Here is a 57,671-nt window from a genome sequence, read left to right as displayed (position 1 = left end):
GAAGTCGGCTTGCACGAGCCACCAAGGCGCGACTTGGTATTGGTAGGTCGCCTCCACCACCGTCTCGGCCGTGCGCACGGGATAGCCGGGTGTCGTCGCAGCCCCCGTGTCGCGATCGAACGCGCTGGCGTGCGAGCCCGTATCGGCATAGCCGAGTGCCAGGCCGACGGAGTCGTTGTCGCGGCCGGCGAACGGCGCCTTCATGACCACGCCGGCATTGGCGCTGAAATCGACGGCATTGCGATCGCCGGGCGCACCCATGACGCGCGCGAAGACACCGATCGAGCGCGCCGCGTCGGGGCTCGGCCGCCATACCATCTGATCCGCCACCGCATAGACGCTGAAGTTGCCGTGCCGCATCCGCGGCTGGCCGTTCGACGCGGGATTGGCGAGCGAGAGGCCGTCCGTTCCTTCACGCGGATCGGCAAAGCGCGCGTTGTCGTACCAGAAGCCGAGCTTGTAGGTCCCGGGCAATGCGTTCGAGGAGGGTGCGGCGCCTGGCGCGGGCGCTTGGCCGATCGCGTATTGCAGCTCGCCGATGAACAAAGCCCCGTCGTGCAAGTTAAAGCGCGTGCCGCTGCCGTTGAGCTTTTGCGCGTCGCCGATCCCAGGCGCCGGGTTGCCGTCGAACACGCCGCCGAGCACGGTGACGGCATCGCTCACCTTGTAGCGCGCGCGGACACCCAGCGACGACAACGGATACGCTGGGCCGCCGGCAGGCATATCGGCGGCGGCCAACACGGGCCAGCCGAACGTCGCGTTCAAGAACGCGCTTCCGTATTGACTGACGATGAATTCCTGATCGAGACTTTGCTGGCCGATCTTGACGTCGAACGCATCGCCGAACGACTGCTGATACCAGAGTTCCCACAGGCGTGTCGTCGGCTCGGCCTCGACGCCGCTAACGCTCTGCAGCGTGGATAGATGCGAGGCCGTGATGCCGTGCCCATGAATTTGCAGCGCGTCGACGAAGAATTGGCCGCCCTTCAGGCCGATCGCCTTGTCGGTGTCGACGCTCAACCCAAACTGCGTCGCACCGTCGTACGCGAGACCGCGCCGCGTGCCGCCGGAGAAGTTGCCGAATAGCTCGCTCGTCTCTTGCAAGCTCAACGTGACACCGCGATTGCCGAGCAGCGTACGCACGCCCCCCATGTCGCCGAATAGCGTCGCGCGATCCCACAGCCCAGTGGGCGCCGCATCCGCTTGGGTGCCTTTGGCCGCATCGGGCGATGCGGCATTCGGCGTCGAGCCCTCCGGCGCCGCCGGGGACGGGGCCGCCGCCGTGGCGGCCGGAGCGGTTTGCGCGCGAGCGGATGTCGAGACGCCGCTCACCGTGGCGAGCAGCACAAGGGTGGCCGCGGCAACCGGCGCGAGGCGGGCGGGCGTGCGACGGGCCGCGCAGGCGGCTGGGACGGATCGGATGTCGAAAATCGAGGCGCGAATCATATTCATTGCTTGGCTATCGAAGGAAATGGGGCGGTAGCTGACATATGGGCGGCCGGATATGCACGGCTCCGGCAGACGCTCGGCCGACGCGGCCGGATCGGCAAAAGCGGCGGCGTGCAAAGATAGTCACGCGACATGCGCAAGAAACGTTCGACGTACATAAAAGCTCCCCGTTCGTCCGGCGAGAAGTCGAACGAATGGCATGGACGAAGCGCCGCATACGTTCAGACGAACGCGATGGACGGCCGTGAATATGGGAGCGAGCAACAGAACGGAACGCAATCGACGTTCCGCAAGAAGCGCGCTGACCCGACAAAGCGAGTCAGCGGCGAAGGAGGTCCAGCGTCGCTGAAACGCTATTGCGAACGAACTGCCGGCTGGGCCGGCAAACAAGATCGACTACTAGAACCTGCGTCCACGAGGGACTCTCCTCAAAACCGAAAACAGGGCGGATTCTATTCGCACCTATTTTCATGACGCAAGTGCAATCTTTCGTGGGCGAGCGGGAGCCGCGCATCGTCGGCCGCGCACATCGCGCTGACCGCCCCCGCCACCGCGTACGGCGAGTTTCATCATGCACGGTTGGTGTTGCGCGCATCTGACGGTCGATGCTCACCGCCTCCGAGGCGGTCGCAAGCCTGGCCTAGCGAACACGTGCCAGCGCACGCAAAACCATTGATTTTTTAAGCACAACCGAAAATCCGGGTTGACGCTGGTTCCGCGCGACAACTAAAATTCAATCAATTCCACAAATGGGGCATATGCCTTGGACAGTTGTAGTAGTCGACCTTCGAACAGTGTTTCCGCCTGATCGGCACGACGCCCGCTGAATTCTTCTTTTAGCCGCCGTCATGCCAACAGGCAGACGGTGCGCATCGCAGTCTCTTCCTAGCTTTTTCGCGCATCGATTTCGAATGGCCAACACGCCGTTCGGCGCCGCTTTGCGTTCGTTCGCTTTCGTTCGCGTTCGTTCGCACTGGCGGCGCTGGGCGGTGCGTTGCCGCGAACGGCGTGCGTTCGCGACAACGCCTGTATGCGCCGGCAATGCGCTTATCTAAAGCGCAGTAGCCTCCGTGCCGATGAACCGATACGTACGCCCCTGGCGTATGTGCCTCGCGAACAAGGAGTCCGCCGTGACCGATCCCGACCCTAGTCGATCTTCGACCAGGCGTTCGCCCACGAACGCCGACAGCATCGCCTGAACCGAGGCCGCATGCGTTCCTTCGCGCTTTGAGCCGCTCTTAATCGCGGCGCGAGCGAGTCGAGACCGACGGGCCTTGAAAGTCAGGCCCTACCCCGGTTTCACGAATTCGATCTCGAAGGAATTGCCATGTACTTCTCTCTTCTCGTCTCGCAACTGCCCCACGTCGCCGATTCGTACGGCAACTATCCCGACGTTCTCGCTCGCGCCGCGCAACTGCACCGCGTCCGACAAACGGTCGCGCGCTGCCTCGCCGGCATCGCCGCACGGCTGAGGCTCGTCGGCTAACGGTGCGCGACGGGCCGCCCCCACTTCGCCTCACACACGCTCGGCGGCCCGCATCGAACAGCAAATAGAACATCGAGAACATCGACGCAACACCCAAGGAAAACGAAAATGTCCACGCCTGCCAACGTCTCGTCCGCACGTAGCGCCGTGCTCGACGACGCCCACACCGGCGACATCAGAGGGGCCTTCGGCACGATCGCCCATCACGACACCGCGCCCCGCCGCAACTGGGCCGCGCGCCTGCGCACGCTACTCGCCATCCTCGGCCCGGGGCTCATCGTCATGGTCGGCGACAACGACGCCGGCGCATTCGGCACCTACACGCAAGCCGGCCAGAACTACGGCACCACGCTGCTGTGGACGCTCGCGTTGCTGATCCCCGTGCTCTACGTCAATCAGGAAATGGTGCTGCGGTTAGGCGCCGTGACCGGCGTCGGCCATGCACGGCTCATCTTCCAGCGCTTCGGCAAGTTCTGGGGCGCATTCAGCGTCATCGATCTGTTCCTGCTCAACGCGCTGACGATCGTCACCGAGTTCATCGGCATCACCTTCGCCCTCGATTTCCTGGGCGTATCGAAAGTGCTCGGCGTATGCATCGCCGCGGTGTTGACGATGGCCGCGGTCAGCACGGGCGACTTCCGCCGCTTCGAGCGTTTCGCTATCGTGCTGTGCTTGCTGAGCCTGCTGCTCGTGCCGGTCCTCGTCTCGATCCATCCGCCGGTGAGCACCATCGCGCGCGACTTCGTCGTGCCGAGCTGGCCGAAGCAGTCGAAGCTGTCCGACGTCATGCTGCTCGTGATCGGCATCGTCGGCACAACGGTCGCACCGTGGCAATTGTTCTTCCAACAGAGCTACGTCATCGACAAGCGCATTACGCCGCGCTTCATGAAGTACGAGAAGATCGACTTGTGGATCGGGATCGCATTCGTGATCGTCGGTGCGGTCGCGATGATGGCGTTCACCGCCGCGCTGTTCGGCGGCCGGCCCGAGTTCGGGCAGTTCACCGATGCGAGCGGTGTGATTGGCGGGCTGCACAAGTACGTCGGCGAAACGTCCGCCACGATCTTCGCGGTGGCACTGCTCGACGCCTCGATCATCGGCGCCGCGGCCGTCTCGTTGTCGACGGCTTATGCGATCGGCGATGTCTTCAAGATCCGCCATTCGTTGCATCGTAGCGTGCTCGATGCCAAAGGCTTTTACCTCGTCTACTTCGGCATCGTGGCGCTCGCCGCCGCGCTCGTGCTGATGCCCGGCAGCCCCCTCGGGCTGCTGACCGAGGCGGTGCAGACGCTCGCGGGCGTGCTGCTGCCGAGCGCCACGGTGTTTTTGCTGCTGCTGTGCAACGATAAGGCCGTGCTCGGTCCTTGGGTCAATTCGAAACGCCTGAACCTGTTCACGGGCGCGGTGATCGCAGTGCTTGTCGTCCTCTCGATCATCCTCACGGCCGCGACGGTGTTCCCGGACATCTCGGGCGAGGCGATCCTCTGGATTCTCGGCGGCGGGATTGCCCTGTTCGCCCTCGGCTATCTCGGCGTCGAATTCACGCGCCGCCGCGACGGTTCCGCCGCGGCGGCCGAGCGCGAGCCGGTCGCGACGCGTGCCGCCAATCGCGCGCTGCGCGACACGTGGCGTATGCCGCCGCTCGACGAATTGGCACAGCCGAAACTCACGTTCGCCACGCGGTTGTGGATGGGCGCATTGCGCGGCTATCTCGTGATCGCCGTCGGCCTCGTGATTGTCAAGGTCGTGCAGATGGCGATGCACTAAGGCGAGCACGTGGCCGCGGCGCGCAGTATGGCCTCGCGGCCACCGCTCCCTCACGCTGACGATGGGTCTTCGCCTGAATAGCTTCCACGCGCGGCAGCGCTATTGAGCCGCGCGCGCACGAGCAGCGCCTGCTGCGCCGCCTCGACGTTTTCGGGCTTGCCTCGCCAGGCCGCGAGCGGCGGCTCTTGCAGCGCGCGCCCATAAGAAAAACTGAGCGGCCAAGGCCGCCGCCCCGTGCGGTTGATCGCATTCAGATGAGCGGTCGCTTCCGCCGGTGTCTGCCCGCCCGAGAGGAAATAGATTCCCGCGACAGCCGGCGGCACCGTGCGGCCGAGCACGGCGACGGTACGCGCGGCGACCTCGTCCATGGCCGCTTGGCGGGCATGCCCCTTTCCGGCAACGACCATGCTCGGCTTGAGCAGCATGTGTTCGAGTACGACCGCATGCCGATGCAAGGCATGAAACACGGCGTGCAAGACGATTTCGGTCACCCGCGCACAACGATCGATGCAATGGTCGCCGTCCATCAACACCTCCGGCTCGACGATCGGCACGATGCCCGCTTCCTGGCAGATGGCGGCATAGCGTGCGAGCGATTCGGCGTTGGCCTCCACCGCCAGCGGGCTCGGCAACGTCTCCGACACGTTGTAGACGGCACGCCACTTCGCAAAGCGCGCGCCCTGCGCCTTGTACCGCTCGAGGCGCCCGGCGAGGCCATCGAGTCCTTGGGTGATTTCGTCGCCGCTCGCGTGCGCGAGCGCGATCTTGCCCGTATCGACTTTGATGCCCGGCACAATGCCCTGGCGCGCCGCCAAGCTCGGCAGCGGTTCGCCGTCGTCCGCCTTCTGGCCCAGCGTTTCCTCATAGAGAATCACGCCGCTCACGTATTGGCCGAGCCCCGGCGTGGACAGCAGCAGCGTGCGCCAGGCGCGCCGGTTTTCCTCGGTCGATTCGACGTCGATCGTCTTGAATCGCTTCGCGATCGTGGGGCCGCTTTCGTCCGCGGCGAGCAGGCCACGGCCGTCCTGCACGATGGCTTCGATGGTGGATTGCAATGCACGCTCGTTTTGCATCGTCTGCTCCTCAGGCAATGGCTTCGCGCACCGCGGCGGACATTCGCGCAGCCGTGGCTCTCAGTGTGCGCGGCATGCCCTAGCCGCGCCAGCCGCCGATGTGCGTTCGACCGCGTTTGCAGGGGTGAACCGACCCTAACCCATGCGAGCAAATCCGGTGCCCGCCCTGAGCTGCCCGTTGCCCGTTGCCCGCTGCCCGTCCCGACCGCTCGCTCGGCGCGCCGCCGCTCGCGAGCGGTCAACCGTGCGGCGAGTCTCGACCGATACGCGCGCACAGGTGCATAAAGCGTTCGATGCGGGCGACATGCGGCTCGAGGCCTTCCCGCGCAATCCGCTGCTGCAACTGCGTGCAAGCGCGCCGGGCGCGCGCTTCGCCGAGAACGGCCAGCGCCCCGTGAAGCCGATGAAGTCGCTCGCGCATAGCGCGCGTATCGAGCGCGGCCAATGCGGCCCGCAGCGCCTTCTCGTCCTCGGGCCACGCCGCGCAGAACGCAGCCTGCAACGCGCGGCGCGCGCCAGCCGCAGGCGCGGTGCGATCTCGGCCGAACCGCGTCTCGCCGAGGTGCGCGCGCAGCAATTGCTGCAATTGCGCGATCGAAATCGGCTTGCGCAGCACCGCCGCAAAGCCGGCGAGCGACGCCGCGTCGGGCGGCGCGCCGTTCGTTCCCGCGGCTGCCGGCTCGCGCCACGCGGTGCCGGCGACGACCGGCATATGCAGGCCATGCGTGCGCAAGGCGGCCAGCAAGCGTTGGCCACCCATGTTGGGCATGCACAAATCCGTGATGACGAGTTCGTACGGACGAACGAGCGCCTGCCTGAGCGCCTCGATGCCGTCGGCCGCAGTATCGACGCATCGACAGCCCAGCGCGTCCAGTTGATCGGCGAGGATGAAACGGGCGAGCGCATCGTCGTCGACGATCAGAATCCGCCCTTCGGGCGATGCGTCCGTTTCGGTTGAATCTTCGATATCGAGCATGGCGGGCCTCCCGTGCGGGCGGCGCACCCGACCATCGACGATCGATGATCAACGATCGGCAATAGACAATCGGCAGGCACACCGCGAACGATCGGCGAAGGTAACGCGCAATCGGCCCCGCGACGGCCATGTCCGAAAAAAAAGGACCGCGAGCCGGCCGCCGTACCGCGCAAGCCGGCCCGCGACCCGGACCGAAACTATCTCAGCGCGCGCTCGCGCCGCCCAAACAGCGGCCACGCCCGGAACATCCCGAAGGCAACGAGGTTGCCGACCACGACGAGCGCCAAGCCTACCGCGGCCGGCACCGACCACCGATAGCCCTCGAAAACGGTCGAAACGGCAAGCGCCACGAACGGGAACAACACGGTGCAGTAGGCGGCGCGCTCGGGGCCGATGCGGCCCACGAGCGTCAGGTAGGTGGTAAAACCGATCACGGAACCCGGCACGGCCAAATAGAGCAGCGCGCCGAAGTATCGCGGCGTCCACTCCGGTTGAAACGAGAAGCCCGCCGCCAGAGAGCCGAGCGTCAAGATGCTCGCCCCGATCAGCATCGCCCAGCCGTTCGTCACGGTCGGATGCAGCCCCATCGATTGCATGCGGCTCGACAGCAGGTTGCCCGCCGAAAAACACATCGTGCCGACGAGCGTCACCCCCAAACCGAGCCACAGGGTACGATCGCCGGCATGCCCCGCCATCTGCGGCGCGAACAAGCACAAGATGCCGACGAGCCCGAGGACGGCGCCGAGAATCGCGCTGGGCTGCAGCGCGCGGCCCATGAAGACGCGTCCGTTGATGGCGTTGAACAGCGGCGCCGTGGAGAACACGACGGCGACGAGCCCGCTCGGCACGATCTGCTCGGCGTAGTAAAAGCACAAAAAATTGCAGCAAAACAGCGCAAGCCCTTGCGCGAACAGCAGCGGCCAAGCGGCGCGCGGCGGCCGCAGCGGACGGCGCATGAGGCGCACGATCGCGAGCATGACGATGGACGCCAAGATAAACCGGAACGCGATCGAGACCGGGGGCGCGACGACACCGGTCTGCCACTTGATGGCGATCCAGGTCGTGCCCCAAATGAGCACGGTAGTCAGATAAAGCAGCAGGTTCATGGCAAATATCGCTGACGTTGCGCGAGCCGATCCCGCGCGCCGGTCCTCCACTATGCAATCGAGGATGGGGGGTCGCGTTGTCTATCCTTGCGGTTTTATTCGAGGTGGCCGGCAAGCGGCGCCGGCTTTCTCTATACTCGGCACATTCGCTCATTTCCCTCTCGATCCGATTCGCCCCGCTGCCGCCGTGACCGCGAGCCCCTTTGCCCCCGCCAACGCCGACGCTGCGCGCGCCGATGCCGCCCCGTTCGGGATGCATTCAGTCGGCGTGACGCTGGCCAACGCCAATGCGACGCTGGAGCGCTTCGCTTGGCTTGGCGACCGCCTGGCCGCAGCCATCTGGCGGCGCGATATCGTCGAAGACGAAACCGCCTACGACCAACCGGGCCATCACACGCTGTCTTGCTACCTGAACGGCGGCTATCGCACGGAGCGTCAGAAGCTGCCGGGCCAATACGGCGCGCCGCAGCGGCTGTGCGCGCTGCCGGGCGATCACGAATCGCGCTGGTGGGTGCGGGGCCACATGCACTTCCTGCATCTGTATTTCCTGCCCGAGCATTTCACGCGGCGCGCCGTCCACGAACTCGATCGCGAACCGCGCGAACTGACGTTGGCGGACCGCACTTACTTCGAAGACGCGCACATGGCTGCGCTCTGCCATTCGTTGGCCGCCCACCCGTGGGAGGCGCCGGACGAGCGCCTGCGGGCGAACGAAACCGCGCACGAAATCCTGAGCTTGCTGTTGCGCAGCCAGGCGACGCGCCGCCACGACGCATCGGTCAAGGGCGGGCTCGCGCCGTCCGTTAGGCGCCGGCTGCGCGATTACATCGATGCGCATGTGGCCGACAAGGTCACCCTCGGCGACCTATCGGATGTCGCATGCTTGTCCGAATTTCATCTATCGCGCATGTTCCGCGCCTCGTTCGGCATGCCGCCGAATGCGTGGATCGCCGAGCGACGGGCCGATCTCGCGCGGACACTGCTGCGCACGACGACGCTGCCCGTCGATGAAATCGCCGCGCGCACGGGCTATGCGAATGCGAGCCACTTCGGCCATCGTTTCCGAGCCGCCGTCGGGGCCTCGCCGCTGGCTTACCGGCGCGCGCTCGTGCGCGGCTGATCCGCCTGGCCCAAGTACGCCCGCAACGCATCGATCACGGCGGCCACCTTCGGCGACGGTTGCCGAGTCGAAGGAAAGACAGCTTGAATCGCCGCGGGTTCGCCGGCCCATTGCGGCAACAAGCGCACGAGGCGCCCCGCGGCCAAATCTGCTCCGATCGAGAAATCCGTCAGCATTGCGAATCCCGCTCCGGCTAGAGTGGCGGCACGGCAAGCACTGGCCGTGTTCGCGAGGAACGCGCGCTTGCAGCGCACGCGCGCACGCTGCCCGCTCGCATCGCACAGCGAAAGCAAATACGGATGCGGCATCGTCGTCATGGCGACGAACGGCAACGTGCCTAGGTCGAGCGGCGATTCGGGCAGCCGGCGGCCGGCGAGGAACGCGGGGCTGGCGACGATCCATCGAAGGTATTGGCCCAGCCGCGCCGAGCGGTAACTCGAATCCTTCAAGTTGCCCAATCGAACCGCAACGTCAATCCGCTCGGCCACCAGGTCGGCATAGCTGTCGCCGCAAATGAGTTCGACGTCGAGCGCCGGATGCGCGCGCCGCAACGCCGCCAGCGCCGGCGTCACAACGAGTTCGCCGTAATCGATGGGCGAGGCCACGCGCACGAGGCCGCGCAGCGGCCCGGACGTGTCCGAGATCGCGGCCAGCGCGTCGCTCGCCGCTCGGACACATTCGCGGCTTGCCTCGTAGAGCGTCTGTCCAGCCTCGGTCAAATTCGACCGCCGCGTGGTGCGCACGATCAACGTCGCGCCCACCTCGGCTTCGAGCCGTTGAATGTGGGCACTCACCATCGTCTTCGCCAAGCCCAGCCGTTCGGCTGCCGCGCTCAAGGACCCCGCTTCCACCACGGCGGCGAATACGACGAGCCGATTCAGGTTGACGTCGCGCAATTCGGGCATGGTCGATTGTCCATCATAAGTGGATTGTGATTCGACCATTATCCATCTTATGCAATCAATCGCGGTGCGATAGTCTGCTCGCCATCACGTTAGCGTTCGTCGTCGCGTTCGTGTTCGCGTTTCGCATTCACGTTTCGCGTTCGCGACTTGCCTACACCATCGCTCACATCGTTCACATCGCCACGAGGATTCGACCATGCCGCTCGCCCGCCCCGACCAACCGATCCGCCTGCACGCCGCGCGTCTCTCGGGTCACGCGCACCGCGCGAAACTTTGCTTGAGTCTGCTCGGTTTGCCGTTCGAAACGGTCGAGGTCAATCTCGCGGCGGGCGAACAAAGGCAGCCGGCATTCCTCGCGATGAGCCCGTTCGGTCACGTGCCCGTTATCGAAGACGGCGATACGGCGATCTTCGATTCGAATGCGATCCTCGTCTATCTGGCCAAGCGCTACGGGGATGCGTCGTGGTTGCCGGACGATCCCGTCGGCGCGGCGCACGTTGCCCAGTGGCTTTCGCTGGCGGCGGGACAAATCGCTTACGGGCCCTGCGCCGCTCGGTTGATCAAACTTTTCGGCTACCCGCTCGACTACGCTAGCGCCGTGCGCATTTCGAACGCGCTGTTCGCTGTGATCGAACCTCAGTTCGAAGCGCGGCCGTTCGCCATCGGCACGCACCCGACGATCGCCGACGTCGCGGCCTATACGTACATCGCGCACGCGCCCGAAGGCGGCGTTTCGCTGGAGCCGTATCCGAACATTCGCGCATGGCTCGCCCGAATCGAAGCATTGCCGGGCTTCGTCGCGATGCCCAAGTCCGCGTTGCCCGCCACCGCCGCATAACGTCCTGTCGAAAAGGATTCGAGCGCCATGAACGCCACGACTGCCCCCCGCGTTGCCCCGACCGCGCTAGCAGGCTGGGATCTCGACGAAGCCCCGTTCCATGCCGGCGAAGTGGCCGTGCAAATGCGCGCGGGCGTGCGAGAGAAGGCTGAAATCGGTGGCCGGCGTAGCATTCGGCGCTATCTGCCCGAGCAGCATCGCCAGTTCTTCGAGCAATTGCCGTTTATCGTGCTCGGCGGCATCGACGCGCTGGGGCAGCCTTGGGCGACGCTGCGTATCGGCGAGCCGGGCTTCGTCTCCTCGCCCGATGCCACGACGCTGCGCATCGGCGGGCAGGCGACGGCCGGCGATCCGCTCGCCGGAGGGTGGCGCGAAGGGGCGTCGCTTGGGGGACTCGGCATCGAGTTGCCCACGCGGCGGCGCAACCGCGTCAACGGAACCGTGACCGCCGCCGAAGGCGATGTGCTGACGATTCGCGTCAGCCAAAGCTTCGGCAACTGTGCGAAGTACATCCAGAGCCGTACGCCGACGCGCACCGAAACGCCGGGTTCGACGGCAACGGGCTCGCCTATCGCTGGGCGCGCACGCGCACACCGAGCGAACGCGCTCGATGCGGCCGATCGCGCGTTGATCGAGCGCAGCGATACGTACTTCATCGCCACGCGCGGCAGCTTGCGGGACGACGCGCCGTCGCAAGGCGTGGACGTCTCGCACCGCGGCGGACAGCCGGGGTTCGTCCGCTTTGCCGACGAGCGCACCTTCGTCGCCCCCGACTATCGCGGCAATCAATTCTTCAACACGCTCGGCAATCTTGCGGTCGATGCCCGTGCCGGCCTGCTGTTCATCGATTTCGAGCAGGGCGACCTGCTCTATGTCGCCGCGCGTGCGCAGATCGTCTGGGAAGGCGCGGCGCTCGAATCGTTTCCCGGCGCCGAGCGGCTCATCCGGTTCGAAGTCGACGAAATACGTCGCAGCCCCGGCGCGTTGCCGTTTAGCTGGTCCGAGGTGGAATATGCGCCGCAATGGAAACTTATGAATGCGGCGCGGGCGTCGTAGCCATCGCACCGCCGCGCATCGACGGAAGCGGAAGGGAGGGTGGCACGAGTTCTCTCGACAGGTGCGAGCGTCGTCGGGTATGGAGTCGATTTACAAAAACAATTGTATTTTGTTTTTCGATAGCTTTTATCATTGGCACCAAGAGCAAGACTGACGAGGTGCGCCATGACGACTGCGCAGATGCAACTGGGAATGAGCCAACGAACGACGCTCGCGATCGGCGATGCCCTCGCGGGGCGCGGCTCGCGCAGCCCGCTCGCGCGCGTACGCTCGGCGCTGCTGTTCGCCGGGCCGGCCGTCGTCGCCTCGATCGCCTATGTCGATCCCGGTAATTTCGCGACGAACCTCCAAGCCGGGGCCAAGTACGGCTACTCCCTGCTTTGGGTCGTGCTCGCCGCCAACGTCATCGCAATGCTGTTTCAAGGCCTTTCCGCCAAGCTCGGGATCGTCACGAACCGCAATCTCGCCGAGATCAGCCGCGAGCACTTTCCCGTGCCGGTCGTCTATGCGATGTGGGGCATCAGCGAAATCGCCGCGATGGCAACCGACCTCGCCGAGTTTTTGGGCGGCGCGCTCGGCTTATCGCTGCTCTTGCACGTCCCCCTGCTCGTCGGCATGGGCCTGACCGGCATCGTCACCTACGCGATTCTCGCCGCCGAACGTCAGGGGTTCCGGCCGCTCGAACTCATCGTCGGCGCGCTGATCGGAACCGTCGCGCTCGCTTACGTCGTCGAGTTGATGCTGGTCGACGTGGATTGGCACGCGGCGGCGGTAGGGGCATTCGTGCCGCAATTGAAGGGGCCGGGCGCGCTGTCGGTCGCCGCCGGCATCCTCGGCGCGACCGTCATGCCGCACGCGATCTATCTGCATTCGGGGCTCACGCAAAACCGTGCGCCCGCGAGCAACCACGCCGCGCGCCGCAAGCTGCTGCGCTTTTCGAATCGCGAGGTCGTCGCCGCCCTGTCGGTGGCGGGACTCGTCAACATGGCAATGGTCGTCATGGCGTCCGGTGCATTCCACGCCGGCCACACCGACATCGCCGAGATCGACACCGCCTATCGCAGCCTGACACCGCTGCTCGGCGCCGGCGCGGCAGCCGTCTTTCTTGTGTCGCTGCTGGCCTCGGGCATTTCGAGTTCGGTCGTCGGGACGATGGCGGGACAGATGGTGATGCAAGGGTTCGTCGGCTTTCGCATTCCGGTGGGCGTGCGGCGCTTGTTGACGATGGCGCCTGCGTTCGTCGTGGTTGCACTCGGCGTGAATGCGACCGACGCGTTGCTCTATAGCCAGGTCGCGCTCAGCTTCGCCTTGCCCGTGCCGATGATCGCGCTCGTGATCGTGACGAGCCGGCGCGACCTCATGGGCGCGTTCGTCAACAGCCGGCGCGTCACGGTGGCGGCCGTCGCCGCGACCGCGGTCATCGTGGCGCTGAACGTCGTGCTTGTGCTGCAGACGTTCGGCGCCATGCGTTAAGACATCGGGGCGTGCCCGATTCCTCGGACACGCGTGTGCGAGCGTGCGGCTTGCCGTTCGTGCGTTCGATCGTCGTCCGCCGTTTCGCCGCCGCTTCGCTTTGCTTCGCCTCGCGCTTCGCACGCCTTGCTGCGCGCGCGAGCAAGGCGGCGAACGCCGCCTCGTCGGCCCTCAATCCCCGGCGCGTCCGCACGTTCGGCAAACCTTTGAGTTCGCCCGCTTCGAACGCCTCGACGACAGCCGGATGAATGTAGCAGCGACGACACACGGCCGGCGTATTGCGCAACGTCGCCGCTACGAGCTTGATCGTTTCCGCCAGATGTTTGCGCACATGCGTGACGTTGCCCGGTTCGATGCACCTGAGCGCCGCCAAAGCGAAGACGCTGCCGGCCCAGGTTCGATAGTCCTTGGCGGTGAAGTCCGCTCCGCTCGCCTCGCGCAAATAGTCGTTGATATCGGACGAGCCGACGGGCCGGTGCGTGCCGTCCTCGTCGACGTACTGGAACAGTTCGCGCCCGGGCAAGTCCATGCACCGTCGCACGATGCGCGCAATGCGCGGGTCGTCCACGTCGACGTCATGCTCGATCCCGCTCTTGCCCCGAAAACGGAAACGCAGGTGCCCCGCGCGCACGGCGGCGTGCCGTTTGCGCAACGTGGTGAGCCCGAACGATCGATTCTCGCGCGCATACTCGGCGCTGCCCACGCGTATCAAGGTGACATCGAGCAAGCGCACGACGGTGGCCGCCACCTTTTCCCACGGCATGTCCGGTAGCCGCAGATCGCGTGCGACACGCGCGCGAATCTTCGGCAACGCCTGCCCGAAGGCGGCCATCCGCTCGTACTTCGTCGCATCGCGAAGTTCGCGCCAGCGCACGTGATAGCGATATTGCTTGCGCCGGCGCGCGTCGCGTCCCGTCGCCTGCAAATGGCCGAGCGGGTCGGGGCAAATCCAAACCTCCGTGTAGGCGGGCGGCACCGCGAGTGCGCGGATGCGCGAAAGCTCGGCCTCGTCGTCGATCCGCTTGCCGTCCGGATCGAAATACGCGAATTTCCCGCGCACGAGTTTGCGCGTGATGCCGGGGCCGCGGTCGTCGACGTAGCGTAAATCGTTCGGTAGGTCCGCCGGCGCGGGGCGTGGCTCGCGTTCGCCGGCATCCGCTTCGGCGTCGGCCGGTGGCGAACGTCGCGGCGCGCGATTCGGATGACGGGAGCGGGGCATGAACGGAACGGTACTCGCATAGGTGTACTGCGCTGCACCTGCGCAAGCCTTATGCCACGCCCCGTCCTTCCGTGCGAGACGCAATGCGGGCGAGCGTGCCCTGCCTCAGCCGTACGAGGAATCGGTGCGCGAGCGCGCGGCTCGTGGGGTGCGCACCGCCGTCGCCTTCCACCAGACCAGCGCCGCCGCGATCGCCATGACCGCCGCACCGCACAGCACGACGCGCATAGCCATCACGAACGGCATGTTCGCACCGAGCACGGAGCCGAACACGGCCACGCCGAGCGCGGACCCCGACTGGCGCGCCGCGTTCAACGCGCCCGCCGCGATGCCCGCGTCTCGATGCTCGACTGTCGCCAGCGCGGGGGCCGTCGCTGCCGGCGTGACGTACCCGGCGGCAAGCCCGATGGCGACGAGCGGCACGACGGCTGTCCAATTCGGCGCCCCCGACACCAGCGCCATGAGTGCCAGCGCGCCGGCCGCATACAGACCGAACGCGGTGCACATCGATGCGCGCGATCCGCCCGCCTTCGACAAGCGATTCGACAACACACCGCTGACGGCCACCATCGTCGTCATCGGCAGCAACGCCAAGCCGGTCGAGAGCGGCGAATAGGCGCGCACGCGTTGATAGTACAGACTCGCCACGAACAACAAGCCGTAGAAGACGAAGGCCGACGCCATCGACACGAACGTCGAGCCCGAGAACACGCCATTTCGAAACAGCGACAGGGGCAGCATGGCATCGCGCGTGCGCGACTCGATCGCGAGAAATAGCGCCCAAGCGCAGACGGTCGCGACCATGCCCGCCAAGACGATCGGCGAGCGCCAGCCGAGCGGCTCGCCCTCGATCAGGACGGCGATCAGCGCAGCCAATGCGACGACCGCGGCCGTTTGCCCCGCGACGTCGAGACGGCGCGCCGGCCCCTTCGGGACGTCGCGGGCCACGCGGCAAGTCATGACGATCCCGGCCAAACCGACGGGAACGTTGACGAAGAAGATGCTGCGCCAGTCCATGAGATGAACGAGGATCCCGCCGAACACGGGCCCCGCCGCCATGGCCACGCCGCCGCAGCCGACCCAAAAGCCGATCGCGCGAGCGCGCGCCTCGGTGCTCGGGCACGCTTGATTGATGAGCTTGAGCGAGCACGGCACGAGCAGCGCCGCGCCGATGCCCTGCACGACGCGCGCGGCCACGAGTATCGGTAGATTGGCCGCGAGCGCGCAGGACATCGAGGCCAGCGTGAACAGCGCGAGCCCTGCCAGATACACATTGCGTGCCCCCAACCGGTCGCCAAGCGTGCCGCCCGAGAGCAACAGTGCCGCGAAAACCAGCGTGTAGGCGTTCGTCACCCATTGCAGGCCGGTAATGGGAATCGACAAAGCGAGGGAGATCCGTTCGAGCGCCACGTTGACGATCGACGTATCCAGGATGACGATGAAGTAGCTGACGCTGGTTGCTGCCAGCACGCGCCGGCTCTGCGACGCAAGGTCGGCACTCATGAACGGCCCTCCGCCGTTCGCTCGTTGCTGTTGGGATCGGTCACCGCTCGGCTCCTCGATGTGGGTCATGGGAGCCGAGTCTATGCGTGCGGGGCGCATTCATGCTTCGATGCGCATCGAATCATGCGCGCGCGATTGCTGCTATCGTGCTTCCATCCTCGCCCGCTTTCGTTCTCGATGGAGACAGCCGCATGCCGCTGCAGCCGAACCTCTCGTCCGCCGCCTTCCTGATCGCCGACCCGGCACGCTCCGCGATGCTCATGTGTCTCGTCGACGGACGGGCGCGCCCCGCGGGCGAACTCGCGTTCGCTGCCGGCATCACGGCGCAGACGGCGAGTTCGCATCTCGCGAAACTGCTGGCCGGTGGCTTGCTGAAGGTCGAGACCGAAGGCCGGCATCGCTACTATCGATTGGCCGGCTCGCACGTGGCCGCCGCGCTCGAAACGCTCGCATCGATCGGCCCCGTGCAGCAGGTCAGGCGCCGTCCCTTGAGCGCCGATGGGCAGCGTCTGCTGTTCGCGCGCTGTTGCTACGATCATTTGGCCGGCCGCCTTGGCGTGGCGATGACGCAAGCGCTCATCGCCCGCGGCTATCTCGCCGAGGCGGCCGACAAGCGTTACGAGGTTACCGCCGAGGGGGCAGCTTGGTGCGAGCGGATGGAGATGCCGCTCGACTCGATCAAGCCAGCGCGGCGCGGCCTCGCGCGGCAGTGCCTCGATTGGACCGAACGCGAACATCATGTTGCCGGCCCGCTCGGCACGCGTTTGTTGACCGCGCTGTGCGAGCGCGGATGGCTGATTCGATCGAAAACGTCTCGCGCCGTTCAGGTGACGCCTTATGGCGCGGCGTCGTTCAGGGAAACGCTCGGCATCGACGTCGCTGCCCTCATGCGGGCGGGCACCGATGAGCGTCGATCGGGCAGCGACACCGAAGCCGAGGCCGTACACGCGTGCGCATCGTGAGGCGATGGGCGCGTATGGCGAAGGCCAAGCCTTCAGCGAGCGGCGCTCATCGCACGACTCGACTCGGCCGCCCTCGGATCAGCCTTCGAGCGCCGCGCCGAACCGGTCGTTGAAGGTTTCGAACTGCTCCATGTACTTCTCGTACCCCTGCTCGGCCGCGAACCGCAAAGGATAGACGCGCTCCACGAGCACTTCCCGCGCGTTCGGCCGCGTCTCGAGCAGGCTCATGACTTCATCGATGAACGCGGCGAGCGGCATCGCATGCGGATCGCTCGCTTGCTGATCGCCCATCAACGCTGTCTGCACGTACGGCGGCGCGATCTCGATCACATCGACGCTCGTGTCGCGCAACTGATAGCGCAGCGCATCGCTGAACGCGTGAATCGCCGCCTTGGTCGCGCTGTAGGTGGGCGTGTGCGCCAGCGTCAGAAACGCCAAACCCGAAGATACGGTGACGATCGTCGACTTCGTTTGACGCTTGAGCTGCGGCAGCAACGCGGCCGATAAGCGAATCGGCGCGAGCAGATTCGTCGCGATCGTGGCCTCGGCGGTCGACAGGTCGATTTCGTCGGCTCGCCAGTTTTCGATTTGCATGATGCCCGCGTTGTGAACAACGACATTCAGCGCGGGAAATTCCTCCGCCATGCGCGCGGCGAATCGCTCGATACTGGTCGGATCCTGCACGTCGAGGACGGCCGTTTTCATCCCGGGGTTCGCGTCCGCCACGTTGCGCAACGCGTCCTCGCGCCGGCCCGCGATGATCACTTCGTTGCCGCGCCGCTGGAACGCCTCGGCCAATGCACGCCCGATGCCCGAGCCTCCGCCCGTGATGAGAATCGTGTTTCCGGTCATTTGCATGATGCCGCTCCTTCGGTGGGTGGTTGACGAAGGGCAGAATAGACCCAATACTCTCTTTTAGGAAGTAGGCACCGGAATGTGCCGTACGAACACATTGGTAAGTATTGGAATAGGATCCGCTCAGGTCGTCGCCATGCCAACGCGTAAGAAAAAGCCCACCGGGCGCGCCGTCGTCTTCGAATCGCCCACGGGGAAACGCTCCAACCCGGAACTCGACGATGTGGTGATGGAGGTGATCGGCCGCATCGCCGACAAATGGACGATGTGCGTGCTCGAAGTGCTCGCGCAAAACGGCGTGTTGCGCTTCACACGTATCGGCGAACTCGTGGGCGGCATCAGTCAGCGCATGCTGACCAAGACACTGCGGCAGCTAGAAGAAGACGGGTTCGTCGTCCGCACCGTCTATCCCGAGGTCCCGCCGCGCGTCGAGTATGGATTGACCGAACTCGGTCATAGCCTATGCGCCGCCTTTTGCGGCGTCTGGCTGTGGGCGGAAAAGCATTACGCGCAACTGCGCTCGCTGCCGAACAAAACACCATCGGAATGACGGCAACGGCGCGCGAGGGCAACGGGTCTTGTTTTGAGTCTTGTTTTAAGCCTTGTTTCAGGCCGCTTTTCAGCCGTATCGACGCCGCTCACTCGCTCGGTCCCTCGGCGGCAATCGCCGGGCCGCCAGGTGCCTCGCCGCGTTTCGGGCGTCGCACCACCCTCACCTTTGCACTCTTGCCGCCGCCGCAGAAGAAGCGGTCGGCGCCGTCCGATTCGAGGCCCGATACCATCGTGCCCTCGGGCATCGCCAGCGCTTCGATCACTTCGCCCGATTGCGGATCGACGTGTCGAATCTCGCTGTCCTCGCCCTCCCACGTGCCGTGCCAAAGCTCGCCGTCCACCCACGTGACGCCTGTCACGAAGCGGTTCGATTCGATCGTGCGCAGCACCTCGCCGGTTTCGGGATCGACTCGATAGATCTTGCGCGCCGGATAGCAGCCGACCCAGAGCGAGCCCTCGGCCCACGCGAGCCCCGAGCAGCCGCCGCCTGGCGGCACGGCGATCATGGCGAGCACCTGGCCGGTGGCGGCGTCGATCTTGCGAATGACGTCGCCGTCGATCTGGAACAAGTGCGTGCCGTCGAACGCCGTGCCCGCGTCGGCCGGCAGGTCGATGCGCCGCCCGATTTCGCCGCTCGTCGGATCGAGCGCGCATAGCTTATCGCCGGCGGCAATCCAGACTTTCCGGCCGTCGTAGGTCAGACCGTGTACGGCATCGATCCCCGGCAGGGGGCCGTATTCCCGAATAATTTCTGCATTCGATCGTTTCATGGCACCGATCCTAATCGTCCGTCCAGGGAGAGGGGAGTAACAAAGTCGTCGCGAATCCGATGACGGGCGGCGTCATCCATCGGCGCGCGCGCCCTTCGCCCAACGATTGAATCTTGCCGGCCGCCGCTAACGCTTCGAGCGCTCGCTGCACCGAGCGTTGGCTGGCGCCGAGCGCGAGCGCCAATGCGGAACTCGACCACGACTCGCCGTCCGCCAGCAAAGCCAGCACGGCGCCGTGCTTTTGCTCGATGGGGTGCGCCAGGACGACGACCTCATGCGCCCTCGTCGGCATCAGCGCGAAGCCGCGTTGGGTCGCCGCAATATCGGCCACCTTGCGTAGCAGCACGCGCAGTCTGCCCATTTCCACGCGCAGCCGTGCACGATGCGATTCGTCGATATGCCGGGCTCGGAAGGCGTGCGCGATCAAGCGCTCGCGCGGAACATCCTCCGGCCACGCTTCGCCCAGCATCCGCGCAAGGGTGAACAACACGGGGCGCGTCGCAAGAGAAATCGTCGCATCCGCTTCGCGGATGGCGTAGCGGCAGGCATCGACGATCAGCCGCTGCGGCGACGACAGCGCCTGCGCCTCGCCCAACGTCACGGGCCGGCTTTGGCCTCCTGCGATCAGCCGGGCCACGGGCGCGGCGAGCGAGCGCTGCGCGCCCTCCACTTCCGCCATCAACGCAGCAATGCCGGACTCGCGCGCCGCATGCGCGGCACGATCGAGCGCGGCGCGCGCGGCGCTAGCGTGCAGCCGGCGCATCGCGATGCCCGCTTCGAGCAACGCACGCGACGCACGCAATGCTTGAGGCAACGGGCCGCGCGACGACGACGCCAGCGCACGCTCGGCTTCGTCGGGGCGCCCCGTGAGCAGCCATAGCCGCGCTTCGAGGCAGCGCGCATGCTCGGCATTGAGCCGATCGCCGTGCGCTTCGAGCGTGGCGCGCGCGGCATCGAACGACGGGTCGGGCCACCGTAAGTCGCGCGAGGCCAATGCCACTTCGGCTTCGGCCACGATGCATCGCGCGCGGGCCAGCGGCGCTTGGGATCCGAATGCGCGCGCCGCACGGCGCAGCAACCGCTTGGCATCTGCGAAATCGCCAAGCTGCGCCATGGCAATGCCGCGTAGCGCGAGCGCGAACGCGTCCTCGCGCAACGCGACGCGATTGAGCGCACCAAGCGCGTCACCGGCCGCGAGTGCGCGGGCCGCCGCTGCGATCAGCGAGTCCATCCGAATCCCGCCACACTTGTCACTCCCTCCGTTCGATGGCGGTCACTAATCTAGCACGTGACATGTCGCGACATGTAGACAGCCGTCGCGTAAGCGGCCGGCTCAGGCAATCGCCGGCCTCCGCGCCATGCGATTGACGATTCAGCACCCATCCGAACCATCCAATGGAGCAAACCATGACGACTCATGCAACCGGAACACGCGACCAATGGCTGGCCGCCCGCCTCGAGCTGCTCGCGGCCGAGAAAGCTTTCACGCGCCGCGGCGACGAACTCGCGCGCCAGCGGCAGGCATTGCCTTGGGTACGCGTCGAACGCGCGTACCGCTTCGATACCGAGCGCGGCGCCGTCTCGCTGCCGGATCTGTTCGAAGGGCGCTCGCAACTGCTCGTCTATCACTTCATGTTCGGCCCCGACTACAAGGCGGGATGTCCGTCCTGCTCCGCCGTCGCCGATTCCTTCAACGGCTCGGTCGCCCATCTCGCCGAACACGACGTCACGCTGACGGCCGTGTCGCGCGCGCCGATCGACAAGCTGCTCGGGTACAAGCGGCGGATGGGATGGTCGTTTCCTTGGGCGAGTTCGGGCGATAGCGATTTCAACTTCGACTTCAACGTCTCCTTCACCGAGATGCAGCAACGCGACGGCGAGATCGAGTACAACTATCACCGCGGTCGCCATGCGATGGATGCCGAACCGGCGCCCGAGCCCGTCCGGCAGTTTGCCGCCACGTGCGGCACCGATGCGAAAACTTACGCGCGCGATCGGCCGGGCCTGAGCGCGTTCGTACTCGAGGATGGCGTCGTCTATCACACGTATTCGACCTATGCTCGCGGGGTCGATGCGATCTGGGGCATGTATGCGCTGCTCGATCGCGCGCCGCTCGGCCGCAACGAAACCGGCGTCTGGTGGAAGCGCCACGACGAGTATGCGCAGCGGTGAGGCCGATCGTGGACGGCTGCGAGATTTGCTTCGAGCACGGGCGCGCTCGGGCGGCGAGCGCTTCGGCGAGCGCTTCGGCGGGCGCTTCGGCGAGCGCTTCGGCGATTGTGTCGTAGCCGGGGTCGTCGCCGGGGTCGTCGCTGGGGTCGTCTCCGGCCATGCCGGCCGCGCCCCGGTCTCGCGGCTGGCTGATCGCGCTCGCCGCTATCGCCGGGGCCACCGTCTCTATTTGCGCATGCCGATCGATGTCCGAGATGGGGGCGGTGCCGATGCCGGGCGGATGGTCGATGTCGGCGCTCTGGACACCCATGTGCGGTCAGACGTGGCTTGGCGCCGCAACATCGTTCGTCGGCATGTGGACCGCCATGATGGCGGCGATGATGCTGCCGATGTCGCTACCGGAGTGGGGGTGGCTTCAGCAACGCGTGCGCGGCGCCCCGTGCGCCATGGCGGCGAGCGTCATGCTTGCGGCGTTCGTTGCCTATGCGCTCGCGTGGGCCGCGGCCGGTGCGGTCGTGTTCGTCGGCGGCGATGCCTTGGCGGCGATCTTGCCGAGCGCGGCCCCGCTCGCTCGCCCGGTGCCGCTCGTGGCGGGGCTCCTGATCGCGCTCGCCGGCGCGGTTCAATTCACCGAATGGAAAGCACGCCAAATCGCCCGCTGCGCAAACCCGCGCATGCGTAGTCGCAGAGAAGCGATCGATTTGCGCACGGCGTGTCGGTTCGGCTTTCGGCTAGCGTTCGAGGGCGGTCTTTGCTGCGCGAATTGGATGATGGTCCTGCTGCTCGTCGGCGTGATCGATCCGCTCGCGATGGCCGCGATCACGGCGGCCATGAGCTTGGAGCGCTTCGTCCCCGCGCGGGGCAAAACGGCTCGCGCTATCGGCGTCGCCGTCGTGATAACCGGAGGGTGCGTAGCTGCGCAGGCAATCGGCCGCCCCTAGCGGCCTCATGGCTCATGGCTCATGGCTGACGGCTCATGCCTGACGGCTCATGGCTCATGGCTCATGGCTCATGGCTCATGGCGAGCGTGCCGAACGTTATCGGGCTTTGGGTCGCGCAGCCTGCACGGCTGCCTCCCACGGTCGGCGCTCAGTGCATCCTTCAGATCCGACGACGGCACGCACGCTTACTCCGCGAATGGCAAAGGCATGTCGCTTTCAGTGCGCATGGCGAATACGTTCAGCGTCATGGCAACCAAAGCGTAATAGCCGAGCAAGCCCACCAGATTAACGGTGGTTTCGTGGCCGAAACGCTGGACGGCCTGCTGGAAGATCGGATCGGACACACGCTTGGCGTCGTAGAGTTCGGTTGCGAAAGTGTAGATCAGCGCGTCGTCCGCATCGTCGAAATCGGGGCGTCGCCCCTGGAGCAGGGCCTGCGCGACGGCATCCGGCACCCCCGCTTCGATCGCGATCGGATAGTGAATCAGCCACTCCGCTTGCGCGCGCCACCTGACCGCCGTCACCAAAATCGCCAACTCGGAAAGCCGCAACGGCAACCCCGTGCGATACCGGCAGAATGCACCGAGCCGCTGCGCGTGTTGGGCGAGATCCGGGCTGGCGATCCACGCTAGGAACGGACCCGCGAGGTTGCCGCGCGGCCCCGATAGGATTTCGTCCAACACGGCCAGTTGCTCGGGGCTGGCGGCGGCGCGATCGAACTCCGGTAGCCGTGCGTCGGTGGTGCCTTTCGCCTTCATCGTGTGTCCTTCTTCGGGCCGCATGGCAGCAGTATGGTTCAACGGCTGGCCTCCGTCGATGCCCCGGCGTCGGCCAGCGCAGCGCTCACGGCATCGTGCAAGCGCTCCGCAATGCGTTCGATATCGTTAGGCGTACAGATAAACGGCGGCGCTAGCAAAACGTGATCGCCTTGCTTGCCGTCGATGGTACCGCCCATCGGATAGACCATGAGGCCGCGCGCCATCGCTTCGCGCTTGATGACTGCGTTGAGCTTGCAGGCGGGATCGAACGGTGTCTTGCGCTCGCGGTCGCGCACGAATTCGACGCCGACGAACAAGCCTCGGCCTCGAATGTCCCCGATATACGGATGGTCGCCCAACCGATCGCGCAAGGTCGCGCGCAGTTGCTCGCCGCGCGCCCTGACGTTCGGCAACAAATCCTCGTCTGCAATGACGTTCTGCACTTCGAGCGCAGCGGCGCAGGCGGTTGCGTGACCCATGTACGTGTGGCCGTGCTGGAAGAAGCCCGAGCCCTCGACGATCGCATCGTAAATGCGATTGCCGACGAGCGTGGCACCGATCGGCTGATAGCCGGCGCCGAGCCCCTTGGCGATCGTCAGCAAATCGGGGGCGATGCCCTCTTCCTCGCACGCGTAGAGGTAACCCGTGCGCCCCATGCCGCACATCACTTCGTCGAGAATCAACAGGACGCCGTACTTGTCGCACACCTCGCGCATCTTGCGGAAATAGCCGCGCACAGGCGGCACGGCGCCCATCGTCGCGCCGACCACCGTCTCGGCCACGAAGGCCGCCACCGTATCGGGGCCCAGTTCGAGAATCTTTTGTTCGAGTTCGTCGGCGAGGCGCTGCGCGTAGGCCTCGTCGGATTCGCCGGACAACCGGCCACGATAGGCATAACAGGGGCTCACGTGGTTCGCTTCGATCAGCAGCGGCAGAAACGGCTCGCGGCGCCACGCGTTGCCGCCGATGGCCAGCGCGCCGAGCGTATTGCCGTGGTAGCTCTGCCGGCGCGCGATGAAATGCCGACGCTCGGGCTGGCCGATTTCGACGAAGTACTGACGCGCGAGCTTGAGCGCAGCCTCGACCGCCTCGGAACCGCCCGACACGAAATAGGCATGGCCGATGCCGGCCGGCGCCGTCACCACGAGCCGCTCGGCCAACGCCTCGGCCGCCTGCGTAGTGAAAAACGACGTGTGCGCGTAGGCAAGCTGGCGCGCCTGCCGTTCGATGGCGTCGGTCACGCGCCGATGACTATGGCCAAGGCACGACACCGCCGCGCCGCCGCTCGCGTCGATGTAACGCTTGCCGGCCGAATCGATGACTTCGATACCGTCTCCGGCCACCGCCACGGGCAGCGGCTTGTTCGGCATCCGATGAAATACGTAGGACATGGGGACCTCGAAAACGAAGATGGGAAGGCCGCGCCGGCAACCGACGAACGCATCGGCATCGACCAAACAATTGATGCTTATTTATACTTCGCAACAACATATGTTGTCAACGTCGGCGCGGCGGTGCCGATAATGAACGTCGAGCGAAACAAACGAGGCGACAATGCGCAGTGCGCGGTACGTGTCTGCCGAATAGCGGCGGCAACGCTAGGGTGCTAGGTTTAGGCGGACGGAAAAAACCATGCCGAATCCGGCCCGCGCCCTTACGCTCGGAGGTAATGATTCAACGGAGCGCGGCTGGCGATGGGTTCTGTCGGATGTATGAGATGTGTGAGATGTACGGGACGGATCGGCTGTGGGTGATCGGATAACGCCGTGCTCACTCCGGCAGAAAATCCGCATCCATCGCCTGCTCCATGGACCATGGGCAGGTCTCAGGGAACACCACGAGATCTGTTTCTTCGACCGCTTTGGCCACCGCATCGGCCCAGGTCTTACGTATCCAGTGTTCGTCGAGTAAGGAGCGCTTTAGGCTCGGCGTTTCCGCAATATGTTCCGCAAGAGCCCGCCGCTGTTCTTTGAGCGTCCGCCGCCAGCTCGAACCGCGACGGTCAGGCTGGTATTGCCACTTCAATAAGTGGGCTAGTAGCACGGCCATGCGGCTCGCCAGTTCACGCTGTTCGCTCTTACCCACGTCCTCGATTTCCTCCGCGATGTGCTCAATGTCCAGCGCCGAGAAATCGCCGGCGCGCAACAACGCTGCCTGTTCGATGGCCCATGCCACCACGTCCTTCTCGTAGCTCGTTCCCATCTTTCGGCCTCTAAGCTCAGTCGCGAATGGCGCCATTTTAACCACTCCCATAAGCTCTCCCAACCCTTTCCCCGCGCTCGGCGGCCTGTACGTCCAGTTTGTCGACCGCTGACTGTCGACGCCTCCACGAGACAGAGTGTCCCACGCATGAACGGCGTCGACTGATAGCCAAACGGCTAACCTTCGCCCCCCGATTTCCCCCGATCCCCGCTTCGCGCCAGATTCGTTAAACTGCGCGCTCCCGGCACCGGCCGGCAAGCTTTAAGCGTTCCTCAATGAATTCACTCCGGCCCAGCGTGCCCTCGCCGCGCCCGCCGCGTTGGCCCGCGCGCATCGCCGCGCGCCTTCCTAGCGCGTCGCAAACGGCGAAAGCGCTCGCATTCGTCGCCCTCGTCGCCGCCGGGGCGTGGACCGCTTATCGCTATGCCGAACGCGCCGAAACGAGCGCGATCATCGAGCGCGCCGCGCATCGGCTCGACGTCGACGAGAGCACGCTCAAGGGCGAACTCACACGTTACGACTACCTGCCGGCCCTGCTGAGCCTGAACCCCGACATCGCCGAACTGCTGCGGCATCCCACTGATCCGGCTCTGATCTCGCGCGTCAATCGCTATCTCGCCGACGTCACGACCGATTCGCAGGCAGCGGCCATCTACGTTCTCGACTTGAGCGGCACGACGCTCGCGGCCAGCAATTGGAACCAGAGCGTCAGCTTCGTCGGCCAGAATTTTTCGTACCGCCCATATTTCATCGACGCGCTGCACAGCGGTACCGGGCGCTTTTACGGCCTGGGATCGACCAGCCGCCTGCCCGGCTACTTCTACGCCGCGCGCATCGGTGAAGGCGGACGCGTACTCGGTGTCGTCGCCACCAAAATCAGCCTGGATCCCATCGAAGCGCTATGGAAACGCGGCGATGAAACAGTGCTCGTCGCCGACGCAAACGGCGTGGTGTTCCTCACCTCGTTCCCCGGCTGGAAATACCGCACGCTGCACCCGCTGTCCGCCGCCGCCCGTGCGCGCATCGACACGAAGCGCCAGTACCAGGGGCCCGGCGCGCTCGAAGCGATCGGCCTCGTCCGAAGGCGCTTGCTCGCGCCGAACGCCGAGATCGATGCGGTATCGGCGCCCAATCCCCTTGCCGCGAGCCCGGGCCGCAACGGGATCGAGCGCCGAACCGATTTCGTCGTCGTCAGCCGCCGGGTATCGGGCACCGATTGGCGGATCATGTCGATGACCGAGATCGCCCCCGCGCGCAAGAGCGCGCGCTACGCGGCGCTCGTCGCGGCATTGGCCCTCTCGCTTGCGACGATCGGCACGCTCTATCTCGTTCAGCGCCGTAAGGTCATCGCGCAGCGTTTAGCCATGCGCGAAACGCTCGAGCGCATGAACGACGAACTCGAACGCAAGGTCACGCGGCGCACCGGCGCGCTCGCCCGCGCCAACAACAGCTTGCGCAGCGAGATCGCCGAGCACAAACGCACCGAAGCGACGCTCAAGTCGACGCTCGAAGAACTCGTGCAAGCGGGCAAAATGGCGCTCATCGGCCAGATGTCGGCCGGCATCACGCACGAACTCAATCAACCGCTCGCGGCGCTGCGCACGCTGTCCGACAACGCCTTGCTGTTCCTCCAACGCGGGCGTCCCGAAGAGGCCGAGAACAATCTGCGCGTCATCGGCGGGCTCATCGAGCGGATGGGCAAGATCACGGCCCAGTTGCGCCGCTTCTCGCGCAAGGCACCGGCCGAGCTGGCGCCCGTCGCGGTCGAGCGCGCGCTGGCCAACGCGCTCTTTCTCGTCGAATTGCGGTTACGCAAGGAAAACGTCGAAGTCGTTCGACACGCGCCCGAGCCGCCTTCCGCGTATTCCGAATGGTTCGTGCTGGCCGATGCTAACCGGCTCGAACAAGTGCTCGTCAACCTCTTCGCGAACGCACTCGATGCGATGCTCGAGAGCCCGGTCCGACAGCTCTCGATTACGATGCGTACCGACGACGCGGACGACGCATTCGTCGACATCGTCGTTGCCGATACGGGGCCGGGCATTTCCGATGCGGTACGTGCTCGGCTGTTCGAACCGTTTTTTACGACGAAACCGCCGGGCGCCGGGCTCGGGCTCGGCCTCGCGATTTCGGCGGGCATCGTGCGCGAACTCGGCGGAACGTTAAAGGCCGATGCGCCTTCCCCGGCAGGCGGCGCTTCGTTCACGCTGCGCTTGCGCCGTGCGACCGAACCCGGCCGAACCGACGAAACGACAGGCCCCAGGCCGACCGATACGAACCGCACCGGCACGGACGATGCGGACAAGGAACCACGATGACGGAAGCGCGCAGCGAACACGAAGGGCTCAAAGTATTGTTCGTCGAAGACGAGCCGGCCGTCAGGCTGGGCGGCGTTCAAGCTTTGCAATTGCGCGGCATCGAGGTGCAAGCGTTCGAGCGGGCCGAACAAGCGCTGCGGCACATTCGGCTCGGGTTCGCCGGGATCGTCGTGACCGACGTGCGGTTGCCCGGCATCGACGGGTTTGCCTTGCTCGAGCAGGTGCGCGCGATCGATGCGGATTTGCCCGTCATCCTCGTCACCGGACACGGCGACATCGCAATGGCCGTCGAGGCCATGAAGCGCGGTGCCTACGATTTCATCGAAAAGCCGTTTTCTTCCGAACATCTCGCCGATGTCGCGCAACGCGCGCTCGACAAGCGTCATCTGACGCTCGAACTCGACACGCTGCGCCGGCAAGTGAGCGGCCGCGACCGCATCGAAGCGAAGATTCTGGGGCAATCGCCCGCGATCGAGCGGCTGCGCCGCGTCGTGCTAGACCTCGCGAATACGGACACGAACGTGCTCGTGCTGGGCGAAACCGGCGCCGGCAAGGAAGTCGTCGCCCGCGCGTTGCACGAGGCGGGCGTGCGCCGCAACGCCAACTTCGCCGCAATCAACTGCGCCGGCATTCCCGAAATGCTGTTCGAGAGCGAAGTGTTCGGGCACGAGGCGGGATCGTTCACGGGCGCCATGAAACGTCGTATCGGCAAGGTCGAATACGCCGACGGCGGCACGCTCTTTCTCGACGAAATCGAGACGATGCAGATGTCGTTGCAGGCGAAGTTTCTGCGCGTGCTGCAAGAGCGTGCGTTCGAGCGCGTGGGTTCGAACGAGCTGCAGCCGATGAACTGCCGAATCGTAGCGGGCACGAAAGCCGACTTGCTGGCGCTGGCGCGCGAGCAGCGCTTTCGCGACGATCTCTACTACCGCCTGGGTGTGGTCGTGCTCGAAGTGCCGCCGCTTCGCGAGCGGCGCGAGGATATCCCGCTGCTGTTCGAACACTTCGTGTTGCAAGCGTCCGCGCGCTACGGCCGCCCCGTGCCCGAGGCGCCGAGCGCCGAGCAGATGCAGGCACTGATGTCGCGCAGTTGGCCGGGCAACGTGCGCGAACTGCGCAACGTCGCCGAGCGCTTCACCCTGGGGCTGCTGGCCGACGTGACCGATACGGACGACTCGATCGGCGCTAGCGCGCCGCGCACGCTCGAAGAGCAGGTGAATCGATTCGAGCGGCATTTGATCGAAGAAGCGCTGCGCGCTTGCCAAGGACGCGCGTCGCTCGCCTGCGAACGCTTAGGACTGCCGAAGAAGACGCTGTACGACAAGATGCGCCGCCTCGGGATCGCTTCCGACGATTTTCGGTAAACGATAGGGCGGCGTCTCCCTTCACCCTTGTTGTTCAGGGTTTACGCGCACGCCATTCGTCACGATTTCCGCACGGCAATCGGCCCTCGCCGGGCGGATTTCCGCGCGCCCTTTCTTCCTGCCTCGCCAATAGCCCTATCCAATCAATGCGTTAGCTGAGCCAAGCCGTTGGCACACCTCCTGCGTATATCAGCGCCACGGCGAGTGCGCCATGCCTCGCCATCATCGGTCGCTACGAACAAACCACAGGAGACAGATTCATGGCTTGGACCAAGCAGCAGCGCAGCGTCGCCCTCGCCAGCTATTTAGGCTGGACACTCGACGCATTCGACTTCTTTTTGATGGTGTTCGTCCTCAAGGACATCGCCAAAGCCTTCGGTGCCGAAATCACGAGCGTGACCATTGCGATTACGCTGACGCTCGCGTTGCGCCCGCTCGGTGCGTTGATTTTCGGCCGGCTGGCCGACCGGTTCGGGCGCCGTCCCGTCCTCATGCTCAACATCGTCCTCTTTTCGCTGCTCGATTTGGCCTCGGGCTTCGCGACGAGTCTGACGATGTTGCTCGTCCTGCGCAGCCTATTCGGCGTGGCGATGGGCGGCGAATGGGGTGTCGGCTCCGCGCTGACGATGGAGTCGATTCCGCCGAAATCGCGCGGCGTCATGTCGGGCATTCTGCAAGCCGGCTATCCGTCGGGCTATTTGCTGGCCTCGGTCGTGTTCGGCCTGTTGCACGATTCGATCGGCTGGCGCGGTATGTTCATGATCGGCATACTGCCCGCGCTGCTCGTGCTGTTCATCCGCCGCAACGTGCCCGAATCGCCTAGCTGGGAACGCGGCCAACGCGCCGGCGTGCGTCCGAGCATCCTCGCGGTGCTCGCACGCGAATGGAAGCTCGCCCTCTACATGATCGTGTTGATGACGGCCTTCAACTTCTTCAGCCACGGCACGCAGGACATGTATCCGACGTTCCTGCTGGTGCAGCATAAGTTCACCACGCATACGGTGAGCGCGATCGCGATCACGTACAACATCGGCGCCATCATCGGCGGGATCTTCTTCGGATCGCTTTCGGAAAAAATCGGACGCCGCAAAGCGATTGCGATCGCGGCCCTGCTCGCGCTGCCCGTGTTGCCGCTGTGGGCGTTCGCCAGCGGCAGCATTGCGCTCGCGATCGGTGCGTTCCTCATGCAAATTTCGGTGCAAGGCGCTTGGGGTGTGATTCCGGCTCACCTGAACGAAATGTCGCCGCCCGAAGTGCGGGCGACGTTCCCGGGGCTTGTGTATCAGCTCGGCAACCTGCTGGCTTCGGCCAATGCGACGATTCAGGCCACCATCGCGCACCGCCATGGCGACAACTACGGCATGGCGATGGCAATCGTGGCCGGGATCGTGGCCGTGGTGATCTCCGTGCTGATCGGCCTAGGCGGCGAGCATCGCGGCGTTCAGATGGATGCGGGCGACGGCAGCGCATCGGATGCGGGGCTCGGCGACGCGAAGTTCGCGGGGGCGGCTCGGTAACGCCACGTCGACTAGGGCTTCGCGTTGCGAAGCGGTAAAGGCTCATTGGAAATGCGCCGTGCGGGCGGAATCTCTCGACGTCTATGAGGATTCCGCCTACTGCAGCGCTTCATGGCCCAAGTAGGTCCGGCGTGCTGTCGATTTCATCTATGTCGTGCCAGTCGATGGACGCGAGCGTCTATGCGATTAAAAAAATATCTATTTTTGGCATTAGACCGCACAAAACGTCTACTTTCAAGCCGCGAGCATCAACCCCAAGTTCTGCACCGCCGCGCCCGACGCACCTTTACCCAGGTTGTCGAAGACAGCCGACAACAGCACCTGGCCGCGTTCGGCGTTGGCGAACACCGCGAGACGCAAATCGTTCGTGCCGTTCAGCGCCTGGGGGTCCAAATGCGCAGTCTCCCGTGCATCGGCGAGCGGCATCACTTCGACATAGCGCGCCCCCGCGTAGTGACGATCCAGGCACGCATGCAGCCGTTCGCCGCTCACGCCCGGGGCCAGCAGGCGCAGCTCGAGCGGCACCGTCAGCACGATGCCTTGCCGATATGCCCCGTACGCCGGGACGAAAAACGGGCGATGCGCTAAACCCGAATGCAGTTGGATCTCGGGCGTGTGCTTGTGCTCCAAGGCCAGCCCATAGACCTTGAACGGCGCCGCGCACGCTCCGTCGGGCGATTCGTATTCGTCGACCGCCGCGCGCCCGCCGCCCGAATACCCCGATACCGCATGGATCGCCGCCGGGAAGTCGTGCGGAATGAGACCCGCTTCGATGAGCGGCCGCAGCAAAGCAATCGCGCCCGTCGGGTAGCAACCCGGGTTCGTGACACGGCGGGCACGCGCGATCCGCTGCGCCTGCCCCTCGCCCATCTCGGGAAAACCATAGACCCATTCCGGCTGCGTACGATGCGCCGAACTCGCATCGATCACGCGGACATCGGGATTGCGGATGAAACCGACCGCCTCGCGCGCGGCCGCATCCGGCAAACACAGTATCGCGATATCGCACTCGTTGATGGCCTGCGCTCGCCGCCGCGGGTCCTTGCGCTCGGACGCCGCCAGCGTCACGCGTTCGAAATCGGTCCTGCCGCGCAAACGCTCGTGAATCTGCAGGCCCGTCGTGCCTTGGTCGCCGTCGATAAATACTGTCGGCATGCGCATCGCCATCGTCCTTCTCCCATTCGATCGCTCAATGTGAAGGCCCTATCGTGCGCCCACGCCGTAGAATAGGAAAAGTTGAATTTCATGATGGATCAATTCATTTTTCCTGAATCGGAGTGCGGCGATGCGAGAAATTAGCCTGGACCGTTTGCGCACGCTCGTGGCGATCGCCGATTGCGGGTCCTTCGCGGCCGCGGCGCAGTCGCTCCATCTCGCGCCGCCCACCGTCAGCCTTCATATCGCCGAACTCGAGAGCCGGATCGGCGCGCCGTTGCTCTCGCGCACGCGCGGCAACGTGCGGCCGTCGCCGATCGGAGAAGCCTTGATCGCCCGCGCGCGGCGCCTACTGGCGGAAGTGGAGTCGACGCTGGAAGACGTCAGCCGGCAAGTGCAAGGATTGACCGGGCGCGTTCGGCTGGGCGCATCCACCGGTGCGATCGCCCATTTGCTGCCGCAAGCCATTGCGCAACTGCGCGATCTTCACCCCGATATCGACGTGCAGATCGCCGTGCTCACGTCGCAGGACACGCTTTCACGGCTCGCGCAAGGCACGCTGGATGTGGGGCTCGTGGCGCTGCCTCAAGCGCCGGCAACAGGCCTCGAGATCCGGCCGTGGCGTCGGGATCCGGTTGTTGCCTTCCTGCCCGCCGATTGGCAAGCGCCGGCACGCGTCACGCCGGCCTGGCTCGCCGCGCAACCGTTGATTCTGAACGATGCCAATACGCGCCTATCGCGGCTCACGTCGGAATGGTTCGCGCTCGGCGGTCACCGTCCGACGGCAAGGATCGAGCTGAACTTCAACGACGCCATCAAGAGCCTCGTCGCCGCGGGCTATGGCGCGACGCTGCTGCCGCACGAGGCGGGCGCCCCGCACGCGGACGAGCGCGTCGCCATGCGTCCGCTGCGTCCGGCGCTCTGGCGCGAACTCGGGATTGCCCACCGAGCGGGGCAAGTCGAACGCGCGACCCAGCACGTGCTCGACGCGTTATGGAGACTGAAGGCGCGGTAGCGGTCGTGCTATCGATAGCGAGATCGCCCTCGACGAAGCGGCGCCGAACACCGCCTATGGCTCAAGCAAAACTAACGTGATAGATCGGCGGAAGATGCGCCGAGAGTTCGCGCCAGCTTTCGCCGCCGTCGTTCGACGTCCAAAGCCCGCCCGTCGTCGACCCCATCGCGAGCCGGTTGCCGGTGGCATCGATGGCCAGCCCATGTCGATACACCAGATCGTAAGCAGGGGCAGATGGCAGACCTTCGGAGAAGCGTTCGAACGTTCGTCCGCCGTCGCGCGTGCGCGTCACGACAAATTGGCCATCCACAGGAATCCGGCATGCGTCCTTGACGGCGGGCACGAACCACGCCGTATCGGGGTCGTTCGGATGAACGGCCACAGCGAAACCGAAATTCGACGGTTGGGCCTCGATGCGCGTCCAATGCAAGCCGCCGTCGACAGAACGGAAGATCGCGCAATGATGCTGCGTCCAAAGCTGGTCCGGCGCGGCAATGCATTGAACGACGCGGTGCGGATCCTGCGCGTTTTCCTCCTCGCGCCGCTCGGGCGGCATGTAATCGGCTTGCATGCCCCGCGACGTCGGGCGCCAGCTCGCCCCTGCGTCGAAGGTTTGCCACACACCGCCCGACGAAACGGCGATCGTCACGTGGCGGCTGTCGCGCGGATCGACGAGCACCGAGTGAATGCCCGCATGGTCGTAGCCCCCGCCGCCCCATTCGCGGCGCTCGGGGCGGTCCCATAGCGAGCGATTCAATGTCCAGGTGTCGCCGCGGTCGTCAGAGCGGAACAGGCCGCCCGGAATCGTGCCGGCCCATAGCGTGCCGGGTTCGTCCGCCCCACCGGGCTCGAGCGTCCAGATCTGCTCGAGCGACCACAGAGGCTCGGGTGCCGGCTCGGCGACGGCCGGATCGGGGGTAGCGGCGGTACCGGGGATAGCGGCCGCCGCTTCGGCCTCGGGCTGGGGCGGGTACACCGGCGCGGCGCAAGGCTCCCATTCGCTCGCGCCGGCGCGCATGCGATGCAGCTTTACACCGAAGTGGCCGAGATTGAGCGCGGCGTAGAGCGTGCCGTCGCGCGGATCGGCGAGCGCCGACGTAACAGGTTCGCCGATGAAATGGAGCGCCGTCTGCCTCCAGCGACGCGGATCCGCATCGTCCGCTTCGAAAACGAACAGCCCCTTACGGGTGCCCACGATCAAACGGTCGTCGTTCACGGTATGTCTCCATCGTTATCGGTGCGATGCTGCGTGCGCGGCGTCAGCCGCCCGAGAGTGCCTGCACGACGTAAATGCGACTGTCCGTATCGACCGGGTCCGAAAGACGGCGGCGATCGCGCAGCGGCCTGCCGTCGACAAAAACGGAAAGATGCCGGCGCAGGCCGCCTTGGTCGTCGAGGATATAGCCGCGTAGCCGCGGCTCTTCGGCGAATACAACGGAGAGCGCCTCGTCCACCGAATGGGCGCAGACATCGCGTTCGGGCATCGCGATGTGTCGTTGGATCGAAGCGGCGAAAAATAAGTGCGCCATGTGAGGTCGCGCGTTTCGGCTGAAGGTCTTAAGTGTAGTCGAAGGCGACAAGGTGGATTTTGCTGGAGTAGGGTTTCCCGCGAAACATATTCGCCGTTTTGCGCGAAACGATGCAATTTATTCCGTGCAGGCGAACAGTCGATGCCTTGACCCTCGCCGATTCGGTTGCAGCGCGGCCGCGGTGCTCCGCAGAAAGCGCATTGCGCCGCGTCTTCCGATTTTCATTTAACGCCAATGGGTTTCACACGATAATGTCGCCGGGATCGAGGCGACTGGCCGCGCTTCGGCCCGCACTATTCGGTTGCCGGGAGCGCGCCCCGATGCATCGCGCGCGTTGCACCGTGCGTTTGCGCGCGTGACCGGCAACTCGAGACCGGATGGCCGTTTAATCGAATAAGGAAAACAAAATGAACTTTGCGTTCATCTCCGACCACCTGAGCGCACTCGCCTATCTCCTTGCGGTCGTGCTCGTCATATGGCTGATCAAAGCGTCGCGCATGATCACCTACGTCCGCAACGATCAGATCGCCATTGTCGAGCGCCTATGGAGCCCCGCCGGCTCGCTCAAAAGCGGCGTCATTGCGCTAAACGGCGAAGCGGGCTATCTGCCCCAGGTGCTGCGCGGCGGCTATCACTTCTTCAAGCCGTTCGCCTATCGACTCTGGCGCACGCCGATTCCCTCCATCGCCAATAACGAAATCGGCTATGTCTATGCGCGCAGCGGCGAAACGCTGTTGCCGTCGCAGACGCTCGGCGCGAACGACGTCGCGAACAACTTCGAAGACGCGGCGCACTTCCTCGCCAACGGCGGACAAAAAGGACCGCAGCGCAAAATCCTGCGCGGTGGCGTGCATCCGATCAACCTTGCGCAATTCATTATTCTGACCAAGGAACGCATTTATGCGCACGGCCTCGACGCCAAGGAAGCGGCCGAAGCCGAGAAGCAGCGGGAAGCGCTACTGGAAATCAATGGGTTCGAACCGGTCGTTATCAAAGGCGACACCGACGTGATCGGTGTGGTGGTGATCAACGACGGGCCGATTCCGCCAAAGGATCAATTCGTCCAACCGATCGTCGGCACGGATCCGGCCGATACGTCGCGGTACCACCATGCGTTTCAGGACCCGGAGGCATTTCTGCGCGCGGGTGGCCAGCGTGGCCGCCAACTGCAAGTGCTGACCGAAGGCTCGTTCTATATCAACCGATTGTTCGCCGCGGTCGAGATCCATCCGAAAGAAGTGATTCCTGTCGGCTCGGTGGGCGTGGTGATTTCCTTCGTCGGGAAAGACGTGACGGAAGACGGCATCGACGGCAATGCGGAGTCCAGCGGGTTTTCGCGGACGAAGCACGGCGCGCTGGTTGGCGAAGGCTATAAGGGCGTACGCGACAAGGCGCTCTCGCCGGGTAAGTACGCGTGGAACCCGTATGCCGGCCGCATCGTGCAAATTCAAACGACTAACTTCGTGCTGGTATGGCGGGAAGGAACGACCTCTGCCCACCAACTCGATGCGAACCTGAAGGAAGTGTCGCTCATTACCAAGGATGCGTTCGAGCCGACACTGCCCGTCAGTTGTGTGCTGCACATTGATCCTACGAAGGCCCCGCGTGTCGTGCAGCGCTTTGGCGATCTCGGGCACTTAGTGAACGAAACGATCGATCCGTTCGTTTCGAGCTGGTTCAAGGACGTCGCGCAAACGAAGACCGTCATCGAACTCATTCAGGAACGCAAGGCCGTTCAGGATCAAGCGAAGACTGTGATGGCCGAGCGCTTCGCCAACTACGATCTCGAGCTGGTGGACGTGATGATGTATACGCCGACGGGGCAAAGCATCGAGCCGATTCTCGATCAGTTGCGCGAACGGCAGATCGCGACCGAGCAGTTGGCGACGTTCGAGGCGCAGAAATCGGCGGCCGAGAAACAACGCGAACTGAACGACGCGCAGGCCGCGGCCGAGGCGCAGGCGGCGTTGACGCAATCGCGGATCAGCATTCAAGTGGCCGAGAACGAAGGGGCCGCTTCCGTGAGCACCGCACAGAAGGAGGCCGCTAAGATCAAGCTGCTGGCTGCGGCGAAATCCGAAGCAGCGAGTATCGAGGGCGCGGGCGAAGGCGATCGGCTCGCGTCGATCGGGCGCGGCGAAGCGGCAGCGACGGCGGCTAAGATGAAAGCCGCCGGGGGTGTCGAGTATGGCTTGATATCGACGGTCGCTTCGCAGTTTGCTCACGCGGTCGAGAAAGGCCGGTTGCCGATCGTGCCGCAAACGCTGATCGCCGGCGGGGATGGGGCCGATGGATTCAATGGCCTCCTGCAGACGATCAACGCGGTGCTCGCGATGAAGCTGCCGAATTTGTCGGAGACGGACCGCGCCAAGGCGACGCTGGCGCTGGATGAGGCCATTGCCGATCACGCGCGGGTGGGGGCCGCCGTGCGGCTGCCCGACGACGCGCCGATTCAAGCGGCACCAGGCGGGCAGGCTGCCGAGGAAGACAGCGCGCCCGTCGCGGCTTAACGCCCTGTCGCGTCCTTAGCGACGGCACGCCGTATCGAGCGACGGACCTCACTCACGGTCCATGTCGATATCGGCGTGCGTCGAGCGAGCGGCCTGCAAGCGCCGGCTCGCTCCGGCCCCGCTCCTGCGCTACGAATAGTGCTTCATGATCAAAATCACAAAGACGAGCGCGATCGGCGCGATGGCGATCACACCCGCCGCCGCGACCAAATAGAGGCCGCCATCCGCCGCGACGGTGATCGGAGACAGCGCCAGCTTCACGGCTTTGCCGGCCGGCGTCGGTTTTTCCGTCACGTGCACCTCGTATGCCGCATTGAACGCCTGAGGGATTGTCGCGCCGTCGAGCGGTCTCGGCATGTAGCGTGTCCCGCTGATCGTCCCGGATTCCGTGAAGTCCTCGTCGTCCTTGAAGCCGTCGGCCAATGCTTGGGTGCGGACATCGCTGTTGGGCGGTGCGTCTTTGTGCTCGAGTTCCAACTTATAGCGGCCCGAGATCTTGTCGCCCTGCGCGACGAAATCGATGAACTCCGTGTGCAGCTTCGGGCGATACGACGAGGTCATGACCTTGTACAGCGCGGGCGGCAGATCGAAGATGTAGTGATAGCGCTGGCCGAGGACGACCAGTTTCTTGCCGTCTTGCGTAATCAGAAACGCCTTTAGCGTTTCTTCGTATTGCCCATCCGCGAGCCATTTGTCGGTAATGGGACCGACGCCGCCGTTGCACCCGGCTACGAGGCCGGAGGCGGACACGATCGAAAGGGCGAGAAATTGTCTTCTTTTCATAGATGCTGCTGGCAATGTCGTTATCGGAAAACCGCTCGAATGACGGGCGGTTTGCGTGATGCCGCGCGTCGTCCGAACGGCCTGTCGGACAATTGACGCGGGGGGGTGGATTGTAAAGCCGAATTCGGATTCGTGGGTTGAGGACGCCAAGCCGCATCTGCGCACGTGCACTGAGCACCCGTTCGCCCTTCTTCAACAGGAAACGTTTTCAGTTTGCTTGTTGCGCCACTTTCTCGAGGTTTAGCGCTTCCATGCAATTCATGGCAATGCTAGCAATCGGTAATCGACGCACTTTACGACGATTTTGAACACGTGTAGCCTGCGCAGTCTGATTTGGTCTTACTCCCGGAGAGAGGGGCCACGCGGCCGGAATGGCATAGATGTCGTTTTGATTTTGGAAAAACTAAAAATAGTAACGGCCGGAAGACGGGTGAAAAAACTCATTGAAATAACCGGCACTGCCGGGCGGCGCTGAGCATGGCCGGCCCCTCCTTCATCCAATCCGATCATCCGCCACTCGAAGGCGCGACGTTGCTTTTCGGGACGCTGGCACTGTCGATTGCGGTGTTCATGATCATCCTCGACTCCTCCGTGGCCAACGTGTCCATTCGGACGATCTCCGGCCAACTTGGGGTATCGCCGCAGCAAGGCACCTGGGTCATTACCTCGTTCACGGTCGCCAATGCTATTGCGATCCCTCTGACGGGGTGGCTGACCACGCGCTTCGGTCAAGTCCAATTGTTCGTCGGCTCGACTCTACTGTTCGTGGTGGCCTCTTGGCTGTGCGGCTTAGCGCCGAACCTCGAATTGCTGATCGCGGCCCGCGTGCTGCAAGGCGTGGCGGCGGGACCGATCGTGCCGTTGTCGCAAGCACTGTTACTGCCGAGTTATCCACGCGCGCGCATCGGCATGGCGCTCGCCTTCTGGGGGATGACCACGCTGGTCGCACCGATTACCGGGCCGCTGCTTGGCGGTTGGATATCGGACAACTATAGCTGGCCTTGGATTTTCTACGTCAACATCCCGATTGGAATCGGCTCTGCCTGGGCCACGTGGTGGATTTACCGCCATCGCACGTCGGCCACCCGCAAGTTGCCCATCGACGGTGTCGGCCTCGTGCTGCTTGCGTTGTGGGTAGGCTCGCTGCAGGTGATGCTCGACAAAGGCAAGGAACTCGATTGGTTTAGCTCGCCCGTCATCATCGTGCTAGGACTGGTGGCTCTCGTCAGCTTCGCCTACTTCCTCGTGTGGGAACTGTTCGAAGCGCATCCGGTTGTCGATCTATCCGTGTTTAAAGGACGCAATTTCACGAGCGGCGTAATTGCGCTCTCCATCGGGTTCTCGCTGTTCTTCGCGAACCTAGTGGTGTTTCCATTGTGGTTGCAGATCCAGCTCGGCTACACCGCCACCGAAGCCGGCAGAGTGATGGCGCCGGTGGGCGTGACCGCGGTGGTACTCACGCCTATCGTGGGGCATCTGCTGCCCAAGATTGAAGCGCGCCTTTTCGCGAGTTGCGGGTTGTTGTTGTTCGCGCTCGTGTTTTATCTGCGGGCGGAGTACACAGCCGAAGTCGACACCTTCTCGCTGGCGATCCCGACGCTGATACAGGGGGCCGCGATGGCGATGTTTTTTACCCCGATGAACTCCATCATCCTCTCCGGATTGCGCCCGGAGAAGGTCGCTTCGGCTGCGGGGCTATTCATATTCGTGCGGACGATGTCCAGCGGACTCGCCACTTCCATCGTCTCCACGCTTTGGGACAACCGCACCGTGCTGCATCATGCGCGCCTTGCTGAACATACCGGGCCGTATGTCCCGGCATTCAATCAATTCGACCACCTGCTCACCGGCCAAGGCATGAGCGAAGGCGGCGCGTACGCCATGATCGAGCGCTTGATTACGGTGCAGGCGAGCACGATGGGCGTGACCGATATCTTTTGGATGTCGTCGGTGATGTTCGTTTCGCTCGTCGCGCTCGTGTGGCTGACGAAACCGATGAAGATAGAGGCGCATTTCGTCGGTGAATAGGCGTGCGAGAAAACGATCGAGACGTGCATCGTTTAGGCCGCGGCGCCACTTGGTCGGTATCGCACCAATGTCTACGGGTGTCGCCTCATTCCTAGACGAGATCGAGCCGCGCCCCCATCTCGACCACGCGATTCGGCGGCAAGCCCAGATGCGCGGTCGCGTCCAACTCGTTCTTCCGCAGCCGGGTAAAAAGACTCAAGAGGATATGCCGTAGGGGGCCCTGCTTCGTCTGCACCGCGAGCGACTCGCGCCCCAGGTAGAACGTGGTCATCATCGCGTCATAGCAGGGACAGTTCGCACTCGGCAAAGCTTGCTCGAGCAGTTGCGGCACATCGAGCATCTCCATGTACCCATAGCGCCCCACGATCCGTACAAAACCCTGATCGAGACGCTCCACCTTGAATCGCTCCGCGGGAGCGACGCGCGGGATTTCCTCGGTCAGCAACGTCAGCAGAACCACCTGCTCGTGGAGCACCTGGTTGTGCTTCAGATGATGCAACAAGGTGATCGGCACCGAGTTTCCCGCCGCCATCAGAAACACGCCCGTGCCGCTCACGCGGTGTGGAGGCGCGGCGGCAATGCTCGAGATAAACATGCCCAGCGGCAGGCCCGAGTCCTTGCGTGCGCGTTGCAAGGCGCGCAGCCCAAGGAGCCAGGACGTCGACATCAAGAAGGTGATACCGCCGATGGTGAGGGGCAGCCAACCGCCGTCCGCAAACTTCATGGCGTTCGCCCCGACGAAAGCCAGGTCGACGATCATGAACACCCCGGCGACCAACGCGATTCGCCACAGCGGCCACATGAGACGCACACGCGCATAGGCGGCGTACAGCATGGTGGTGATCGCCATCGTCGTCGAAACCGCGATCCCGAAAGCCGATGCGAGGCTGTCCGAGGTACGGAACCCCAGCACCACGGCGATGGTACCGGCCATCAGTACCCAGTTCAGACCGGGTAAATAAATCTGTCCGGCTGTGCTGGACGATGTGTGCTTGACCGCCACGCGAGGAGAAAGACCCAATTGCGCCGCCTGCCGCGTCAGCGAGAACACGGCGGAAATCAAGGCCTGCGATGCAACGATCGTTGCCAACGTGGCCAGAACCACCATCGGATACAGGCCCCAGGAAGGCACGCCCGTGTAGAACGGGCGGGCCGCCGCATGCGCATCGCGCAGAATCAATGCGCCTTGCCCGAGGTAGTTGACAGCCAGGGCCGGCAATGCCAAGCCGTACCAAGCGAGGCGAATCGGCCGCGCACCGAAGTGCCCCATATCGGCGTAAAGCGCCTCCCCGCCGGTGAGACATAGCACCACGGCGCCCAGCGCGACGAAACCTTTGAAGCCGTTGTGAGCGAAGAATGCGATACCGTTGATCGGGTTGAACGCAGCTAAGATGGCCGGCGTTTTGACGAGCGACGTGAGGCCGAGCGTGAAGATCGCTACAAACCACACGGCGAGAATCGGGCCGAAGGCGACACCTACGCGGCCGGAGCCCAGGGACTGCACCGCAAACAGCACGACTAGGATGGCCACGGTGATCGGCACGGTGTAGTGCGCAAAAGCGGGCGTCGCCACCTCGATCCCCTCGATCGCGCTCAACACCGAAATGGCGGGGGTGATGATGCCGTCGCCGTAGAGCATCGCTGTGCCGAATATCGCCAAGAACACCCAGCGCAAGGCGCCCGGCCGGGTGACGCGCCCGCTGCGCTCGCCTACCAACAGTGCCAATAGCGCTAACAGTCCGCCCTCGCCGCGGTTGTCTGCCTGCATCAGCACAAGCACGTATTTGATGCTGACCATTAGGATTAGCGACCATATGAAGAGCGAGACGACGCCGATTACGTTGGCGGGCGTCGGGGCCACGCCGAGTGCGCCGCTGAACGACGCCTGTAGCGCGTACAAGGGGCTCGTGCCTAGGTCGCCGAAGACAATACCTAGCGCAGCGAGCGATAGCGCTAGGGTTTGTCGGGGATCGGTTGCTGTTCGCGGGGCGTGTGTGATGTTCATGTTCGTATTCATGAGCGGGGCGATCTTTGCCATTGCGATTTCGAGCAGGGCCTCGTCGACGCGAGCGTTGCGGTGGTGCGGGCTAGGCCGGCGCGTGGAATGGCGCGTCGCGCACGCGTGCCATGGTAGAGGAAAGAAGCTTGGGGTTGGGGGTGTTTGGGATTTGGGGGCGCGGGGTTAGTGGGCAATGTTTGCGTTCGGCCTATGGTATTTATCAGGCACGATATGAGACTGGACGTCTGCGCCACTTGGACGAAACGCCCCCGGTACCTGGATACAGCTGCCGCTGCCGAGATTTTTTCAGATTGGCCACGCGAGGTGAGATTTTGTCCACGCTCAGGTAGCATGACAGGTGTCGTCTCGAACCGTCAACCAGAGCCATGCCGATCCCGGACTACCAAACCCTGATGCTCCCCGTATTGCGTGCTGTCGGCGACGGACAAGAACATCGATTTCGCAGCGTTGTCGATACGCTCGCCGACGAATGTGAGCTTACCGACGAAGAGCGGAACACGCTTCTCCCGAGTGGCACAGCACCGGTATTCGACAATAGGGTGGGGTGGGCGCGAACGTACCTGAAACAAGCTGGCGTTGTCGAATCGCGGAAGCGAGGCTACTTCAACATCACCGAGCGTGGTAACGCCTTACTTGCGCAACACCCCGCCCGAATCGACAACGGTACTCTTGAGCAATATCCGGAGTTCATCGCATTTCGGCGAAAGAGAAACAATGAGGGACAAGCCGGTGAGGTTTCGACTTCGCCGCCGGGAGCGCTGCCTTTATGCGAGGTCGATGAAGCAACGCCGGAAGAGTCCTTCGCGCAAGCGTACCAGCGGCTGCGGAATGGGCTGGAGACCGAGTTGCTGGATCAAGTTAAGGCTTCTACGCCTGGCTTCTTCGAAAGGTTGGTTATCGACCTATTGGTGGCGATGGGGTACGGCGGATCACGGCAGGACGCGGGGAGCGTCATTGGGCGCAGCGGGGACGGCGGAATCGACGGCACTATCAAGGAAGACAAGCTGGGCCTGGACGTTATCTACGTGCAAGCAAAAAAGTGGGAAGGACCTGTCGGCCGGCCTGAAATTCAGAAGTTCGCCGGGGCGCTGCAGGGACAACGAGCCAACAAGGGGGTCTTTATTACGACCTCCTCGTTCACTCGGGAAGCGAAGGAATACGCCGGCATCATTGCGTCAAAGATCATCCTCGTCGATGGGGAACAACTCGTGCAGTTGATGGTGGACCACAATGTCGGCGTTTCGGCCGTTAGCACTTTTTATATCAAGAAGATCGACTCCGACTACTTCGAAGGTGATGCACTGTAGCCGAGACATCGAAACCTCATGGGGCGCGGACCGTAGTTCGCGCTTCCGGGCATTGCTGCAGGGCTGTCAACGCACCCGATGCCAGATCAGCCGCCAGCGGACTTGATCTGACTATACACGGCTCGCATGAGGTGACTGGCAGCGATATTCCTGAACGCCTCATCGTTCATCAGGCGTATGAAGATTTCTTCGTTGCCGTCCATACGCTCAATGAACAGGTTTTCGAGCTGTTTGTTGAACACAGGCTCGAAGTTTTCGATGCTGTTGGCCATGACCGCATGTCGCAAATGCTCATTGGCGACGGCCGTCTCACGAACCTGATCAAAAAAGAGTTGATCCGCAGGGGTGAACTCTGTGCCGAAGCGCTCATTGAGCCTGCCCACCAACGTCGAAAGCTGAACCTCTTCGTCAGCTTGGCCGGTACCGACCTCGGTCGGCCCTCCCAACTCGTCAGCCTCACCGGCTTTCAAGTCGATGCCCCCCTCGCTGATCTTCTGTAGCCGGTAATACTTAAGCTCAACCTCATCGTCGACTTGGACTGTCTGGTTGTCCGTCGTGCGCGGCAGCTTAGTCAGGAGGAAGCGAGCGTAGGTGTATAGCTTCTCGTGATCCGAGTCCTGGTACGGCACGATTTGCGAGACAAAGGCGTAGAGATTGCGAAAGCTGACCAGTTGCCCTTTGAAGAGGTTTTGATCCTCTTCTTCCAATTGTGCGAAACGCTCGACCGCCAAGTCAAGCAGGCCATTTAGCTTCTTATGTTCGCCGCCCGTCGGGTTTAGGCGATTACGGAACCATATTTCGCACCAGGCATCGACTTCCTCACGCGTGAATACCTTCCATCCTGCCAGCAAATGCTCCAGCGTATTGAGTTGCTGCGGATCAGTGTCGTCCCCTTTATCCGTCGCCTCGTAGTATGGCTTGAACGCAGTGTGGATGTCGCCAGGCTCGTTGACGAAGTCGAGTACGAAGGTGTCGTTCTTGCCGCGGGTAGTGCGGTTCAAGCGTGACAGGGTCTGCACGGCCTGAATTCCAGCGAGACGCTTGTCGACGTACATGCTGTGCAACAGCGGCTGGTCAAAGCCAGTCTGGTATTTCTCGGCCACAAGCAGAACCTGATACTCCTCAGTGTTGAACTTTTCCGGTAGCTCGGATTCTTTGATGCCGTTGTTCATGCTTACTTCGGTGAATTTTTTGTCGGCGAACTCCTTAAGCGTAATCTCGCCCGAAAACGCGACCAACGATTTCACGTCGGTATAACCCTTATCCTTGAGGTACTTGTCGAACCCGAGCTTGTATCGCACGGCGTGCTCACGCGAACCCGTCACGACCATAGCTTTGGCTCGTCCGCCGATCTTATGCCGGGTATGAGTGCGAAAATGTTCGACAATCACCTCGACCTTCTGGGCAATCTCGTAGTCGTGAAACTCAACGAATCGAGCAAGAGCGCGTGCAGCTTTCCGGCGTGGCACTTCGGGATCTGCCTCCGCCGTCTGGATCAACCGGTAATAGCGCTTGTAGCAGGTGTAGTGCGCCAATACATCAAGGATGAATCCTTCTTCAATGGCCTGGCGCATGCTGTACTGGTGGAACGGCGCTTTGCCATCGGGGCCCGGTTCATTGAAGACAGCCAGCGTCTTGAACTTTGGTGTTGCGGTAAAGGCGAAGAAGCTCAAGTTCGGCTGCTTGGCACGCTTGAGTTGTTCGCGCAATAGTTCCTTCTTTGCTTCGTCGCTCAAAGCGTCGTCGTCTATGTCGAGCAACTGCTCGGCGATGGCAGATTCGATGCCGTCCTTGTTCAAAATCTTGCGTAGCTCCATGGCGGTTTCGCCACTTTGTGAACTGTGGGCCTCATCCACAATCACGGCGAAGCGCTTGCCTGCGGTCGAGATGGCGACACCCCTGCCGTTGGCTTCCATTGTTCGGATGGCCTGGGTGATAAACGGAAATTTCTGAATGGTCGAGATGATGATCGGCACGCCATTGGCCAACGCCTTGGCCAATTGTTGCGTATTTTCATCGATCTTCTGCACAACGCCCAGCTTATGCTCGAACTGGAAGATGGTGTTTTGCAATTGCTGGTCTAGCACGCGCCGATCGGTAATCACCACCACGGAATGAAAGATCTTTTCGTTGTTAGCGTCGTGCAGACTCGACAGTCGGTGCGCAAGCCAAGCGATCGAGTTTGATTTCCCTGATCCGGCGGAATGCTGGATGAGGTAGTTGTGACCCGAACCGTGTACTTGGGCGTGATCGGTCAGCGCGCGCACCGCATCGAGTTGATGGTAGCGCGGGAAAATCATTGTCTCCTTGCGGTGGCGCTTGATGCCCTTCTCGGTGACGACAGTCTTCTCCTCGACATTCAAATGGATAAAGCGCGCCAGGATGTCCATCAAACTGTCGCGGGTTAGCACCTTATTCCAAAGGTAGGTGGTGCGTACATCACCCGCCGCGGGTGGATTACCTGCCCCGTGGTTGTGCCCGAGGTTGAACGGCAGGAAAACGGTGTCCTTGCCCTCCAGCTTGGTGGTCATTGCGACCTGCTCGGTATCCACCGCGAAGTGCACAAGGCAGCGCTGCTTGAAGGCGAACAACAACTCCTTCGGATCTCGCTCGAACTTGTACTGGTGTTTAGCGTGCTCCACGTTCCAGCGCGTCGCCGACATCGGGTTCTTTAGCTCCAGCGTCGCTATCGGCAATCCATTTATGGCCAAGACTACGTCGGGGATGGCTCCGCTCTTCGTCTTCACCTGTCGTACGATGATCAGGCGGTTGTCGCCGTACCGTTCGGTACTTGTCGGGTCCAACCCGGTGTTCGGCGCGAAGTAAGCCAGCCGCACCGTCTTGCCCACGCACTTGAAACCCTCACGCAAAATCGCGAGCGCCCCCTTGGCAGCAAGCTCCTTCACCAAGCTGTCCAGCAGCATGGCGGATGCTTTGGCGGCATCCAGTTGAGTCAGGCGGCTCCAGATTTTGGGTTGCGTTTTTTGTACAAAGGCGACTACATCAGCCGGGAACAACGCGGTTTCCAGATCGTAGCCGTTCGAGTCACGTTGCTCGTAGCCGCCAATACTGACGAGCGCGTCCTCCATGCCGTTTTCGAAGTCGATTTCTTTGTGCACTTTTCTCGCCCTCTCAATGCGTGGCATTCGGCCGTTCAGTTAATCGCTTCAGTGGTTCGGCTATCCCGACACTCCCGTCTCGCGCCCTTAACGTCTTTTGACATAGGAAATAAAAAGTCACGAACATCTATTTTTCCAGTAACAGCGTTACTTATTATCGCCGAACGATACTCTCGAAGACGATCAATTACTGATTCAACACTGCGAACTTGAGCATCTAGCCCCGCCAGCCAACGATGCACTTGGCCTACAATTTCCGCCTGAACATTATCCGGGGGAACAGGAAGATAGATATTTTTGAAAACATCTGTGCGCAGCACCTTCGTGCCATGCGCCGACTCCTCCACAAGACTCAGAATGATCGGCTGAATCCCTTTCAGCAACAACGCCAAATATTGATTATTCATATCTGTATTCAAAACCTTCATATCTTGATTCACTGTTGCGGACACAAGATTCGTAGCCACAGGGAAAGTATGCGCCAAGATCATTCCTCTGACAACAATCAAAACCCGGCCTGATGGGTGTAGGGTAATTCCTGTTTCGTTAATAGCCTCATCGGTCAGTGTATCTATCGATCCTGACAGTGCCTCATGCTTCATATCTTTCGGTGTGATCCACGGAATGTCGCCGCCCCAGTACGCCGCGTTACCTGTACTTGGCGTCACCCCTCCGCTCATGGTTAATAGGAATCGGATACGCTTTGTGGTCCAGCCGACAGGAATCGCGCCCAACCAGCCAACCCCCGATTCTTCCAACGGCGTCGCCGGATCAAGCCCCTTGGTGACGACATGGCTGATGAGCGCCATACGCTTCTCTGCCAGCTTGGCTAGCAACGCATTCTTCTTGGCGATCAGCGCATCGATTTGCGCCGTTTTGAAATCAAGAAATCGAGCAATGGCGTCTTGCTCACAGAGTGGTGGATATACAATCAACTCATCAAGATACGCTCGGGCATCCAAATTTTGAATCCCTGTCGTTTGCTTAATTGATCTAAAATTGACCCGCCCTGAATACAGATGCGAATGCACATACACGAGAAAACGAGAGTTTACATCATCACGAACGGCCAATCTCGCAACAAAATTTGAAGTAACAGCGGAAAACGATTGATTGAATTCAACAACAGCCCCGACCAATTGATTTTCACCACCCCCGGATTTTTCGAGCAGCAGATCGCCTGCTTGCAGCAAGCGGCCAGCGCTCTCTCTTTCTGCGATGCTCCGGAGCGTAACTTTTTCTGCGGAGACACGTAGAGCCTGGCGATCGAAATCGGCAACACGAACACAAACCAGGTCGTCCTCACCATCCGGATCGGTTCCCCAAACACCGTTTTGACAAGAAGAGATGGCCCATTTTGCCCGATCAATTTTCCAATGTGACGGGATTTCCGGAAACCAATCGCATCCTGTAAATTGATATTCCGGGTAAGCAGGATGTTGACTCATCGCACCACCTCACTGAGCATGGCCATGATCTCTTTTTCCAACTGACTGATTTCGCCCGCTATCACATCGAGCGGACGCGGCGGCTCATAGACGTAGAAATGCCGCGTGAGCGGGATTTCGTAGCCAACCTTGGTCTTGCTATGATCGATCCAGGCATCCGCAACGTGCGGCAGGACTTCGGCCCGCAGGTAGTCTTCACAGTGGTCTCGTACCAGAGCCAACAGCTTGTCGTGCCCGGTTTCGTTGTCGTAGCCCAACGGCAGCGGCAGGTCGATATCTTGTGGTAGGCCAACGATTTCCGTATCCCGCAGCTCAGGATCGGGCTCCGGCCTGCCTTTGGCATCCAAGCATATTTCGGCGCCTGGATCTCGCTCCGACAGGGCCGTCAGAATCGCCTTCTTGACCGCAGCGGCCACCTTAAGACCCGCGTGCTTCAGGGCTCGTTCGATCTCCGCTTCGAACTCAGGGCGGTTGCGATACAGCATTTCATCATCGATACCCTCCAAGGCCGATTTAATGGCAGCTTGGGTCTCTTTACCCTCTGCAACCTCGGCCGCATAAGCCGCTTCACTCTTGCGCTTCTTGCTATTGGCTAGGTTGACGAACGCAGCCTGATCATTCAGCTTAGCGATCCGCTCCGCGCTCGCCTGAAAGTTCATACGCAGGGGGCGCTCCACCGTGATCTTGAGGTAGCCGAAGTCCCGGTTCTCGAAGATTTTGCTGCAAACACGTGATTCGGGCTTGCCGTCCGCTAGCGCATCGCTCACGGCGTCATGTCGGTGCTCGGCGTATAGGCGCACCAATTCTTTGATGTGCTCATCAGAAAGCTCGTTGCGCTTATTACCTAGGCTCTTGTCCATCTTTTTGAAATGGCGCGTGCCGTCGATCAGTTGCACCGTACCTCGGCGATGGATCGGTTTCTTATTGGTCACGATCCAGACATAGGTGTAGATGCCCGTGTTATAGAACATCTGATCCGGCAAAGCGACGACAGCATCGAGCATATCGCGTTCAATAATCCAACGACGGATATTGGACTCGCCTGATCCTGCATCGCCGGTGAACAGAGGAGAGCCGTTAAACACAATGGCGATTTTCGAGCCGTCACCGCCCATGTTCGTTCCATCAACCAACTTGGGAGGCTGATGCATTTTCGAGATCATGTGCTGCAGGAAGAGCAGTGAGCCATCGTTGATCCTGGGCAACCCCGCGCCGAAGCGACCAGAGAAGCCCTGATCTGCATATTCGTCGCGCACGAAGGCCTCTTCCGGCTTCCACTCCACGCCGAACGGCGGGTTGGCCAGCATGTAGTGGAATTTCTTGTCCGGGTGTCCGTCGTGCGGCACAAAGCCATTGGTCTTGTTTTTCGCGTCCTTGATGCCGAGGGTGTCGCCGTAAATCAGGTTGTTGATTGGCTCGTCCTTGATCAGCAAGTCAGAGCAACAGATCGCATAAGACTCCGGGTTGTATTCCTGGCCAAACAGTTCAATGTTGGCGTCTGGGTTGAGCCCAGTGGTAAAGCCATCACCACAAATGAATTTTTCGGATTCGGACAGCATGCCACCCGTGCCAGCAGTTGGATCGTACACGCTGCGGTAGATGCCCTTCTCATAGATGCCGTCCTCGCCGGTAAACAGCAGTTGCACCATGAGGCGAATAACTTCCCGCGGTGTGAAGTGGTCCCCGGCCTCTTCGTTGGCTTGCTCGTTAAACTTGCGCACCAGTTCCTCAAACAGGTAGCCCATCTGTAAATTGCTGATGACCCTGGGTGAGAGGTTGATGTCCGCGGAGCAGAACTCTTTGATGATCAGGTAAAGGCGGTTGGCTTCATCTAGCTTTGCGATTTCTGTTTCAAATTCGAACTTATCGAAAATGTCCCGAGCACGTGGCGAGAAGCCGCGAATGTAGGAAATCAGGTTGCCCGCGATGTTAGGCGCGTCGCCCAACAGCTTTTCAAATGTAAAGCCGCTGATGTTATATAGCTCCTGCTTGCGGCCCGTAGCCGCGATACGCGAGAGGGCTTTTTCCAACGCATGGCCGGTAATGCCCTTGGCTTCCAGACGCTTCTTCTCGTCCAGCACCTTCTGCTTGTTCTCGGCTAACACCAGGTCGAAGCGACGAAGAACGATCAGTGGCAACATGACGCGGCGGTACTGCGGCGGACGGTACGGGCCGCGCAGTTTATTGGCAATGTTCCAGATGAATCCGACTAGGTTTTGGTGGTTTGCATTTTGCATGGGGGGTTCCTAAACACGATCTATATTTGTCGTTTGCTATTTCTTTATCGCGCTGAACGCGCGATTCGCCTGTTTCACACTGATTTCATGTCGCCGTTTCCGATCCGGCAAGTACCGGCGATTCGCCTAACCAAGGCCATCGGCTGCACGCACATCCGTTGCCATTTCGACTAACCTCGCCATTCTCCCTCTTCAAGCCCCTTGGGGCCGCGCCATATCAAGCGCCACGAGCATTCGTTCAGCCGCGTCCCACGGCAATCGCCGTCCTCTGAGACGCATTTTATTCAGAGCAGCTCGGGCCACCGCCACCGTGATGCGTCGCTCCCTCACCATCTCTCCGATGAGCCAAATCGTACCCTTAACCTCGACTTTCTCCGCCTCGGCGGCCTGCCTTAGCGCTGCATCGCCTGTCAACAAGGGGCATGCCTCGGCTTCCGCCAATGCGAGCGCGAACAAGTCATTACGCCCCGGTCTCGAATACGTCTGCGCCAACGCCTGAACCCGCTCAACGCTCTTGGCCGAAAGCGAACGAGGTTGCAAACCCATGTCCAGCAAGTGAGCGTGCTGCTCCTCCAACTCTTCGTAATACAGGACGTCGGGCACCGCGAACTGGTAACCGAGACTGAACATCGGCGCCACGAGGTCACCCACTTCCACATCCATCAAAATGTTCGCGTCACTGATCAACAGCAGCATCGCCGCCCTCCATCGAGCGGACACGCCGGAACTGCACGAGAGACAGATTCATGAGTTCTGCGGCCTTCGATTCGCCGATGTATTCCTCTGCCAGGGCGTGAAACACCAACTGCTCGAACAGATGCGCCTTTTCCGGTGGGAACTCGCGCCCCGGTTCCTTTTGATACCAGCCCTTAAGGCGAAAAAGCTTGGCCTGCTCGTCACGGTAGGCGGGCGATATGACGCCGAGATCGCGGGCGCGGTAGAGGATCCCCCCCATCGATAGGCCGAACTCCTCCTTCAGTAGCCCGAGTTCCTTCAGTTCGATTGCATTTCGAAACTGTCCAAGCTCCTGAAGTACCGAAGCACGCGGAAACAGGAAAGCACCTGCAAAACGGTTACAAGCCAATTCCTCGTCTATATCCGCCGGCAAACGGCCCTCGAGCATCAAATGGCCAAGTTCATGCGCAAGCGTGAAGCGCTGGCGATCCCCTGGCCAATGCCCACCCACGACGACAATCGGCATGCCATTCACGCGCGCCGCAAGGCCATCGAACTTGTTCTCGCCGTCCGCATCGATCATGAAAACTCGGATACCGTTGGTTTCGAGAGCGTCGATTAGATCGGGAATCGGATGAAAGCCCAGGTTCCACGCATTGCGGACACGCTCGGCAACTTCCTCGATCTGCTCCAACGCGGCGATGCACGCCGGCAAACCATCAACCGGAGCAAAAGCCTTCACCGGCGACTGAGGGAAGAGATTTTCCAGCTCGATGCGGCGTTCGATTTGATCGATCACTTCATGCGTAATCGCTTCTAGCCGCTTCTTCGGCAACGAGCTGTGCTTGCGGTATTCAATTCGCTCGAGCGCAACGGGTTCCGGGCGAAAGAAATATTCGGAACGCACCTTGAGCGCCCGCGATAGCCCCAGCAGAACGTCACTGGACGGCATAGCGAGGCCGTCCTCGTACTTCTTAACGGCTGCATGGGAAACGCCGACGCGTTCGCCCAGATCGCGCAGGGATAGTCCAGCTGCCTTACGGGCCCGGTGAAGTCGAACGCTGAACATGGTTGTCCTCGTTGAGGTCGCAGCAAGAGTTTACAAAAACACAAAACATTAGCTCAATTGTAAACCTCAACCACCATTAACTCAAGCCGCTGCCGCCCTGCGGCGAACCGGAACCGTGTAGGCGCGGTCCCCAGCAGCGCCGGGGCAATACAGTCGCAACACAATTCCACCACGCAAGCGCAGCGCATCTCCTTTTCGCTGACCGTTCGGTCAATGGTCGCGCCGACCGCTACGCGAGAACATCTCCACGGCTTTGCTTCCGGCTCCGTCGGAATCCGCGCTAACCACGCCTGGGAGAAAACCACCATGAGTCTCGCTTCGACCGCCCGTCCGCTTCCTCGCTTTGCGTCGGGCCGCATCTTCGCCACCCCGGCTGTTGTCGATGCCCTAATGGGAACCGGAATCTCCATCGACGATCTGGTGGGCCGACACGTCCGCGGCGATTGGGGAGACCTGTCAGAGGCAGATCGCCAGCAGAACGAACGCTCCGTAGCTACCGATCGGCGCATCGTGTCCTGCTACGTCTTATCGGGGGCGCTGACGGTATGGCTAATCACCGAATCGGATCGCTCCGCGACCACGATTCTGTTGCCGGGGGAATATTGAGGTGAAGAGCGGATCGCTTCGCGGCGCATTCCGCCTCGGGGAGTTCCGTGACGGATTCACCACGGGGAAGCCGAGTGCGATGACCTGCGTTTCGGAGGCTGAGGCAGGCGGGGCAGCCTACCTGCGAAAACGAACGAGTCGTGGCCCCCACAAGGAAAAAGGGCTACAGGAAAAACCTTCCTGTAGCCCTTTCGAATCCCGTTGGTGGAGCGGAGGAGGATCGAACTCCCGACCTTCGCATTGCGAATACGAACAAGTCGACATTTCTTGAGATAGATTGACTTTGATCGCCCTCATCAAGTCATTGTATTTGAAGGACTATCCGCAATCCATCCCGCGATTGATGTTGATCCACATCCCTCCACTGCCGCATAATCGGGTTACACAGCGGTTACACGGAATCGCAGACCCAAGAATGAGGTTGCTGGATGGCCAAGGTAAATTTCACGGCAGCTCGCGTAGAAGGGCATCGCTGCAGCGAAGGTAAGTCGCAGTCGTTCCTATGGGACAGCAAGACCCCGGGGCTTGGTTTGCGCGCCACTACTGGAGGCGCCAAGGCGTACATCTTCCAAGGGAAAATTCACGGCGCGACAGTGCGGATCACCATTGGCGATCCACGAAGCTGGACCATCGATCAAGCGCAGGAGCGAGCGAGAAGTCTCCAGACGCTCATAGACGAAGGCGTCGATCCACGGGAGCGTGAGGCCGAACAGAAGGCGGCGCACGAAGCACGGCAGGCCGCCAAGAAGCGCCAGGACGTAACAGTCGGCGAAGCATGGGAACAGTATCTTGAACACCTTCGGACGAAAATTTCCCCGAAAACAAAGAAGCCTCGGTCTGAGCGATACATCCTCGACCATATCAACCTCTCGTCGCCCGGCGGTGGGATTGCACAACGCGGCGGCAAAGAAAAAGTGCGTGGCCCATTGGCTCCGCTCATGGCGCGCAAGTTGACCGAGATCACCGCGGCATCCATGTCCGAGTGGCTCGAGGCCGAAATACCTCGCGGGCCGACGAATGCCGGTCATGCGTTCGGTCTCTTCAAGGCGTTCATCCGGTGGTGTGACACTCACGAGACGTATGCAAGCATCATCCCGCACGAAGCCTATGCTTCACCAAAGGTCAAAGGAATTCTCCCTCGTAGCGCCGCGAAGGATGACTGTCTTCAGCGCGAGCAATTGTCGGTCTGGTTCAGCGCGGTACGTGGCATCGCCAATCCGGTGATCAGCGCGTATCTCCAAGGCCTCTTGATTACCGGCGCCCGTCGAGAAGAGCTAGCAGCACTGCGTTGGGAAGACGTGGACTTCCGCTGGCGAAGCTTGACTATGAACGACAAGGTTGAAGGCACCGGCGGCCGAACTATCCCGCTCACTCCATACTTGGCGAGCCTATTGCGGATTCTCCAACGTCTCAACGAGATGCCCCCAAATAAGCGCCAAGCCGCCCGCCTCTCTCAAAGGGGCGAACAGTGGGAGCCGTCCGAGTGGGTCTTCACCAGCAAGACTGCAGCAGACGGGAAAATTGCTGAACCGCGTCACGCGCACAACCGAGCGCTAGGGCCGACTGGGCTGCCGCACATTTCACTGCATGGTCTGCGCCGATCATTCGGAACGTTGTCCGAGTGGGTCGAGGTTCCGGTAGGTGTCGTCGCACAAATCCAGGGGCATAAGCCATCCGCGATCGCTGAGAAACACTACCGGCGTCGCCCTCTCGACCTGTTACGTACGTGGCACGACAAAATTGAAGCTTGGATGCTTGAACAAGCGAAGATCAAGTTTGAACCATGAAGCAATGATCGGGGGATGCAATGCCCCGGTCACATCGCGCGAGGCACCGTCGAGCAGTTTCGTGGTGTCCAGCACAGACGGAGGTACCTCATGCCTCTTACCGACTTCGAAGTTCGCCGGGCGGTACCGCGAGAAAAGACGTACCGAATCTCGGATGGCCGCGGAATGTATCTCGAGATCTCGCCGTCAGGTGGAAAATACTGGCGGCTCAAATACCGGTTCAACGCCCGAGAGAAGAGGCTCGCACTCGGCGTCTATCCTGACGTGACACTCGCCCACGCCCGTAGGAGGCGAGACGAAGCGCGCGCCATGCTCGCGGACGGCATCGATCCGAGCCAGGCCAAGAAAGAAAAGAAACGACTCTCCAAACTTAGCACCGCGAATACGTTCAGGGTCGTCGCGTTAGAGTGGTTGGAGCGGCAAACCCCCGTATGGTCTGCCAGCCACCGAGACAAAATCATCGGGCGGCTCAAGAAAGACGCATTCCCGGTGTTGGGCGCGCGCCCAATTTCGGAAATATCCGCACCTGAAGTGCTCGACGTGTTGCGCCGGGCCGAGGCGCGTGGTGCGAATGACACCGCGCACCGCCTCCATCAGACGTGCGGGCAGGTCTTCCGCTACGCTGTAGCAACTGGACGCGCCTTACGTGACGTTACCTCCGATTTACGCGGCGCATTGCGGCCTAATAGGCACACGCACTTTGCATCCCTGACGGACCCAAGCAAAGTTGGGGAAATGCTGCGCGCCTTAGACGGTTTCGCCGGCACGTTCGTCGTGGGCGCGGCACTGCGGCTAGCACCGATGCTGTTCGTTCGCCCGGGCGAGCTACGACAGGCAGAATGGTCACAGGTCGACTTCGACCGGAGAGAATGGCGCTACACCATTTCCAAGACGAAGACCGAACACCTTGTTCCGTTGGCCGATCAAGCGATCGAAATACTGAAGGAACTGCACGCACTTACTGGACGCTGGCAGTTCGTATTTCCCGGGCGCGACCGCAGGAAGCCGATGAGCGGAGCCGCGATAAATGCGGCGTTGCAACGGCTCGGCTTTGACACGAAGACCGAGATCACCGGCCACGGCTTCCGCGCTATGGCACGAACGATTTTGCATGAGCGCCTGCGGTTTCCGGCCGAGGTCATCGAGCTCCAACTGGCACACAGGGTTCCCGACAATCTGGGGACCGCCTACAACCGGACTAAATTCCTCGACGACCGTGTCGTCATGATGCAGTCGTGGGCAGACTACCTGGATCAGTTAAAGGAAGGAGTGGCTACGAATGCCGCACGCGATCATACGCCCAGCGCTCGCAGCGCACATCGTCACGCTCTATGGACCGAGAACCGACATATGCTTCGCCCGTTTATCAGGAGCGCAAACTTCAGGAATGATTTGGCGAGCGGTGAACTAACATCAAATTCGTTTTTGTTGATGGCAAAGGTGCTGCGCCTTTTCGCTCGGACGCTGACGGCCGCACATCGCAGTCGACGCATCCGTCGCTTTGCACCCACGGCCAGACGGGCTCGTCCTTAGTCTTGAATCCCTTCCGTGAAAACTGCAAACATTGACAGGGTAGTTCTGTGAAATCCCGCTGTGCTACATTCCTCCGACTAAAAAATGAGAGGGCACAGATTATGGGTTTTGCATTCATCCGCGAAGGCGATACGACATCCCACGGCGGCCGCGTGCTGGCCTGTTCGCCAGAGAACAAGCGGACGGTGTCCCCCTCGCGCTCCTGGGCGACAAGGTGTCATGCCCTAAGTGCGGCGGGATTTACCCGATCGTCGGGATCAAAAATCTCGGCGTGACGTTCGACGGTCGCCCCGTCGCGTCCGAAGGGGACACGACCGCTTGCGGCGCCGCGCTTATCGCATCGCAGAACAACACGACCGCCGAGCCGACGTCCGGTCCCGGTGGTGCTGTCGGCGGTGGAAAGAGCGTTGTGTCGGATACCAACGCGCAAACGCCCCATCGGGGCAGATTCCAGGTGCTCGACGACGTCACCCGCCGGCCGGTCGCCGGTCACCCCTACACCATCAAATCGTCGGACGGACGCACCTTGCAGGGGAAGACGGACGCGAACGGGTTCACCGAATGGCTCGAGGGGGACGAGGGTTCGTCGCTGATGTTCAGCCACCCGGGGAGCGAGAGCGCAGAATGAGTGGTTGCGGCTCCGGCTACTCGACGGGCGGCACCGCCTCCGGTGACGGTCGGACCACGCAGGTCGGTCTACAGAGCGGGCTGTCGCCAAAAGACCGAGCAGTCTTGTGCGATACCGTTTGCAACTGCAAAAGGATCGGCGTGGCCTCGGTCGATGGCAAGATCCAGCGCCAACGATGCGTCATGCAACGGCTGAACTACCAAGACATGGTTTCGCAGGTCACCACCGGCCAGCGAACGGTGTACCGTCCCGAAGTCGCCTACGACATGCGTCCCGATGTGCCAACGCCGATCATGAGTTCCCAAGACCCTCTCCAGCCGCATCCATTCCTTCCCAACTGGCTCAACAAGTACTGGCCCGGCGGCTACGCCGAGTACAAGAAGTTGGCGGGGCAAGGTTTGATTCGTCGGCCAGACGTCATCGTCGTCAACGACCCCGATCAGCCACCCGTTCAGTCAAACATTAAAATGTGCGTGGAAATGAAGTTTCCACCCGACGATTTTAGTCGTGAGCAGCGGGTGGACTACATTCGGATTGCAGGCGGGCCGAACAAGTTTGAGCGGATTGGTCCGGCGGAATGCAAGTGCGGGGAGGAAAAGGAGGACACTGAGACCTCGAAATCCTCGCAGTCGAAAGCCTCCAAACAATCCGATCTCGAAGATCTCTTTGGCGGCGGCAGCAGCACGTCGATGGGCGGCGGACCGCCGCCGCTTCCGCCGATGCCTCCCCTTCCCGTTTTCCCGTGAGCACGTTGTCATGACGGATGAAGAAATCGCAGCATGGGCGAAAGATCCTCGCCGCGCGGACACACTCCCATTCGGGCTGTTTGAGCCCGCGTACAGAAAGGGCATCACAGGCGCCGCGCTCGTTGTGCGCGGGGTCCTGTATTTCCGGAACGGGTACACACCGGCTGTCCGGAAAGCGTTGGTGCAATGCTTTGAGCAGTACGCCGCGATGGTGGACGAGTATCACCATGCCCTTGAAGTCGCGACGGGTCAAAAGCCCTCGAAAGAAGGTCCCCTCCAATGGTTTTACACGGAGGGAAAGCAGCCGATGGCATACGAGAAGGCCCCGGGGTTCGAGCGTCTAGCGACATCAACGCCTGGAGATACATCGCTTGTCGCGACGATGACCAGCGCCGACCACAAACTTGCGACCGGGTTTTACGAGTTTTCCGTGTTTGCGCTCGGAGAATGGAAGGCGACGCATAACCGCGGACTCGATACCCTCGTTTTCACCGTTCCTCGAGCGTTCCTGGAACAGCGCCCGGGCAAGTTCCAGGCATTTTTCGTAGCGATGTGCGAAGCACTGCCCATCGTTCATGGGCACGCCGGCTACGGCGTGAATCTTCCGCCAATGGAGCTTAACGCGAACGAGGCGAGCGAATACTTTTACGCCCGTCGCTACGGGCCGGGCATCGACGTCGGCGACCCCATGGGTTACAGCACCGTAATGCTGGAAGGGGCGATCAAAACGGTGGACTGGATCGTCGCGCTGGACGCGGACCTCGTGCGCGCCGCCGGAGGAACCGACTCGCTCACACTGCCGCCGGACTGGTACGTACGCCAGCCGTTGGGCGATGGTGGCTTGATTGTCCAAGCAGGCGTTGCACCGCAAGCCAGTGTGTCCGCCGGGCCGGGGAAGCCTCCGCTGCCACCGCCGGCGTACGTGCTGCTCGACGCGGCGCTGCGTCCCATCAGTAAGCGTGTCGTCGGTACCGTCTCGACGGTGTGAATGAATGTTGCCAGAGTAGGCCCCACCAAACGGAGTAGCGGGGACCACAGTGTCAACAGAAGCACCGAAGAGAACTTCACGCAAAGGCATTCCGAATCACCCCATT

Annotated in this window: 44 protein-coding genes and 2 pseudogenes (1 of these 46 running past the window's edge); 23 read left to right on the top strand and 23 right to left on the bottom strand. The window is 62.5% G+C overall.

Going from position 1 to position 57,671, the window contains the following annotated elements; translation table 11 throughout:
* A protein-coding gene (locus ACTHN9_RS24850; RefSeq protein WP_440539474.1) for a carbohydrate porin crosses the window boundary here: on the bottom strand, positions 1 to 1,452 show its 5' portion. Its footprint begins 105 nt before the window's first position; 1,452 of the gene's 1,557 nt are visible here — the first part of the coding sequence; it begins with the start codon at positions 1,450 to 1,452; its stop codon lies beyond the left edge, outside the window.
* A 1,324-nt stretch (positions 1,453 to 2,776) separates the two neighbouring features.
* Here ACTHN9_RS24850 and ACTHN9_RS24845 point away from each other — a divergent pair.
* Both ACTHN9_RS24845 and ACTHN9_RS24840 read left to right on the top strand, forming a co-directional pair.
* Positions 2,777 to 2,935 carry a hypothetical protein gene (locus tag ACTHN9_RS24845; protein WP_440539473.1) on the top strand — a complete coding sequence of 53 codons (159 nt, stop codon included), beginning with the start codon at positions 2,777 to 2,779 and terminating at the stop codon, positions 2,933 to 2,935.
* Positions 2,936 to 3,043: 108 nt separating this feature from the next.
* Positions 3,044 to 4,702 carry an NRAMP family divalent metal transporter gene (locus tag ACTHN9_RS24840; protein ID WP_440539472.1) on the top strand — a complete coding sequence of 553 codons (1,659 nt, stop codon included), beginning with the start codon at positions 3,044 to 3,046 and terminating at the stop codon, positions 4,700 to 4,702.
* A gap of 50 nt (positions 4,703 to 4,752) precedes the next feature.
* On the opposite strand, the gene ACTHN9_RS24835 is transcribed toward ACTHN9_RS24840, so the two are convergent.
* From ACTHN9_RS24835 to ACTHN9_RS24825, 3 genes are all read right to left on the bottom strand, one after another.
* Positions 4,753 to 5,775 carry a class I fructose-bisphosphate aldolase gene (locus ACTHN9_RS24835; RefSeq protein ID WP_440539471.1) on the bottom strand — a complete coding sequence of 341 codons (1,023 nt, stop codon included), beginning with the start codon at positions 5,773 to 5,775 and terminating at the stop codon, positions 4,753 to 4,755.
* A 238-nt stretch (positions 5,776 to 6,013) separates the two neighbouring features.
* Positions 6,014 to 6,751, bottom strand: coding sequence for a response regulator (locus tag ACTHN9_RS24830; RefSeq protein WP_440539470.1), 738 nt, complete (start codon positions 6,749 to 6,751; stop codon positions 6,014 to 6,016).
* 197 nt (positions 6,752 to 6,948) lie between these two features.
* Positions 6,949 to 7,857 carry a DMT family transporter gene (locus ACTHN9_RS24825; protein ID WP_440539469.1) on the bottom strand — a complete coding sequence of 303 codons (909 nt, stop codon included), beginning with the start codon at positions 7,855 to 7,857 and terminating at the stop codon, positions 6,949 to 6,951.
* A gap of 253 nt (positions 7,858 to 8,110) precedes the next feature.
* On the opposite strand from ACTHN9_RS24825, the gene ACTHN9_RS24820 reads away from it, so the two are divergent.
* Entirely contained in the window at positions 8,111 to 8,977 is an 867-nt protein-coding gene (locus ACTHN9_RS24820; protein ID WP_440539490.1) for a helix-turn-helix domain-containing protein, read from the top strand.
* On the opposite strand, the gene ACTHN9_RS24815 is transcribed toward ACTHN9_RS24820, so the two are convergent.
* Positions 8,950 to 9,882, bottom strand: coding sequence for a LysR family transcriptional regulator (locus ACTHN9_RS24815; RefSeq protein WP_440539468.1), 933 nt, complete (start codon positions 9,880 to 9,882; stop codon positions 8,950 to 8,952). The two genes, ACTHN9_RS24820 and ACTHN9_RS24815, sit on opposite strands and share 28 nt — an antisense overlap.
* A gap of 196 nt (positions 9,883 to 10,078) precedes the next feature.
* Between ACTHN9_RS24815 and ACTHN9_RS24810 the strand changes: the two genes are divergently transcribed.
* From ACTHN9_RS24810 to ACTHN9_RS24800, 3 genes are all read left to right on the top strand, one after another.
* A complete protein-coding gene (locus ACTHN9_RS24810; RefSeq protein WP_440539467.1) occupies positions 10,079 to 10,720 on the top strand; it encodes a glutathione S-transferase family protein in 642 nt (213 codons plus the stop codon).
* A gap of 27 nt (positions 10,721 to 10,747) precedes the next feature.
* Entirely contained in the window at positions 10,748 to 11,776 is a 1,029-nt protein-coding gene (locus tag ACTHN9_RS24805) for a pyridoxamine 5'-phosphate oxidase family protein (RefSeq protein ID WP_440539466.1), read from the top strand.
* Between the two features lie 165 nt (positions 11,777 to 11,941).
* Positions 11,942 to 13,249: an Nramp family divalent metal transporter gene (locus tag ACTHN9_RS24800; RefSeq protein ID WP_440539465.1), complete on the top strand. Its 1,308-nt coding sequence runs from the start codon at positions 11,942 to 11,944 to the stop codon at positions 13,247 to 13,249.
* On the opposite strand, the gene ACTHN9_RS24795 is transcribed toward ACTHN9_RS24800, so the two are convergent.
* The gene (locus ACTHN9_RS24795; protein WP_440539464.1) at positions 13,194 to 14,468 is read right to left on the bottom strand and encodes a DNA topoisomerase IB; all 1,275 of its coding nucleotides are present in this window, start codon (positions 14,466 to 14,468) and stop codon (positions 13,194 to 13,196) included. The genes ACTHN9_RS24800 and ACTHN9_RS24795 overlap by 56 nt on opposite strands.
* Before the next feature lie 105 nt (positions 14,469 to 14,573).
* Complete coding sequence (locus ACTHN9_RS24790; RefSeq protein ID WP_440539463.1) at positions 14,574 to 15,971, bottom strand: MFS transporter; 1,398 nt, start codon at positions 15,969 to 15,971, stop codon at positions 14,574 to 14,576.
* A gap of 191 nt (positions 15,972 to 16,162) precedes the next feature.
* Between ACTHN9_RS24790 and ACTHN9_RS24785 the strand changes: the two genes are divergently transcribed.
* Positions 16,163 to 16,933 (top strand): ArsR/SmtB family transcription factor, encoded by a 771-nt coding sequence (locus ACTHN9_RS24785; protein ID WP_440539462.1) that lies wholly within the window; start codon positions 16,163 to 16,165, stop codon positions 16,931 to 16,933.
* A gap of 78 nt (positions 16,934 to 17,011) precedes the next feature.
* On the opposite strand, the gene ACTHN9_RS24780 is transcribed toward ACTHN9_RS24785, so the two are convergent.
* The gene (locus ACTHN9_RS24780) at positions 17,012 to 17,791 is read right to left on the bottom strand and encodes an SDR family oxidoreductase (RefSeq protein WP_440539461.1); all 780 of its coding nucleotides are present in this window, start codon (positions 17,789 to 17,791) and stop codon (positions 17,012 to 17,014) included.
* 133 nt (positions 17,792 to 17,924) lie between these two features.
* Here ACTHN9_RS24780 and ACTHN9_RS24775 point away from each other — a divergent pair, with 133 nt between their 5' ends.
* On the top strand, positions 17,925 to 18,338 hold the full coding sequence (locus ACTHN9_RS24775) for a winged helix-turn-helix transcriptional regulator (RefSeq protein WP_440539460.1): 414 nt from the start codon (positions 17,925 to 17,927) through the stop codon (positions 18,336 to 18,338).
* 88 nt (positions 18,339 to 18,426) lie between these two features.
* Here the strand turns inward: ACTHN9_RS24775 and ACTHN9_RS24770 are convergent, their stop codons facing one another.
* Positions 18,427 to 19,110 carry a Vgb family protein gene (locus tag ACTHN9_RS24770; RefSeq protein WP_440539459.1) on the bottom strand — a complete coding sequence of 228 codons (684 nt, stop codon included), beginning with the start codon at positions 19,108 to 19,110 and terminating at the stop codon, positions 18,427 to 18,429.
* A gap of 10 nt (positions 19,111 to 19,120) precedes the next feature.
* Positions 19,121 to 20,341 carry a helix-turn-helix domain-containing protein gene (locus ACTHN9_RS24765; protein WP_440539458.1) on the bottom strand — a complete coding sequence of 407 codons (1,221 nt, stop codon included), beginning with the start codon at positions 20,339 to 20,341 and terminating at the stop codon, positions 19,121 to 19,123.
* Between the two features lie 176 nt (positions 20,342 to 20,517).
* Between ACTHN9_RS24765 and ACTHN9_RS24760 the strand changes: the two genes are divergently transcribed.
* Both ACTHN9_RS24760 and ACTHN9_RS24755 read left to right on the top strand, forming a co-directional pair.
* Positions 20,518 to 21,282 carry a DUF899 domain-containing protein gene (locus tag ACTHN9_RS24760; RefSeq protein WP_440539457.1) on the top strand — a complete coding sequence of 255 codons (765 nt, stop codon included), beginning with the start codon at positions 20,518 to 20,520 and terminating at the stop codon, positions 21,280 to 21,282.
* Between the two features lie 245 nt (positions 21,283 to 21,527).
* Positions 21,528 to 22,223: a copper chaperone gene (locus ACTHN9_RS24755; RefSeq protein WP_440539456.1), complete on the top strand. Its 696-nt coding sequence runs from the start codon at positions 21,528 to 21,530 to the stop codon at positions 22,221 to 22,223.
* Positions 22,224 to 22,408: 185 nt separating this feature from the next.
* On the opposite strand, the gene ACTHN9_RS24750 is transcribed toward ACTHN9_RS24755, so the two are convergent.
* From ACTHN9_RS24750 to ACTHN9_RS24740, 3 genes are all read right to left on the bottom strand, one after another.
* Entirely contained in the window at positions 22,409 to 22,981 is a 573-nt protein-coding gene (locus tag ACTHN9_RS24750; protein ID WP_440539489.1) for a carboxymuconolactone decarboxylase family protein, read from the bottom strand.
* 38 nt (positions 22,982 to 23,019) lie between these two features.
* Positions 23,020 to 24,372 carry an aspartate aminotransferase family protein gene (locus ACTHN9_RS24745; RefSeq protein ID WP_440539455.1) on the bottom strand — a complete coding sequence of 451 codons (1,353 nt, stop codon included), beginning with the start codon at positions 24,370 to 24,372 and terminating at the stop codon, positions 23,020 to 23,022.
* A gap of 379 nt (positions 24,373 to 24,751) precedes the next feature.
* Positions 24,752 to 25,183, bottom strand: a complete 432-nt coding sequence (locus tag ACTHN9_RS24740) for a DUF29 domain-containing protein (RefSeq protein WP_440539454.1) — start codon at positions 25,181 to 25,183, stop codon at positions 24,752 to 24,754.
* A gap of 275 nt (positions 25,184 to 25,458) precedes the next feature.
* Here ACTHN9_RS24740 and ACTHN9_RS24735 point away from each other — a divergent pair, with 275 nt between their 5' ends.
* The 3 genes from ACTHN9_RS24735 to ACTHN9_RS24725 all read left to right on the top strand — a co-directional run bounded on the left by ACTHN9_RS24735 (position 25,459) and on the right by ACTHN9_RS24725 (position 30,382).
* Entirely contained in the window at positions 25,459 to 27,501 is a 2,043-nt protein-coding gene (locus ACTHN9_RS24735; protein ID WP_440539453.1) for a sensor histidine kinase, read from the top strand.
* Positions 27,498 to 28,865: a sigma-54-dependent transcriptional regulator gene (locus tag ACTHN9_RS24730; protein ID WP_440539452.1), complete on the top strand. Its 1,368-nt coding sequence runs from the start codon at positions 27,498 to 27,500 to the stop codon at positions 28,863 to 28,865. Before ACTHN9_RS24735 ends, ACTHN9_RS24730 begins: the two co-directional genes overlap by 4 nt.
* Positions 28,866 to 29,125: 260 nt before the next feature.
* Positions 29,126 to 30,382 (top strand): MFS transporter, encoded by a 1,257-nt coding sequence (locus ACTHN9_RS24725; RefSeq protein ID WP_440539451.1) that lies wholly within the window; start codon positions 29,126 to 29,128, stop codon positions 30,380 to 30,382.
* A 234-nt stretch (positions 30,383 to 30,616) separates the two neighbouring features.
* On the opposite strand, the gene argC is transcribed toward ACTHN9_RS24725, so the two are convergent.
* Positions 30,617 to 31,543 carry an N-acetyl-gamma-glutamyl-phosphate reductase gene (argC, locus tag ACTHN9_RS24720; RefSeq protein WP_440539450.1) on the bottom strand — a complete coding sequence of 309 codons (927 nt, stop codon included), beginning with the start codon at positions 31,541 to 31,543 and terminating at the stop codon, positions 30,617 to 30,619.
* Positions 31,544 to 31,667: 124 nt separating this feature from the next.
* On the opposite strand from argC, the gene ACTHN9_RS24715 reads away from it, so the two are divergent.
* Positions 31,668 to 32,552: a LysR family transcriptional regulator gene (locus ACTHN9_RS24715; protein WP_440539449.1), complete on the top strand. Its 885-nt coding sequence runs from the start codon at positions 31,668 to 31,670 to the stop codon at positions 32,550 to 32,552.
* A 61-nt stretch (positions 32,553 to 32,613) separates the two neighbouring features.
* Here ACTHN9_RS24715 and ACTHN9_RS24710 read toward each other — a convergent pair whose 3' ends face one another.
* Together ACTHN9_RS24710 and ACTHN9_RS24705 are read right to left on the bottom strand one after the other, a co-directional pair.
* On the bottom strand, positions 32,614 to 33,768 hold the full coding sequence (locus ACTHN9_RS24710; RefSeq protein WP_440539448.1) for a WD40/YVTN/BNR-like repeat-containing protein: 1,155 nt from the start codon (positions 33,766 to 33,768) through the stop codon (positions 32,614 to 32,616).
* 43 nt (positions 33,769 to 33,811) lie between these two features.
* On the bottom strand, positions 33,812 to 34,081 hold the full coding sequence (locus tag ACTHN9_RS24705; protein ID WP_440539447.1) for a MoaD/ThiS family protein: 270 nt from the start codon (positions 34,079 to 34,081) through the stop codon (positions 33,812 to 33,814).
* Positions 34,082 to 34,488: 407 nt separating this feature from the next.
* Here ACTHN9_RS24705 and ACTHN9_RS24700 point away from each other — a divergent pair, with 407 nt between their 5' ends.
* On the top strand, positions 34,489 to 36,591 hold the full coding sequence (locus ACTHN9_RS24700) for an SPFH domain-containing protein (protein WP_440539446.1): 2,103 nt from the start codon (positions 34,489 to 34,491) through the stop codon (positions 36,589 to 36,591).
* 129 nt (positions 36,592 to 36,720) lie between these two features.
* Here ACTHN9_RS24700 and ACTHN9_RS24695 read toward each other — a convergent pair whose 3' ends face one another.
* Complete coding sequence (locus tag ACTHN9_RS24695; protein WP_440539445.1) at positions 36,721 to 37,374, bottom strand: 5-formyltetrahydrofolate cyclo-ligase; 654 nt, start codon at positions 37,372 to 37,374, stop codon at positions 36,721 to 36,723.
* Between the two features lie 477 nt (positions 37,375 to 37,851).
* Between ACTHN9_RS24695 and ACTHN9_RS24690 the strand changes: the two genes are divergently transcribed.
* Positions 37,852 to 39,402, top strand: coding sequence for a DHA2 family efflux MFS transporter permease subunit (locus ACTHN9_RS24690; RefSeq protein ID WP_440539444.1), 1,551 nt, complete (start codon positions 37,852 to 37,854; stop codon positions 39,400 to 39,402).
* 91 nt (positions 39,403 to 39,493) lie between these two features.
* Here ACTHN9_RS24690 and ACTHN9_RS24685 read toward each other — a convergent pair whose 3' ends face one another.
* Entirely contained in the window at positions 39,494 to 41,440 is a 1,947-nt protein-coding gene (locus tag ACTHN9_RS24685) for a potassium transporter Kup (protein WP_440539443.1), read from the bottom strand.
* Positions 41,441 to 41,787: 347 nt separating this feature from the next.
* Here ACTHN9_RS24685 and ACTHN9_RS24680 point away from each other — a divergent pair, with 347 nt between their 5' ends.
* The gene (locus ACTHN9_RS24680) at positions 41,788 to 42,729 is read left to right on the top strand and encodes a restriction endonuclease (protein ID WP_440539442.1); all 942 of its coding nucleotides are present in this window, start codon (positions 41,788 to 41,790) and stop codon (positions 42,727 to 42,729) included.
* Between the two features lie 86 nt (positions 42,730 to 42,815).
* On the opposite strand, the gene ACTHN9_RS24675 is transcribed toward ACTHN9_RS24680, so the two are convergent.
* From ACTHN9_RS24675 to ACTHN9_RS24655, 5 genes are all read right to left on the bottom strand, one after another.
* Positions 42,816 to 45,848: a type I restriction endonuclease subunit R gene (locus ACTHN9_RS24675; protein ID WP_440539441.1), complete on the bottom strand. Its 3,033-nt coding sequence runs from the start codon at positions 45,846 to 45,848 to the stop codon at positions 42,816 to 42,818.
* 35 nt (positions 45,849 to 45,883) lie between these two features.
* On the bottom strand, positions 45,884 to 47,296 hold the full coding sequence (locus ACTHN9_RS24670) for a restriction endonuclease subunit S (RefSeq protein WP_440539440.1): 1,413 nt from the start codon (positions 47,294 to 47,296) through the stop codon (positions 45,884 to 45,886).
* Positions 47,293 to 49,533 carry a type I restriction-modification system subunit M gene (locus ACTHN9_RS24665; protein ID WP_440539439.1) on the bottom strand — a complete coding sequence of 747 codons (2,241 nt, stop codon included), beginning with the start codon at positions 49,531 to 49,533 and terminating at the stop codon, positions 47,293 to 47,295. The genes ACTHN9_RS24670 and ACTHN9_RS24665 overlap by 4 nt, the downstream gene beginning before the upstream one ends.
* Before the next feature lie 192 nt (positions 49,534 to 49,725).
* A complete protein-coding gene (locus ACTHN9_RS24660) occupies positions 49,726 to 50,229 on the bottom strand; it encodes a DUF3368 domain-containing protein (RefSeq protein ID WP_440539438.1) in 504 nt (167 codons plus the stop codon).
* The gene (locus ACTHN9_RS24655; protein ID WP_440539437.1) at positions 50,210 to 51,277 is read right to left on the bottom strand and encodes a helix-turn-helix domain-containing protein; all 1,068 of its coding nucleotides are present in this window, start codon (positions 51,275 to 51,277) and stop codon (positions 50,210 to 50,212) included. Before ACTHN9_RS24655 ends, ACTHN9_RS24660 begins: the two co-directional genes overlap by 20 nt.
* Before the next feature lie 306 nt (positions 51,278 to 51,583).
* Between ACTHN9_RS24655 and ACTHN9_RS24650 the strand changes: the two genes are divergently transcribed.
* The 6 genes and pseudogenes from ACTHN9_RS24650 to ACTHN9_RS24625 form a co-directional block, all read left to right on the top strand.
* The gene (locus ACTHN9_RS24650) at positions 51,584 to 51,883 is read left to right on the top strand and encodes a hypothetical protein (RefSeq protein ID WP_440539436.1); all 300 of its coding nucleotides are present in this window, start codon (positions 51,584 to 51,586) and stop codon (positions 51,881 to 51,883) included.
* A gap of 428 nt (positions 51,884 to 52,311) precedes the next feature.
* Positions 52,312 to 53,670 carry a tyrosine-type recombinase/integrase gene (locus ACTHN9_RS24645; RefSeq protein ID WP_440539435.1) on the top strand — a complete coding sequence of 453 codons (1,359 nt, stop codon included), beginning with the start codon at positions 52,312 to 52,314 and terminating at the stop codon, positions 53,668 to 53,670.
* A 15-nt stretch (positions 53,671 to 53,685) separates the two neighbouring features.
* The gene (locus tag ACTHN9_RS24640) at positions 53,686 to 55,203 is read left to right on the top strand and encodes a tyrosine-type recombinase/integrase (RefSeq protein ID WP_440539434.1); all 1,518 of its coding nucleotides are present in this window, start codon (positions 53,686 to 53,688) and stop codon (positions 55,201 to 55,203) included.
* A 101-nt stretch (positions 55,204 to 55,304) separates the two neighbouring features.
* Positions 55,305 to 55,831: pseudogene (locus ACTHN9_RS24635) on the top strand (PAAR domain-containing protein).
* A complete protein-coding gene (locus ACTHN9_RS24630; protein ID WP_440539433.1) occupies positions 55,828 to 56,577 on the top strand; it encodes a VRR-NUC domain-containing protein in 750 nt (249 codons plus the stop codon). Before ACTHN9_RS24635 ends, ACTHN9_RS24630 begins: the two are co-directional and overlap by 4 nt.
* Before the next feature lie 10 nt (positions 56,578 to 56,587).
* A pseudogene (locus ACTHN9_RS24625) lies at positions 56,588 to 57,553 on the top strand (type VI immunity family protein); the annotation flags it as partial.
* Positions 57,554 to 57,671 lie beyond the last annotated feature (118 nt).

The organism is Trinickia sp., assembly GCF_051953405.1.
In the GTDB taxonomy this organism is placed as follows: Bacteria; Pseudomonadota; Gammaproteobacteria; order Burkholderiales; family Burkholderiaceae; genus Trinickia.
The sequence above is the reverse complement of the archived record's forward strand: the minus strand, read 5'-3'. Positions and strand labels throughout refer to the sequence as shown.

Bases quoted from the DNA above. Each gene is read 5' to 3' on its own strand.
- ACTHN9_RS24690 (WP_440539444.1), top strand. From the start codon at position 37,852: ATGGCCGGCCCCTCCTTCATCCAATCCGATCATCCGCCACTCGAAGGC.
- ACTHN9_RS24645 (WP_440539435.1), top strand. From the start codon at position 52,312: ATGGCCAAGGTAAATTTCACGGCAGCTCGCGTAGAAGGGCATCGCTGC.
- ACTHN9_RS24700 (WP_440539446.1), top strand. From the start codon at position 34,489: ATGAACTTTGCGTTCATCTCCGACCACCTGAGCGCACTCGCCTATCTC.
- ACTHN9_RS24750 (WP_440539489.1), bottom strand. From the start codon at position 22,981: ATGAAGGCGAAAGGCACCACCGACGCACGGCTACCGGAGTTCGATCGC.
- ACTHN9_RS24765 (WP_440539458.1), bottom strand. From the start codon at position 20,341: ATGGACTCGCTGATCGCAGCGGCGGCCCGCGCACTCGCGGCCGGTGAC.
- ACTHN9_RS24695 (WP_440539445.1), bottom strand. From the start codon at position 37,374: ATGAAAAGAAGACAATTTCTCGCCCTTTCGATCGTGTCCGCCTCCGGC.
- ACTHN9_RS24795 (WP_440539464.1), bottom strand. From the start codon at position 14,468: ATGCCCCGCTCCCGTCATCCGAATCGCGCGCCGCGACGTTCGCCACCG.
- ACTHN9_RS24785 (WP_440539462.1), top strand. From the start codon at position 16,163: ATGCCGCTGCAGCCGAACCTCTCGTCCGCCGCCTTCCTGATCGCCGAC.
- ACTHN9_RS24725 (WP_440539451.1), top strand. From the start codon at position 29,126: ATGGCTTGGACCAAGCAGCAGCGCAGCGTCGCCCTCGCCAGCTATTTA.
- ACTHN9_RS24705 (WP_440539447.1), bottom strand. From the start codon at position 34,081: ATGGCGCACTTATTTTTCGCCGCTTCGATCCAACGACACATCGCGATG.
- ACTHN9_RS24670 (WP_440539440.1), bottom strand. From the start codon at position 47,296: ATGAGTCAACATCCTGCTTACCCGGAATATCAATTTACAGGATGCGAT.
- ACTHN9_RS24805 (WP_440539466.1), top strand. From the start codon at position 10,748: ATGAACGCCACGACTGCCCCCCGCGTTGCCCCGACCGCGCTAGCAGGC.
- ACTHN9_RS24740 (WP_440539454.1), bottom strand. From the start codon at position 25,183: ATGGGAACGAGCTACGAGAAGGACGTGGTGGCATGGGCCATCGAACAG.
- ACTHN9_RS24715 (WP_440539449.1), top strand. From the start codon at position 31,668: ATGCGAGAAATTAGCCTGGACCGTTTGCGCACGCTCGTGGCGATCGCC.
- ACTHN9_RS24790 (WP_440539463.1), bottom strand. From the start codon at position 15,971: ATGAGTGCCGACCTTGCGTCGCAGAGCCGGCGCGTGCTGGCAGCAACC.
- ACTHN9_RS24760 (WP_440539457.1), top strand. From the start codon at position 20,518: ATGACGACTCATGCAACCGGAACACGCGACCAATGGCTGGCCGCCCGC.
- ACTHN9_RS24810 (WP_440539467.1), top strand. From the start codon at position 10,079: ATGCCGCTCGCCCGCCCCGACCAACCGATCCGCCTGCACGCCGCGCGT.
- argC (WP_440539450.1), bottom strand. From the start codon at position 31,543: ATGCGCATGCCGACAGTATTTATCGACGGCGACCAAGGCACGACGGGC.
- ACTHN9_RS24685 (WP_440539443.1), bottom strand. From the start codon at position 41,440: ATGGCAAAGATCGCCCCGCTCATGAATACGAACATGAACATCACACAC.
- ACTHN9_RS24825 (WP_440539469.1), bottom strand. From the start codon at position 7,857: ATGAACCTGCTGCTTTATCTGACTACCGTGCTCATTTGGGGCACGACC.
- ACTHN9_RS24820 (WP_440539490.1), top strand. From the start codon at position 8,111: ATGCATTCAGTCGGCGTGACGCTGGCCAACGCCAATGCGACGCTGGAG.
- ACTHN9_RS24845 (WP_440539473.1), top strand. From the start codon at position 2,777: ATGTACTTCTCTCTTCTCGTCTCGCAACTGCCCCACGTCGCCGATTCG.
- ACTHN9_RS24730 (WP_440539452.1), top strand. From the start codon at position 27,498: ATGACGGAAGCGCGCAGCGAACACGAAGGGCTCAAAGTATTGTTCGTC.
- ACTHN9_RS24665 (WP_440539439.1), bottom strand. From the start codon at position 49,533: ATGCAAAATGCAAACCACCAAAACCTAGTCGGATTCATCTGGAACATT.
- ACTHN9_RS24660 (WP_440539438.1), bottom strand. From the start codon at position 50,229: ATGCTGCTGTTGATCAGTGACGCGAACATTTTGATGGATGTGGAAGTG.
- ACTHN9_RS24640 (WP_440539434.1), top strand. From the start codon at position 53,686: ATGCAATGCCCCGGTCACATCGCGCGAGGCACCGTCGAGCAGTTTCGT.
- ACTHN9_RS24780 (WP_440539461.1), bottom strand. From the start codon at position 17,791: ATGCAAATGACCGGAAACACGATTCTCATCACGGGCGGAGGCTCGGGC.
- ACTHN9_RS24630 (WP_440539433.1), top strand. From the start codon at position 55,828: ATGAGTGGTTGCGGCTCCGGCTACTCGACGGGCGGCACCGCCTCCGGT.
- ACTHN9_RS24800 (WP_440539465.1), top strand. From the start codon at position 11,942: ATGACGACTGCGCAGATGCAACTGGGAATGAGCCAACGAACGACGCTC.
- ACTHN9_RS24745 (WP_440539455.1), bottom strand. From the start codon at position 24,372: ATGTCCTACGTATTTCATCGGATGCCGAACAAGCCGCTGCCCGTGGCG.
- ACTHN9_RS24770 (WP_440539459.1), bottom strand. From the start codon at position 19,110: ATGAAACGATCGAATGCAGAAATTATTCGGGAATACGGCCCCCTGCCG.
- ACTHN9_RS24775 (WP_440539460.1), top strand. From the start codon at position 17,925: ATGCCAACGCGTAAGAAAAAGCCCACCGGGCGCGCCGTCGTCTTCGAA.
- ACTHN9_RS24680 (WP_440539442.1), top strand. From the start codon at position 41,788: ATGCCGATCCCGGACTACCAAACCCTGATGCTCCCCGTATTGCGTGCT.
- ACTHN9_RS24650 (WP_440539436.1), top strand. From the start codon at position 51,584: ATGAGTCTCGCTTCGACCGCCCGTCCGCTTCCTCGCTTTGCGTCGGGC.
- ACTHN9_RS24840 (WP_440539472.1), top strand. From the start codon at position 3,044: ATGTCCACGCCTGCCAACGTCTCGTCCGCACGTAGCGCCGTGCTCGAC.
- ACTHN9_RS24815 (WP_440539468.1), bottom strand. From the start codon at position 9,882: ATGCCCGAATTGCGCGACGTCAACCTGAATCGGCTCGTCGTATTCGCC.
- ACTHN9_RS24830 (WP_440539470.1), bottom strand. From the start codon at position 6,751: ATGCTCGATATCGAAGATTCAACCGAAACGGACGCATCGCCCGAAGGG.
- ACTHN9_RS24755 (WP_440539456.1), top strand. From the start codon at position 21,528: ATGTCCGAGATGGGGGCGGTGCCGATGCCGGGCGGATGGTCGATGTCG.
- ACTHN9_RS24735 (WP_440539453.1), top strand. From the start codon at position 25,459: ATGAATTCACTCCGGCCCAGCGTGCCCTCGCCGCGCCCGCCGCGTTGG.
- ACTHN9_RS24655 (WP_440539437.1), bottom strand. From the start codon at position 51,277: ATGTTCAGCGTTCGACTTCACCGGGCCCGTAAGGCAGCTGGACTATCC.
- ACTHN9_RS24835 (WP_440539471.1), bottom strand. From the start codon at position 5,775: ATGCAAAACGAGCGTGCATTGCAATCCACCATCGAAGCCATCGTGCAG.